The 43,260-nt window shown below is 57.7% G+C and carries 39 protein-coding genes and 1 CRISPR repeat array (1 of these 40 only partly in view); of the genes, 13 read left to right on the top strand and 26 right to left on the bottom strand.

The window, feature by feature from the left end; translation table 11 throughout:
- Nucleotides 1-260: 260 nt before the first annotated feature.
- From rplS to ffh, 5 genes are all read right to left on the bottom strand, one after another.
- On the bottom strand, nt 261-617 hold the full coding sequence (gene rplS / locus BY454_RS04830; RefSeq protein WP_104415664.1) for a 50S ribosomal protein L19: 357 nt from the start codon (nt 615-617) through the stop codon (nt 261-263).
- Nucleotides 618-643: 26 nt separating this feature from the next.
- Nucleotides 644-1,402: a tRNA (guanosine(37)-N1)-methyltransferase TrmD gene (gene trmD, locus BY454_RS04825; RefSeq protein WP_104415663.1), complete on the bottom strand. Its 759-nt coding sequence runs from the start codon at nt 1,400-1,402 to the stop codon at nt 644-646.
- Between the two features lie 3 nt (nt 1,403-1,405).
- A complete protein-coding gene (gene rimM / locus BY454_RS04820; RefSeq protein WP_104415662.1) occupies nt 1,406-1,933 on the bottom strand; it encodes a ribosome maturation factor RimM in 528 nt (175 codons plus the stop codon).
- A 29-nt stretch (nt 1,934-1,962) separates the two neighbouring features.
- Entirely contained in the window at nt 1,963-2,202 is a 240-nt protein-coding gene (gene rpsP, locus BY454_RS04815) for a 30S ribosomal protein S16 (RefSeq protein ID WP_104415661.1), read from the bottom strand.
- A gap of 164 nt (nt 2,203-2,366) precedes the next feature.
- Nucleotides 2,367-3,755 carry a signal recognition particle protein gene (gene ffh / locus BY454_RS04810; protein ID WP_104415660.1) on the bottom strand — a complete coding sequence of 463 codons (1,389 nt, stop codon included), beginning with the start codon at nt 3,753-3,755 and terminating at the stop codon, nt 2,367-2,369.
- Between the two features lie 181 nt (nt 3,756-3,936).
- Between ffh and BY454_RS04805 the strand changes: the two genes are divergently transcribed.
- The 3 genes from BY454_RS04805 (at nt 3,937) to BY454_RS04795 (ending at nt 8,388) form a co-directional block, all read left to right on the top strand.
- Nucleotides 3,937-4,743 (top strand): cytochrome C assembly family protein, encoded by an 807-nt coding sequence (locus BY454_RS04805; protein ID WP_104415659.1) that lies wholly within the window; start codon nt 3,937-3,939, stop codon nt 4,741-4,743.
- Between the two features lie 69 nt (nt 4,744-4,812).
- Entirely contained in the window at nt 4,813-6,099 is a 1,287-nt protein-coding gene (locus tag BY454_RS04800; protein WP_104415658.1) for an HlyC/CorC family transporter, read from the top strand.
- 78 nt (nt 6,100-6,177) lie between these two features.
- Nucleotides 6,178-8,388: a DUF1631 domain-containing protein gene (locus tag BY454_RS04795; protein ID WP_104415657.1), complete on the top strand. Its 2,211-nt coding sequence runs from the start codon at nt 6,178-6,180 to the stop codon at nt 8,386-8,388.
- Between the two features lie 65 nt (nt 8,389-8,453).
- Here the strand turns inward: BY454_RS04795 and grxD are convergent, their stop codons facing one another.
- Nucleotides 8,454-8,780, bottom strand: a complete 327-nt coding sequence (grxD, locus tag BY454_RS04790) for a Grx4 family monothiol glutaredoxin (RefSeq protein WP_104415656.1) — start codon at nt 8,778-8,780, stop codon at nt 8,454-8,456.
- A gap of 204 nt (nt 8,781-8,984) precedes the next feature.
- Here grxD and argF point away from each other — a divergent pair, with 204 nt between their 5' ends.
- Nucleotides 8,985-9,899: an ornithine carbamoyltransferase gene (gene argF, locus BY454_RS04785; RefSeq protein WP_104415655.1), complete on the top strand. Its 915-nt coding sequence runs from the start codon at nt 8,985-8,987 to the stop codon at nt 9,897-9,899.
- A gap of 3 nt (nt 9,900-9,902) precedes the next feature.
- Nucleotides 9,903-10,973: an ABC transporter ATP-binding protein gene (locus BY454_RS04780; RefSeq protein ID WP_104415654.1), complete on the top strand. Its 1,071-nt coding sequence runs from the start codon at nt 9,903-9,905 to the stop codon at nt 10,971-10,973.
- Nucleotides 10,974-10,979: 6 nt separating this feature from the next.
- Here the strand turns inward: BY454_RS04780 and BY454_RS04775 are convergent, their stop codons facing one another.
- Nucleotides 10,980-12,533 (bottom strand): ATP-binding protein, encoded by a 1,554-nt coding sequence (locus BY454_RS04775; RefSeq protein ID WP_104415653.1) that lies wholly within the window; start codon nt 12,531-12,533, stop codon nt 10,980-10,982.
- Between the two features lie 24 nt (nt 12,534-12,557).
- Nucleotides 12,558-13,286, bottom strand: a complete 729-nt coding sequence (locus BY454_RS04770) for a response regulator (RefSeq protein ID WP_104415671.1) — start codon at nt 13,284-13,286, stop codon at nt 12,558-12,560.
- 238 nt (nt 13,287-13,524) lie between these two features.
- Here BY454_RS04770 and BY454_RS04765 point away from each other — a divergent pair, with 238 nt between their 5' ends.
- Together BY454_RS04765 and BY454_RS04760 are read left to right on the top strand one after the other, a co-directional pair.
- Nucleotides 13,525-14,286 (top strand): GNAT family N-acetyltransferase, encoded by a 762-nt coding sequence (locus tag BY454_RS04765; RefSeq protein WP_104415652.1) that lies wholly within the window; start codon nt 13,525-13,527, stop codon nt 14,284-14,286.
- 14 nt (nt 14,287-14,300) lie between these two features.
- A complete protein-coding gene (locus BY454_RS04760) occupies nt 14,301-15,107 on the top strand; it encodes a lysophospholipid acyltransferase family protein (protein ID WP_146082686.1) in 807 nt (268 codons plus the stop codon).
- Here the strand turns inward: BY454_RS04760 and BY454_RS04755 are convergent.
- Entirely contained in the window at nt 15,082-15,558 is a 477-nt protein-coding gene (locus BY454_RS04755) for an FKBP-type peptidyl-prolyl cis-trans isomerase (protein ID WP_104415650.1), read from the bottom strand. The genes BY454_RS04760 and BY454_RS04755 overlap by 26 nt on opposite strands.
- 74 nt (nt 15,559-15,632) lie before the next feature.
- Nucleotides 15,633-16,670 carry an NADP(H)-dependent aldo-keto reductase gene (locus BY454_RS04750; protein ID WP_104415649.1) on the bottom strand — a complete coding sequence of 346 codons (1,038 nt, stop codon included), beginning with the start codon at nt 16,668-16,670 and terminating at the stop codon, nt 15,633-15,635.
- A 152-nt stretch (nt 16,671-16,822) separates the two neighbouring features.
- Between BY454_RS04750 and BY454_RS04745 the strand changes: the two genes are divergently transcribed.
- Together BY454_RS04745 and BY454_RS04740 are read left to right on the top strand one after the other, a co-directional pair.
- Complete coding sequence (locus BY454_RS04745; protein WP_104415648.1) at nt 16,823-18,028, top strand: glycosyltransferase family 4 protein; 1,206 nt, start codon at nt 16,823-16,825, stop codon at nt 18,026-18,028.
- Nucleotides 17,994-18,551, top strand: coding sequence for a phosphatase PAP2 family protein (locus BY454_RS04740; RefSeq protein ID WP_104415647.1), 558 nt, complete (start codon nt 17,994-17,996; stop codon nt 18,549-18,551). Before BY454_RS04745 ends, BY454_RS04740 begins: the two co-directional genes overlap by 35 nt.
- An 11-nt stretch (nt 18,552-18,562) precedes the next feature.
- Here BY454_RS04740 and dinB read toward each other — a convergent pair whose 3' ends face one another.
- Nucleotides 18,563-19,627, bottom strand: a complete 1,065-nt coding sequence (gene dinB / locus BY454_RS04735; RefSeq protein ID WP_104415646.1) for a DNA polymerase IV — start codon at nt 19,625-19,627, stop codon at nt 18,563-18,565.
- Nucleotides 19,628-19,980: 353 nt separating this feature from the next.
- Between dinB and minC the strand changes: the two genes are divergently transcribed.
- The 4 genes from minC to BY454_RS04715 all read left to right on the top strand — a co-directional run bounded on the left by minC (nt 19,981) and on the right by BY454_RS04715 (nt 23,327).
- Nucleotides 19,981-20,727 (top strand): septum site-determining protein MinC, encoded by a 747-nt coding sequence (minC, locus tag BY454_RS04730; protein ID WP_104415645.1) that lies wholly within the window; start codon nt 19,981-19,983, stop codon nt 20,725-20,727.
- 61 nt (nt 20,728-20,788) lie between these two features.
- The gene (minD, locus tag BY454_RS04725; RefSeq protein ID WP_104415644.1) at nt 20,789-21,601 is read left to right on the top strand and encodes a septum site-determining protein MinD; all 813 of its coding nucleotides are present in this window, start codon (nt 20,789-20,791) and stop codon (nt 21,599-21,601) included.
- Nucleotides 21,602-21,603: 2 nt separating this feature from the next.
- A complete protein-coding gene (gene minE / locus BY454_RS04720; RefSeq protein ID WP_104415643.1) occupies nt 21,604-21,855 on the top strand; it encodes a cell division topological specificity factor MinE in 252 nt (83 codons plus the stop codon).
- Nucleotides 21,856-21,941: 86 nt separating this feature from the next.
- A complete protein-coding gene (locus BY454_RS04715) occupies nt 21,942-23,327 on the top strand; it encodes a PhoH family protein (RefSeq protein ID WP_258075562.1) in 1,386 nt (461 codons plus the stop codon).
- Between the two features lie 19 nt (nt 23,328-23,346).
- Here BY454_RS04715 and BY454_RS04710 read toward each other — a convergent pair whose 3' ends face one another.
- The 15 genes from BY454_RS04710 to BY454_RS04640 all read right to left on the bottom strand — a co-directional run.
- The gene (locus BY454_RS04710) at nt 23,347-24,699 is read right to left on the bottom strand and encodes a sigma-54-dependent transcriptional regulator (protein ID WP_104415641.1); all 1,353 of its coding nucleotides are present in this window, start codon (nt 24,697-24,699) and stop codon (nt 23,347-23,349) included.
- Nucleotides 24,699-26,510 (bottom strand): sensor histidine kinase, encoded by a 1,812-nt coding sequence (locus tag BY454_RS04705; protein ID WP_104415640.1) that lies wholly within the window; start codon nt 26,508-26,510, stop codon nt 24,699-24,701. The genes BY454_RS04710 and BY454_RS04705 overlap by 1 nt, the downstream gene beginning before the upstream one ends.
- A gap of 76 nt (nt 26,511-26,586) precedes the next feature.
- Nucleotides 26,587-28,770, bottom strand: a complete 2,184-nt coding sequence (locus BY454_RS04700) for a TRAP transporter permease (protein WP_104415639.1) — start codon at nt 28,768-28,770, stop codon at nt 26,587-26,589.
- A 97-nt stretch (nt 28,771-28,867) separates the two neighbouring features.
- Nucleotides 28,868-29,845 carry a TAXI family TRAP transporter solute-binding subunit gene (locus tag BY454_RS04695; protein ID WP_104415638.1) on the bottom strand — a complete coding sequence of 326 codons (978 nt, stop codon included), beginning with the start codon at nt 29,843-29,845 and terminating at the stop codon, nt 28,868-28,870.
- Nucleotides 29,846-30,282: 437 nt separating this feature from the next.
- Nucleotides 30,283-33,177: direct repeats of the CRISPR family, unit length 32 nt; unit sequence GTTTCAATCCACGCGCCCGCGAGGGGCGCGAC.
- A gap of 178 nt (nt 33,178-33,355) precedes the next feature.
- Nucleotides 33,356-33,649, bottom strand: a complete 294-nt coding sequence (gene cas2 / locus BY454_RS04690) for a CRISPR-associated endonuclease Cas2 (protein ID WP_104415637.1) — start codon at nt 33,647-33,649, stop codon at nt 33,356-33,358.
- Between the two features lie 13 nt (nt 33,650-33,662).
- On the bottom strand, nt 33,663-34,682 hold the full coding sequence (gene cas1c, locus BY454_RS04685; protein ID WP_104415636.1) for a type I-C CRISPR-associated endonuclease Cas1c: 1,020 nt from the start codon (nt 34,680-34,682) through the stop codon (nt 33,663-33,665).
- Nucleotides 34,679-35,323: a CRISPR-associated protein Cas4 gene (gene cas4, locus BY454_RS04680; protein WP_258075561.1), complete on the bottom strand. Its 645-nt coding sequence runs from the start codon at nt 35,321-35,323 to the stop codon at nt 34,679-34,681. The genes cas1c and cas4 overlap by 4 nt, the downstream gene beginning before the upstream one ends.
- Nucleotides 35,320-35,544, bottom strand: a complete 225-nt coding sequence (locus tag BY454_RS04675; protein WP_104415634.1) for a type II toxin-antitoxin system MqsA family antitoxin — start codon at nt 35,542-35,544, stop codon at nt 35,320-35,322. Before BY454_RS04675 ends, cas4 begins: the two co-directional genes overlap by 4 nt.
- Nucleotides 35,545-35,832, bottom strand: a complete 288-nt coding sequence (locus BY454_RS04670) for a DUF4258 domain-containing protein (RefSeq protein WP_219820603.1) — start codon at nt 35,830-35,832, stop codon at nt 35,545-35,547. It abuts the gene before it with no gap.
- A 67-nt stretch (nt 35,833-35,899) separates the two neighbouring features.
- A complete protein-coding gene (gene cas7c, locus BY454_RS04665) occupies nt 35,900-36,772 on the bottom strand; it encodes a type I-C CRISPR-associated protein Cas7/Csd2 (RefSeq protein ID WP_104415633.1) in 873 nt (290 codons plus the stop codon).
- On the bottom strand, nt 36,769-38,556 hold the full coding sequence (gene cas8c / locus BY454_RS04660; RefSeq protein WP_104415632.1) for a type I-C CRISPR-associated protein Cas8c/Csd1: 1,788 nt from the start codon (nt 38,554-38,556) through the stop codon (nt 36,769-36,771). The genes cas7c and cas8c overlap by 4 nt, the downstream gene beginning before the upstream one ends.
- Entirely contained in the window at nt 38,553-39,212 is a 660-nt protein-coding gene (cas5c, locus tag BY454_RS04655; RefSeq protein WP_104415631.1) for a type I-C CRISPR-associated protein Cas5c, read from the bottom strand. The genes cas8c and cas5c overlap by 4 nt, the downstream gene beginning before the upstream one ends.
- Nucleotides 39,213-39,220: 8 nt before the next feature.
- Complete coding sequence (locus tag BY454_RS04650; RefSeq protein ID WP_104415630.1) at nt 39,221-41,506, bottom strand: CRISPR-associated endonuclease Cas3''; 2,286 nt, start codon at nt 41,504-41,506, stop codon at nt 39,221-39,223.
- Nucleotides 41,507-41,592: 86 nt separating this feature from the next.
- On the bottom strand, nt 41,593-42,552 hold the full coding sequence (locus tag BY454_RS04645; RefSeq protein ID WP_104415629.1) for a helix-turn-helix transcriptional regulator: 960 nt from the start codon (nt 42,550-42,552) through the stop codon (nt 41,593-41,595).
- A gap of 110 nt (nt 42,553-42,662) precedes the next feature.
- Nucleotides 42,663-43,260, bottom strand: the end of a protein-coding gene (locus BY454_RS04640) for a sensor domain-containing protein (RefSeq protein ID WP_104415628.1). Its footprint extends 1,613 nt past the window's final position; only the last 598 of its 2,211 coding nucleotides appear in the window; its start codon lies beyond the right edge, outside the window — the gene reads right to left on this strand; its stop codon occupies nt 42,663-42,665.

Below are 43,260 nucleotides of genomic sequence, written 5' to 3'. Positions count from 1 at the left end.
ACCGCCTGATGCGATTCCTGTTCGTCGGGCCAGTGCTTTGCCTGCGGCTTCCTTCAGATTCCACCTCGCGGTGGACACCCTTGCCGTCCGGCTAGTGGTTCCCCTTGCCGGGCCCACAGGGGACTTGCACCCCCAAGTCATCCGGCCAGCACCACCTGTACCGGAACAGCGCCGCCAAGGCGCTACGCGCCATGCCTGGCGCACCATAAAAAAAGCAGCCCCTTGAGGCTGCTTTTCGTAACTGCGTCGGAATTCCGAACTCAGTTAAGCTTTTCCTTGATGCGAGCTGCCTTACCAGACAGGTCACGCAGGTAGTACAGCTTGGCCTGACGCACGTCACCACGACGCTTCACGCTGACACTGTCGATCAGCTTGGAGTAGGTCTGGAAAGTACGCTCAACACCCACGCCGTAAGACACCTTACGAACGGTGAAGGAAGAGTTCATGCCACGGTTGCGCTTACCGATAACCACGCCTTCGAACGCCTGCAGACGCTCACGGTTACCTTCAGTTACGCGAACCTGAACAACCACGGTGTCACCCGGCGCGAACGCAGGGATTTCCTTGGTCATCTGTTCTGCTTCAAGTTGACTGATGATGTTGTTCTTGCCGCTCATCGTAAATGCTCCTGATACCCAATCTTTCAATGCCCTGATGACTCAGTGGCACCCGGTTCGTTCAAAATTTCTTCCAGCAGCCGGCGCTCTTCGTCCGTAAGCTCCCGCTGTTCCAGCAGGTCGGGACGCCGCTGCTGTGTTCGCCTCAGTGACTCTTTCAATCGCCAAAGCCGGATCTGTTCGTGGTGCCCGCCCAGAAGAACTTCCGGCACCGCCTGACCTTCGTAAACCTCGGGCCGGGTGTAGTGCGGACAATCCAGCAAACCATCAGCAAAGGAATCCTGCTCCGCTGACTGCGCATGCCCCAATGCTCCGGGAACAAAACGCGTAACCGCATCGATCACGGCCATCGCCGCCAGTTCGCCGCCGGAGAGCACAAAATCCCCCAACGACACTTCCCGGTCGACTTCCGCCGCTATCAGGCGTTCGTCCACGCCTTCATAACGACCGGCAACCAGAATCAGCTGTTGCTCGGCGGCCAGAGATTCCACCACCGACTGATCCAGCTTTTCGCCCTGCGGCGACATATAGACCACACAGGCCTTGCCGGGTGCCGATGCCCGGGCCGCATGAATGGCGTCCCTGAGGGGCTGAATTTTCATCAGCATGCCAGGGCCGCCACCATACGGACGGTCATCCACCGTGCGATGACGGTCATGGGTAAAATCCCGGGGATTCCAGCTCTGGAAAGTCACAAGACCTTCACGAACCGCCCTTCCGGTTATTCCATAATCCGTCACCGCTGAAAACATGTCCGGAAACAGAGTGACCGCGCCTATCCACACGCTTCAGAACTCCGGATCCCAGTCGACCACAATACGCGCGGCATCCAGGTTCACCTCTTTGAGGACCTGGTCCGGCAGATAGGGAATCAGCCGTTCGCGCTGGTCAATGGAGCCCGCTGTCGCGCGCACCACCAGGACATCGTTGGAGCCTGTTTCCATCAGATGATGCACCTTGCCCAGGCACTCACCTGCAACCGTTACCACTTCCAGGCCTTCGAGCTGATGCCAATAGAACTCGCCTTCCGGCAGTTCCGGCAATTGCTCGGTTTCCACCCGGATCTCCGCACCCGAATAGGTCGCGGCCAGGTCACGGTCATTAATACCTTTGAGCCTGACGACAATCCCCTGCCCTTGGCGGCGACCGTCTTCAAGCTTTGCCGGGATTCGCTTACCGTCCAGAACCAGGGTCCAGTCGCGGTAATCGAGAATCCCTTCCTTCGGATCTGTGTAAGAGAAGACTTTAAGCCACCCCTTAACTCCGAACACCGAGGTTACCCGGCCGATCACAGTTTCCTGGGAATGCTGCGTCATGCCCGATACACCCCGGCCAGAATCACTGATTACTCAGCGCCTTTCAGCAGCTGGGCAACGCGCTCGCTGGTCTGTGCACCCTGGCCCAGCCAGTAGTCAACGCGCTCACGGTTTACACGCAGACGCTCTTCCTGACCACGGGCAACCGGGTTGAAGAAACCAACACGCTCAATGAAACGACCATTACGGGCGTTACGGCTATCTGTAACTGTCAGATGGTAGAACGGGCGCTTCTTGGAGCCACCACGAGCCAAACGGATTGTTACCATTTCGACCAATATCCTGTTCTGTTGTGCGAACTTTGTACGATTCTCGCCACACCGTTCGCGGCTGACGAGAAGACCCATACTCGAAAGGGGCGCTATTCTATGTCAAAAACGCGCCAATGAAAACAGGGAAAGCCCCTGCTCTCTCATTTTCCTCATAAGGCTTTTTACATACCCCCGAATGGAGGCCTTCCGCCGCCACCGCCGGGCGGCATCATACCGCCCAGGCCGCGCATCATGTTGGCCATACCGCCCTTTTTCCCGAACTTCTTCATCATTTTCGCCATCTGCTTGTGCTGCTTGAGCAGGCGATTGATGTCCTGGATCTGGGTACCGGAACCGGCGGCAATGCGGCGCTTGCGGGAATTGTTGATGGTATCCGGGAAACGGCGCTCCTTTGGCGTCATGGAGCAGATGATTGCCTCCATTTGCCCCATGGACTTGTCATTGACCTGCTGCTGGGCCGCCTGGGCCATTTGCCCCATGCCACCGGGCAGCTTGTCGAGCATGCCGCCGATGCCACCCATTTTCTTCATCTGCTGCAGCTGGTCCCGGAAATCTTCCAGGTCAAAGCCCTTGCCCTTCTTGATCTTCTTGGTGAGCTTCTGGGCCTTCTTGTGGTCCAGCTTGCGCTCGGCTTCTTCGATCAGGGAGAGCACATCCCCCATACCAAGAATCCGCGAAGCCACGCGGTCCGGGTAGAAAGGCTCAAGGGCATCGGTTTTCTCGCCGATACCGAGGAACTTGATGGGCTTGCCGGTAATGTGACGAACCGACAGGGCCGCACCACCACGGGCATCGCCGTCGGTCTTGGTGAGTACCACACCGGTCAACGGCAGGGCATCGTTGAACGCCTTGGCTGTGTTGGCGGCGTCCTGACCGGTCATGGCGTCCACCACGAACAGGGTCTCAACCGGATTCACCGCTTTATGCAGGCGACCAATCTCGCCCATCATGTCTTCATCTATATGCAGGCGACCAGCGGTATCAAGGATCACCACATCCACGTGCTTGCGACGGGCTGCGTCAATGGCGCCAGCCGCGATATCCTCTGGATCCTGCTCGGCGCTGCTGGGGAAGAACTCAACCCCCACTTCGCCAGCCAGGGTTTCCAGCTGCCGGATCGCCGCAGGGCGATAAACGTCGGCACTGACAACCATGACCGATTTCTTTTCCCGCTCCTTCAAAAAGCGCGAAAGCTTGGCCACGGTAGTGGTCTTACCCGCACCCTGGAGACCGGCCATCATAATGACAGCCGGCGGACGGGTTGCCAGGTTGAGGGATTCGTTACCCTCGCCCATGACCCGCTCCAGCTCCTGCTGGACCACCTTTATAAAGACCTGGCCCGGCGTGAGGCTGCGACGCACTTCCTGGCCCAGGGCACGCTTGCGCACCCCGGCGATGAATTCCTTGACCACCGGCAGCGCAACGTCGGCTTCAAGCAGCGCCTTGCGCACTTCGCGCAACGTATCCTTGATATTGTCATCGGTCAGCTTTGCCTGACCCGAGATCTTGCGCAAGCTACCGGATAGTCGGTCCTGGAGATTCTCAAACATGTTGCTTTTCCGTACCCCGGAGAAATGATTCACACAAACCCGGCGACCGGTATCGGTCGCTTGATTCCTGTTGCATAATCGCGACATTATAACCAGACTAAGGTGCCTCTGAAATGACCTACCCGGTCAAATCTGTTCAGATCCACACCAGCTTCTACTTTCAGCAACTAAAAAGGACGTCATGGGAACGCTGATTCTCGCGGTTACTGCACTTTTCCTGTATAGCGTGGGCACGGCCCTGCAGGCTTTGCATTTCCGGGGGCGGGTGCAAGCCAACCTGGCGATAACCACGCTTATCGGTGTTCTCGCTCTGGTTGCCCACGGCCTGCTCATTGCCCAGTCCGTACATCACGATGGCGGCTTTGACTTCAGCCTTTTCAAGAGCTCGGTACTGATTTCCTGGCTGATCGTCTTCCTTTTACTGGGCCTGAACCTGACCAAGCCCGTCGGCAGCCTGTTCCTGGCCGGCTACCCCATCGCCATGCTCACCATCATCATGGCGCTGATCCAGCATACGCCATCGCGAGTAGTCCCCGACCAAAGTTACGGCATGCTTTCACACATTGCCCTATCCGTGACCGCATACAGTCTCTTCACTCTGGCGGCCATTCAGGCGATCTTGCTTCAATTGCAAAACCATCAGCTCAAGCACAATTACAACAGCCTGCTGGTTCGTAACCTCCCCCCCCTGCAGACCATGGAGTCGTTGCTGTTCGAAATGGTTTGGGCAGGGGTTGTCCTGCTGATACTGGCCATTGTCACCGGCGCACTGTTCATTGAAGATCTCTTCGGGCAACATCTCGCCCACAAAACGACCTTTTCCCTGTTGTCGCTTCTGGTATTTGTCGGGCTTCTGGTCGGACGCTATACCAAAGGGTGGCGCGGCGTTACCGCCAGCCACTGGACCCTGGCGGGTTGCGCATTGCTGATGATCGCCTTCTACGGCACCAAGTTTGTGCTTGAGGTGGTCTTTCAACAGGGTGGTTGACGGGTTATTTATCAGCCACTGTACTTTCTATGCGCTTCCTGACATGACAAAGACAGAAGGATTCACCCCTTGAACGAAACATCGCTTACGGCGCTGTTCATTCTCCTGCTCGGCCTGATCATTCTTTCCGGTTTCTTCTCCAGCTCCGAAACCGGGATGATGTCCCTGAACCGCTATCGCCTGAAGCACATGGCCAAAACCGGCCACAAAGGCGCCCGCCGCGCCCAGAGCCTGCTAAACCGCACCGACCAGCTGATCGGCGTGATCCTGATCGGCAACAACTTCGTGAACATTTTCGCCTCGGCCATCGCCACGGTGATCGCCATTCGCATCTGGGGAGACGCCGGCATCGCCGTGGCCACGGTACTGCTGACCATCGTCATCCTGATCTTTGCCGAGGTAACCCCAAAAACCCTGGCCGCCCTGTTCCCAGAGAAAATTGCCTTTCCTGCCAGCTACGTACTCGGCCCGTTGCTCAAAACCCTCTACCCCCTGGTCTGGTCCGTCAACCTGTTTACGGGGTTGATTTTGAAGGTACTGGGCATCAGCTCCGCCCAGGCGTCACAAGATCATCTTAGCCGGGAAGAGCTGCGCACGGTGGTAAATGAAGCAGGCGCGCTGATTCCCGCCAAGCACAAGGACATGCTGGTCAGCATCCTGGACCTGGACAACGTCACCGTGAACGACATCATGGTGCCCCGGAACGAAATCGTCGGCATTGACCTGGATGACGACGTGGAGAACATGCTCCGCCAGCTGAAAAACAGCCAGCACACGCGGCTGCCGGTCTTCAAGGGCGACATCAACAACATTCAGGGCATCCTCCATCTGCGCAACATCGCCCGGCTATTAAAGGAAGAAGACATCAACAAGGCCATGATCATGACCTTGAGCCAGGAGCCCTACTTCATTCCCGAGGGTACCCCCCTGAACACCCAATTGCTGAACTTCCAGAAAGGCAAGCGCCGGTTCGGCATCGTGGTGGACGAATATGGTGACGTACTGGGCCTGGCCACCCTCGAAGACATCCTGGAAGAGATTGTGGGAGAGTTCACCACCGATTATGCGGCCACATCGGCGGACATTATTCCCCAGGAAAACGGCACCTACATTATTGATGGCGGCACGGCAGTGCGTACCATCAATAAAACGCTGGGCTGGAAAATGCCGACCGACGGGCCCAAAACCCTGAACGGGCTGATCACCGAAACCCTGGAAAATATCCCCGACAGCAACGTCTGCCTGAAGGTGTCTGGCCACCGCGTTGAGGTCCTGCAAATCAAGGACAACGTGGTCAAGGCGGCGATCGTCCATCCCAAAAGAAGCAAACGTGCGATTTCGGGAAAAGTGCGCTAGATTTGATCAATAACCAACCAGAATCATCGTCACCAGGCTCGTTCATGTATCCGGTAAAGGCATAAACAGGAGTCGGTCATGAGCAAATCATCCGGCATACATTATCTAAGCGACCACAAGGCCGCGACCGACGCTCGCCCGGTACCACCGGAAGTTGGCCGCGTCCGGGACACGGTCACCGCTGGCCTGGGCGACTTGCTGCAGGGTGCGCTTGATGCCGTGGACGACTCCCTGTTCGAACTGGCCAACAATGCCCGCAGCAACAATGAGCAAAACCGTTATTTTGAGGCCATGCGGGAAATTCGCATCAAGCGCAAAGGCGTGGAGCGGCAATTCCGAAAGGCGATCACCGACCTGTTCTCCCACCCTCCCCGGGTGCAGCAGTCAGCCGAACGCAACACCCAGCAAACGCCCTCCGCCGACACGCTGTCACTGGTTGGCCATGACGACCTGGAAGAGCAGGTTGCCCTGAACGCCATGGTGACCAAGGCCAATGCCCATTTCCAGGGTTCACTGATCCCCCTGCAGGCCCGGTTTTCCCAAGTGTATGCCGGCATCCCCGATGAAGAGCCGGTCAATCCGATGGCTCCGGAGTATTTGTGCGAAGCCTTTGCACAGGCCTCGGAAGCGCTGGACATCCATATCCGGGAACGGCTCATTGTCCTCAAACAATTTGACCGGTACGTGGTTTCCAACCTGGGGATGTTGCTGGACGAGGCCAATCGCATTCTGGTCCAGGCCGGGGTTATTCCCAATTTCCGCTACCACGGCAAGAGCTCGCCCAAGCGAGAAGCGCCCGACGCACAGGCAAACACCCAGCGCCCGTCGATAGACGAGCCCTCCACCAGCCGCAAAGCCGGCAGTTCAGGCCGGGAAAATACTGCCCTGTTTGACCAGATCCGGCGCCTGATGGCCCAGCAACGAACAACATCGGGCAACGTCTCACGCGAGGCTGACCCGTCGGTTCACGTGGTTGATGGCAAGGAACTCATGGAGTTGCTCAGGGCTCTTCCGATGCAGCAAACCATGCCCGAGTCCGGCGATCTCAGCGATGGCGAACCGGTGATCCTGGATCTGCAACAGCTGGTGTACAGCACACTGGCCCGACAGACCCAGCAAAGCGGACAGGAGCCGGCCCTGAAAGAGGTGGATGAGGATCTCATCAACCTGGTGTCCATGCTCTTCGAGTTCATCCTGGACGATGACAACCTGTCCGCCCCCGTCCAGGTTCTGATCAGCCGGCTGCAGATTCCCATCCTGAAGGTGGTGATCAAGGACAAGACGTTTTTCAGCAAGGCCAGCCACCCCGCCCGCAAGCTGCTTAACTCCCTGGCCCGTGCCGGTATTGGCTGGAACAACAGCGATGAAAAGGCCAAGGATCGCCTTTACAACCAGATCCACACGGTTGTACAGCGCATATTGGAGGACTTCGACGGAGACATCGCGCTTTTTGAAGACCTCAACCGGGAGTTCGAACGATTTTTGGAACGGGAAAACCGCAAAGCCTCCCTGGTGGAACAACGTACACGGGAGTCCGAGCGCGGGCGCATCAAATCCCGCAAGGCCCAGGAAGAGGTTGACCACCTGCTGAAGGAAAAAACCCGGAATTACGAACTACCGGAGAGCATTCACGACATACTGATCAACGGCTGGAGCCGGGTCATGTTCCTGGCCTACCTGCGTGATGACTCAGAGCACCGCTGGCAAGAGAGCGTGAAAGTGGTCGATGACCTGCTGTGGTGCCTCAATCCTCACCAGGATGACAAGGAGCGGGACGAGTGGGTCCGGGTGGTTCCCGGGCTGCTAAAAACCCTGAGGGCCGGCCTCAGGGAGGTCTCCTACAAGTCCAATCGGCTGGACGAAGTGATGGCCGCCCTGAAAACTCAGTTAACCGACGCTTTCCGCAACCACACGGCCATCAGCACACCCAAACCAGACACGGCCGACTCTCAGACCAAAGAGATCGATTCAGATGATGAGCCATCATCAGTGCATGACGACGCAGCGCTGGGGGAATACATTGAACAGATCGACAAGCTGAAAATCGGAGACTGGGTGGAATTCCGCCTGGTCAACGGCGCCAGCTTCCGCTGCAAACTCTCAGCGGTGATTGAGGAAGCTAATTCGTTTGTATTCGTTAACCGGATGGGCCTGAAGGTTATCGAGAAGAGCCGGCTTGATCTTGCCAGTGAACTGAGGAAAGGACGCCTGTCGCTGCTGGACCAGGGCGCACTGATTGACCGGGCCCTGAACGCGGTAGTGGGCAACCTGCGCACTAAAACCGCCTGAAAACTCCCGGGGGATAATCGGTCAGGTTACCCGGAACACAGCTCCGGGCAACCTGCGGGACACAATCAGGCTTCTGCCTGACCTGCCGCTTCCTTGACCACTTTTTCCAGTTCGCCGCTTTCGGACATCTCCATGATGATGTCACAACCGCCAACCAGCTCACCGTTGATGTACAGCTGCGGGTAGGTCGGCCAGCTTGAGTACACCTTCAGAGCCTCACGCAGTTCCTGGTTGTCCAGAATATTCACGAACGCAAAACGCTCGCCACAGGCCATCAGTGCCTGCACAGTCTTGGCGGAAAAGCCGCACTGGGGAGCCTGGGGAGTACCCTTCATGTAAAGAATGATGGGGTTCTCTTCGAGTTGGCTCTTGATGCTTTCATTGATGTCCATGAACATACACCTCTGACAAAATTACGGGGCCGCTTACCGGCTCTGAGGCCACATTGTACACGCCTGCGCAAGCCTCAACCAATGCATTACGGATACCCCGTACCAACCACCGGCCGTGACATTGTCTTCACCAGTTCGAAGGGCTAGACTTGGAACCCTTTTTCTACACCAAACCGATCCCGAGTTTCCGGCAAGGGGCCTTTCATGGCAGCAAGACATTTTCTGACACTTAACGACCTGACCACCAACGAACTGGAAGCGCTGCTCGACCACGCAAGCAAGCTCCGCCAGGAGTGGCATGCCGGTAAAGTGCGAGATTCCCTGAAAAACAGGGTACTGGCAATGGTTTTCGAGAAGTCATCCACCCGCACCCGGGTCTCTTTCGAAGCAGGTATGACGCAACTGGGCGGCTCTGCCATGTTCCTGTCGCCACGGGACACCCAACTGGGCCGTGGCGAGCCCATCGAAGACTCCGCCATCGTGATTTCCAGTATGGTGGACGCCGTCATGATCCGGACCTTTGGCCACGAAACCGTGGAGCGTTTTGCTTCCGCTTCCAGCAAACCGGTCATCAATGCCCTGACCGACGAATTCCACCCGTGTCAGCTGCTGGCCGACATGCAGACCTACCGTGAGTATCGGGGCAGCATCAAGGGCGCAACGGTGACCTGGGTCGGCGATGGCAACAACATGTGCAACTCCTACATCAACGCCGCCGCCCAGTTCGATTTCCACCTGAACGTCGCCTGCCCGGAAGGTTATGAGCCGGATGCGAAGCTGCTGGAACAATACGGGGAGCGGGTAAGCATCATGCGCTCCCCCGAAGAAGCCGCCAAGGGCTCCAACCTGCTGGTCACCGACGTCTGGGCCTCCATGGGCCAGGAAGACGAGCAGAAAGCCCGGGAGCGGGCTTTCCAGGACTACCAGATCAACCCGGAACTGATGGCCGTCGCCGACAAGGACGCTTTGTTTATGCACTGCCTGCCCGCCCACCGTGGTGAAGAAATCTCCACCGACATGATGGAGCACCCGGGCTCGGTTGTCTGGCACGAAGCGGAAAACCGTCTGCACGCCCAGAAAGCCCTGCTTGAGTTCCTTATTCTGAACCGCCTGGACTAAGTCATGGATTACACTGCGGCAGCGAGCGACTGGCTCCTTGAAGTACACAACCTGTCTTGCGGCTACGGCGGCGATTCAGTGGTGCGGGATATCAACTTCGCGCTGAGCCAGGGAGACATTGGCTGTCTGCTGGGTCCTAGTGGCTGCGGCAAAAGCACGATTTTACGGGCACTGGCCGGCTTTCTGCCCATCAACCAGGGCGAGATCCGCCTGCAGTCACAGGCCATCAGCCTTCCGGGTCGGTCGCTGGCGCCGGAGAAACGCAAGATTGGCATGGTGTTCCAGGATTACGCCCTGTTTCCCCACATGACCATTGCCGATAACGTGGGTTTTGGCCTGAAGAATCTGGGCAAAGCCGAGAAACGGCAAAAAGTGGCGGAACTGCTGGATCTGGTCCACCTGCAGGACCTGGCCGACAACTATCCGCATCAGCTGTCTGGCGGTCAGCAACAACGGGTGGCCCTTGCCCGGGCCCTGGCACCGGAGCCCACCCTAATCCTGCTGGATGAGCCTTTCTCGAACCTCGATACCGACCTGCGCCGCCGGCTCAGCCTGGATGTCCGGGAGATCCTCAAAACCCTGGGCATCAGCGCCATTCTGGTGACCCACGACCAGCAGGAAGCCTTCGCCATGTGCGATCAGGTCGCCGTGCTGAAAAATGGTTCCATCCAGCAGTGGGATGTGCCCTACAACCTGTATCACGAACCGGCCAACCGCTTCGTGGCCAGTTTCGTGGGTCAGGGCGGGTTCATTCCCGGACAGGTCCTGGGACCCGACACCATCGAATCCGAGCTGGGGATCATTCACGGCAACCGGGCCTACAACTGGGAGCCGGGGACACTGGTCGATATCCTGATCCGTCCAGACGACATCGTTTACGATGAAACCTCGGAGCTCAAACCCAAGGTGGTCGAGAAGACCTTCGCGGGCACCTCAACGCTGTACCGCTTCCGCTGCTCGGAGGACACGGATTTCGAGGCCCTGTTCCGCAGCCACCTCGACTTCCATCTGGGGGAACAGGTACCGGTGCGGGTAGAGGCCGATCATCTCATTGCCTTTGAGCGGACCGCCTGACCCAACTCACTGGACCCGCGGCCAAACCAGGCTGAAACGGGCACCGCCCAGTTCATCGCTACGCCCGACAAATGCCTGGCCGCCGTGCCAGTAGAGAATACGCCGTACGATGGAAAGCCCCAGGCCGTAGCCGCCGGAGGTTCGGGTTCGGCTGTCGTCCAGCCGGGCAAAGGCACTGAAAACCTTCTCCCAGTGATCTTCCGGAATGCCTGCGCCGTCGTCTTCCACATCAACCCGGCAGTTATTTTCGTCCAGCTGGCAGGTCACCAGCACCTTACCCCTGGCGTGGCGAGCCGCATTACCCACCAGATTCTGGATCGCCCGATGGATATAACGCGGTTCAATGTCCGCCATGGCGTAATGCTGGGATGATTCGTCTATCTGACACCGGATGTCGATGCTGTCATGGATCATGGCCTGCTCATCCACCACCTGCTGCACAATCTCCGGCACCGAAGACTGACGCAGTGTGAATGCCGGCCCTCCCTGCTCCAGACGGGCATAGGTAAGGATTTCATCAATCAGCTCATCCAGCTCCTGGATATCGCCATCAATCCCCTGCAGCTGCTTATGCAGCGTCTCGGGGCTGTTGGCCGACTCGATCATCTGCACCCCAAAGCGAATGCGGGCCACCGGCGTACGCAATTCATGGGAAACGGCATGGATCATTTCCCGCTGCACTTCCACCAGCCGCTGGATCTGCTCGGCCATACTGTTGAAAGAAGCGGCCAGTCGGGAGACCACCGTTCCCTCTCCCGCCTCGACCCGGGCGCCCATTTCACCCCGGGCCATGCGCACGGCCACGGATTCCACCTTACGCATCTGCCCGTCCATAAACCGGAGCCCCAGGAACAGCGCCAACGCCAGCACACCGCCGAGGAAAAGTACAAACAGGGCGATGACCGTCCAACTCCAGGGATTAAACCGTGATGCCATATCCAGAGCCCACAGATCTCCCGTGGATAGCTGGAACAAAACCCTCAGGTTCCCATCCGCTCCGTTAAACGACACCAACCCATGGCGACTCAGCCCATCGAGGACGGATTGGTCCGGCAATTGCGAAGCATCCTGAACCGGCGCGATGTTGACGCCCAGGGATTCGCCCAACTGCAGCCCCATGGCAACGCGTTGCTTTCCGTTCGCGGTTTCCAGGTGCCAGCGGGCGATGAGTGCCGTGGCGCGGGCAAGTTCCGAGTATGGGTCTTCAAGGGCGAGGCGATTAACCTGGCCATCATGGGCCAGAACGTAAAACCGGTACCCGGCGTCCACTTTCTCGGCCACCACCTGGCCGTACATCAGGCGTTCAGCATTGACCGCAGAGAGTTCGAAGCTGCCGGGATTGCCCACCTCCAAATCAAACAGGGGCGACATCCAATGATATTGGGACGCGGCATCCGGCACCGTGGCCAGCCACTGCATCAGTGGCTCGGCGGTGGTTTCTAGCCAGATCTGTTTCCGGATGGGGTTCATCAGTGAAAACAGCAGCACACAGACAACGATCACTGCCACTGCAACGGCGGCAAGGCGGGCATAGAGCTTGAGGAAAAGCGTCACAGACATGGGCTTCCAGCCTCAGGGAAGCAGTCAAGGCTCCTTGACGAACAGGTATCCCTTGCTGCGGACCGTTTTGATACGGCGTGGATGGATGGGATCATCGCCGATTTTCGGACGAATCCGGGACACCCGGACATCAATCGACCGATCCTGACCGTCGTACTGAATACCACGCAAAGCGGTAAAGATTTCTTCGCGGCTGAGTACCCGGCCGGCGTTGTTGGCCAGCAGCCAGAGCAAATCGAATTCGGCACTGGTCAGGTCAATGCTTTCATCCCCAAGCCAGGCCTCACGCATGGTCCGGTCCACGACCAGGTCATTGAACTGCAACCGGACCGGCTCATCGCTTTCCTGCCCCGCCGGCATGGACCGGGACGGGCTTTCAATACGACGAAGCAGGGCACGGACCCGCGCCAGCAAGACGCGCGGCTGAACCGGCTTGCCAACGTAATCATCGGCACCCATTTCCAGGCCCAGGACCTGATCCAGATCGTCGGTACGGGCGGTAAGCATAATAATGGGGCCGGAATAGAATGGGCGTACGCGGCGACAGATTGAAAGGCCATCCTCGCCAGGCAGCATGAGATCCAGCACAACCAGGTCCGGCTGTTCGTTACAGATGCGGTCCACGGCGGCCGCGCCATTGCTCTCCAGTGACACCACCAAGCCGTTGCTTTCCAGGTATTCCCGGGTCAGCTCCGCCAGACGCTCGTCGTCCTCGACAATCAGAATCCGCCAACTCTCGTTTGTCTGTTCCATGCCGTCCATATTGAATTCTTGTAATCCGGTTGCGGGTTTTACCCAAAGGTACACATAACTTTTAGTTACAGCAATTATACATGCTATTCAGAAATATACATGTAACCACCATCGGGTTACAGCCTGTCACCGATCAATGTCGCACTGCCTTGTCACAGACAAGTCACGAGTAGGTCACCCGCCTGTCACACCGACTTCATAGCCTCAAATGCAAACAGGTGAACACAGAGGCTATGTCATGACCGCACAATCCGTACAACGGCAATCACGGCCGGGACGCAATCTCAAAACCGGGCTTGCCCAGAGCCCGGCAGAGCTTGAAGCAGCACAACGTCTGCGTTACCGGGTCTTCTCTGAAGAGTATGGCAGTGATCTGGGGGCCGAAACGCCAGGCATCGACGCTGACCGTTTTGACCTGGCCTGTGACCATCTGCTGGTGACCGATGTCGATACCGGCGAATTGGTGGCCACCTCCCGCATCCTTCACCAGAGCGCCGCCGAAACCATTGATGGTTTCTATTCGGCCGAGGAGTTCGATTTGGGCGCCCTGACCCGACTGCCGGGCACCATGGCCGAGCTTGGCCGCACTTGCGTACACCCGGACTACCGTAACGGCGGCACCATCAGCCTGCTGTGGACCGAACTTGCCTCCTGGCTGCTGGATCGCAAGGTGGACTACCTGATTGGCTGTGCCAGCATATCGATGGCTGACGGCGGCTCCCGGGCCTGGCGCATTGCCCAGTCCCTCCAGCGCGACCACCTGACCGGCCCGGATTGCCGGGTTATACCCCGGCGCGCCCTGCCCCACCTGGCCTTCCCTGATCACCAACGTCGGGAAGAAATCCCACCTCTGATCCGCGCTTACATGCGCCTGGGGGCAAAGGTCTGCGGTGAACCCTGCTGGGACCCCGAATTCCGTTGTGCCGACATGCTGGTGCTGCTGGATGTCAGCCTCATGGCCGGCCGCTACAGCCGCCACTTTCTAAAAGAGAAGCAGTGAGCGGGAGGCGACCCTTGGTCTGGATCAGACTCCCATGGCGACTCGCGGCGTTCATGCTGGTACTGCTGACCACCAGCCTGGCCGCAGTAGCAATTGGCATCATCAGCGGTGTCCGGCAGCAACCGGTGGATCGGCCCCGATGGGCCAGCCGGTGTTTTCGACTGATGTGTCACTGCCTGGGCTGGCAGATTCGGGTTCATGGACAGCCGCCAAGCGGTGGGCGAGTGCTAATGGTGGCCAATCACATCAGTTGGGTGGATATTCCGGCACTGGGCAGCGTGATGCCAACCCGCTTTCTATCGAAAGCCGAGGTTGGCCGCTGGCCCCTCATAGGCTGGCTCGCCAGACAGGGGGGGACCCTGTTCATCAACCGGGGGAGTGGTCGTTCCGGCGGCATCCGGCGCGAAATAGCGGGCGTGCTGCAGCGGGCGGAACCGGTCATGATCTTTCCCGAAGGCACCACCAGTTCCGGCCGGAGTGTCTTGCCCATCCATGGCCGACTGCTGGGCGCCGCCAGCGATGCCAACGCCTTGATCCAGCCAGTCTCTATCGGCTATCGACGCCAGGGTCGCCCGGATGATCTAGCTCCGTTCGTTGGTGACGACGACTTCCTGGGGCACCTGATACGACTGCTCAAACAACCACCAACTCATGTCGAAGTGCTTTTCCATGCTCCGGTGGCAGCGGGCAGCGCCGAGTCCACCAAGGCGTTGGCGTCAAAGCTGCACCAGACCCTCGATTCAGGGTTGGCCGCTATTCACTCGGGGCAACTCGACACGTCACCCCAAAGCGGAATCAGAACAATGGCCGGCCCTGGGTGATTTCGTCTTCAGTGGCGTCCCGGCGACCCACAATTTCCAGATCAAAATACAGGGTAAAACCAGCCAGTGGGTGGTTGGCATCCACACGAATCAGGTTGCCGTCGATGCCCACTACCTGCACCACCTGGGTTTCATCGCCGGAGTTGGTCTGGAATTTCATACCCACTTCCAGCTTTTCCACGCCCTCGAACAGCGATTTGGGCACCTTGCGCACCAGCTCTTCACGGTATTCGCCGTAGGCCATCTCCGGTGGAATGGTCACCTCGAGGCAATCACCCACGTTGCGATCTTTTACCGCCCTCTGGATGCCCTCGATGATTTCCGGGGTGCCGTACAGGAAGTGCAGCGGCTCGCTGCCTTCGGAGGTATCCACCAGCTCGCCAATCTTGTTCTTGAGAACGTAGTGAACGGTATAAACTTGCGGCGTTGATTGCTCAGTATCAGCTTGCATCAGCGATTCCGGGTCCTGTCATTCGTTGCGGTCATTGAAAGCCGGCCATTCTACCATGGCCGGTCTGGTCAGCATCAGGGGCAGGGGTAGGTAAACTCCGCATGAATCGCTTCAATGGCCTCCACCAGGTCCTGGCTCAATGTCACCCCAACGGAACCCATGTTCTCCCGCAGCTGTTCCATGGTGGTGGCACCGATGATATTGCTGGTCACAAACTCCCGGCTGTTCACCCAGGCCAGCGCCAGCTGTGCCGGGCTCAAGCCGTGCTGGTGCGCCAGGTCCACATAGGCGCTGGTGGCGTCCTGGGCGTGCTCGCTGGTATAGCGGCTGAAGCGCTCGTACAGGGTCAGCCGTGCCTTTTCCGGCCATTTGCCACCCAGGTACTTGCCGGTAAGCATGCCGAACGCCAGCGGAGAATAGGCCAACAGGCCAGTGGCCTCGCGGTGGGCAAATTCGGCCAACCCCATTTCGAAGGACCGATTCAACAGGTTGTAGGGGTTCTGGATAGACACCACACGCGGCCAGTTGTTCTCCCGGGCCAGGCGCAGGTACTCCATGGTGCCCCACGGTGTCTCGTTGGACAGGCCGATATGGCGAATCTTGCCTTCCTGAACCAACTCGTGAAGGGCACCGAGGGTTTCCTCAATCGGGGTGAATTGCTCATTGGCGGTGCGTTGGTAACCCAGTTTGCCAAAGAAATTGGTACTGCGATCCGGCCAATGCACCTGGTACAGGTCCAGGTAATCGGTCTGCAGCCTCTTGAGGCTGTCTTCACAGGCCTGGCGAATATGCTCGCGGGTCAGGCGCGGACCGCCGCGCAGATAACTCAGGCCATTGCCCGGCCCGGCCACTTTAGAAGCAATGACCAGCTTGTCGCGCTGGCCCCGACTGGCCAGCCAGTTGCCGAGGTAAGTCTCGGTCAGCCCCTGGGTATCGGCCTTGGGCGGCACCGGGTACATCTCCGCCGCATCAATAAAGTTCACGCCATGGGCGGTGGCATAATCCAGCTGCTCAAACGCTTCCTGCTCACTGTTCTGCTCGCCCCAAGTCATGGTGCCCAGGCCAATCAGGCTCACATCAATATCAGTATTCCCCAGTTTGCGTGTCTGCATGGAATCTCCTTGTGGCAATCAATTGTGGCGATAAATTTCAGAAAAACGGTGTAACAGGAACGTCATGAAGCTGTCGCATAGCTGTCACGGCGGGGCTCTAGAGTCAAAACATGACCAGAAACCCTGCAGGAAGCATCGTGACCACACCCCTTATGAGCCATCTTCAGCGCCATCACATTAGCATTGTTTCCGAGACCTTTCCGCCGGAAATCAATGGTGTTGCCAATACGCTCAAGCACCTGTGCCAGGGGTTAAAGCAACGCGGACGCCAGATAACCGTGGTACGACCGGCACAACCCGGAGAACCCAAGGGCCCTCGCCCCTACCAGGCAAACAGTCTGTGTTCCGGTGAACTGGTTGTGACCGGCGTTCCCATACCCGGTTACAGTGAATTGCAATTCGGCCTGGCCCGGTCCGCTCAGTTGGTCGCTTTCTGGGAACAGTGCCGGCCGGAATCCATCTATGTCGCGACCCAGGGCCCGCTGGGACTCGCAGCGGTGAAGGCGGCCAAACGACTGGGCATTCCCGTTTGCTCGGGCTTTCACACCAACTTTCACAGCTACTCGGGCTACTATGGCCTGGGCGCCCTGGAATGGCTGCTGCGCGGCTATGGCCGCTGGTTCCACAACCGCACACACCAGACCCTGGTACCCACCCGGAAGATGCAGGCCACGGTTGAGCGCATGGGCATCCACAACGCCCGGCTCTGGAGCCGGGGCGTGGATTGCCAGACTTTCACCCCGCACAAACGATGCTCCCTCTTGCGCCAAAGCTGGGGGCTGTCGGACTCCGATCGGGCCGTGGTCTATGTAGGCCGACTCGCCGCCGAGAAGAACGTGAAACTGGCGGTGTCCTGTTTCGAGCGCATTCGTTGCCTGCACCCCACGGCGCGCTTCATCCTGGTGGGCGACGGCCCACTGCGACAGCAGCTGGAAGCCCGCCACCCGGACTACATTTTCTGTGGCAGCCAGCGGGGCGACGACCTGGCCCGACACTACGCCTCGGCCGACCTGTTCCTGTTTCCCAGCAAAACCGACACCTTCGGCAACGTCGTGCTCGAAGCCATGGCCAGCGGGCTGGGCGTGGTTGCCTTTGACGATGCCGCAGCCGCCGAACACATCCGCCAGAACGAAAACGGAATGAAGGCTCCCCTGAGCGACGATGAAGCCTTCATCACCCACGCCCTCAGGCTGATGGACCAGCCTTCCCAGCTCAACCAGATACGCACCCGGGCTCGCCTGGACGCCCTGGACCTGACCTGGACCAACCAGATCGAGATCTTCGAACAACTGGTACTAAACCAATCGGAACGAGGCCCGTACAATGCCACCGATAAGCAAAGCATCCCGATTCTTTAGCCTGGCCGACCAGCGGGAAGTCGCCCTCTGCCAGGCCATTAACCGCAGCGTGCAGTTTCGCCCCATACGCGGTTATTTCAGGCTTGCCAGCCGATTGGGCGACGGCTGGTTCTGGTACGCGGTGATCTTACTGCTACCGATACTGGAGCCGGACCGGGGTTTACCCTTCGCCCTGCTCATGACCTTCACCGGCCTGACCTGCACCCTGACCTACAAAGCCCTGAAACACCAACTGATTCGCGAACGCCCCTTCATCTCCTTCCCCGCCATCGACTGCGCCACGCCCCCACTGGACCGCTACAGCTTTCCCTCCGGTCACACCCTGCACGCCGTCTGCTTTCAAACCATGTTGTTTGCCATCACGCCCGCCCTCGCCTGGGCCATTCTGCCATTCACATTGTCAGTGGCTGCCTCCCGGGTGGTTTTGGGCCTGCACTACCCCACCGATGTCATGGCCGGAGCCCTGATTGGCGGCAGCATGGGCTGGGCTTCTCTGGAGATCTTCAGTCACTGGCTGGCCTGAGCGAACCTCCTTCACTCAAACAGGCGCAACTGGGTGACCGGGGCCTCGTCATTCCGAAAACGCACCCCCAGCCCCAGCAACCGGACAGGACGGTCTTCCTTTGTGATGAGTTCATCCAGCAACGGCTGGAAATCGGCCACCACCGGCTCAATCACGCTCTCACGCACCCGCTCCAGGGTATGGGTGGAAAAATCACTGTAACGAACTTTCACGAACAGCTTGTGAATGGGCTTTTTCTGCGTCTTGCGGGACAAGCGCCGGTTCAGGTCGTCCAGCAGATCCGGCAATACCCCCTGACAGGCGGTCTTGTCCGGCAGATCCCGGGAAAACGTGCGCTCCACACTCACCGACTTGGCAATGCGGGTGACCACCACCGGGCGCTCATCCCGGCCGTGGGCCATTTCATAAAGCCGGTAGCCCTGCTTGCCGAATTTGTCGATCAGCACCTCCGCTCCCAGCGCCTGCATGTCACCGCAGGTCTGCACGCCGAGGTCATGAAGCTTGCCAGCGGTGACCCGCCCCACCCCGAACAGTTTTTCCACCGCCAGCGTTTGCACGAAGGCGGGCACTTCTTCAGGGGTAATCACAAACAGGCCGTCCGGCTTTTGCCAGTCACTGGCGATTTTGGCGAGGAATTTGTTGGGCGCCACGCCGGCGGAAATGGTGATGCCCACCTCCCGCTGCACCCGTTCCCGCAGGTAACGGGCCATCAGTGTGGCGCTGCCCTTGTGGTCGGTAACATCGGAGACATCCAGGAAAGCTTCATCCAGCGACAGCGGCTCCACCAAGTCGGTCATCTCACGCAATATGGCCATCACCTGCTGCGACGCCACCCGGTATCGGGAAAAGTCGGCGGGCACGGTCACCAGCCCCGGGCACAGGCGCCGGGCCTCGCTACCGGGCATGGCCGAACGCACCCCAAAGGCCCGGGCGCGGTAGTTACAGGTAGTCACCACGCCCCGGCCTTCGGCACCACCCACCGCCAGCGGCACGTCCCGGAGGCTCGGGTCGTCCCGCATTTCGACCGCAGCGTAGAAGCAGTCGCAGTCCACGTGGATGATTTTTCGCTGGTGCATACGGGGATTACTCGTAGGTTAGTAAGCGGGCAGGCCTTTCCAAAACCGTGCGGAGCCATGGGTGAAGAGCGAGCAGCTCTTCACGGGCTGGCCAGGGACGGCCTGCCCCGGACCTTCAGCGCGACGCAGGAGCATTGAGCGCTGAAGGGCGGAGCTCGAGCGCTACAGGGATGTATTTACAGCGTGTTTTGGAAAGGCCTGCCCGCTTACTAACCGGTTCCGACTAGTGTACATTTATACAGCCTTGTATCTTAAGCCAACATGCCGAAAATGTCAGGAGTTCCAACGCCCGACCCGCCGATTAAAGGCTCACGGGCCTTCAACAGATTCCTGATCCAGGGAAAGAGCACCACATGAGCGACACCGCCACCACTGGCGTCAGCCAGAGCTTCCAGCTGAAAAGCGCAAGCGTCTCACTGACCGCCCTTGAGCTTTATTATTTCGACGACACCGAATTCGAAGCCAACCTGCGTGAGAAAATCAGTCAGGCGCCGGGCTTTTTCAAGGATATCCCCCTGGTGATCAGTCTGGATAAGTACGAAGGGCCCGACCGGGAGCTGGATTTCTTCAAGATCATTGGCACCTGTCGCCGTTACAACATCCATGTGATTGGCGTACGCGCCGCCACCGATGACCAGCGCCGGCTGGCCCGTAGCGCCGAGTTACCGGTATTGCCCGGTGGCAGCCTGCGCGAAACCAAATCGGAAGCTCCGGCCCAACAGCCGGAGGCCGCCCCGGAGCCATCGCCAACCCTGGCGCAACCGGCACCGGCAAAAGTCATCACCCAGCCGGTGCGTTCCGGGCAGCAAATCACCGCGCCCGAGGGCGATTTGGTGATCCTGGCGCCGGTGCAGGCCGGTGCGGAAGTGCTGGCCGCAGGCGACATCCACATTTACGGCCCGCTGCGTGGCCGGGCCCTGGCCGGTATCCACGGCACCGAGGGCGCCCGGATTTTTTGCCAATCCCTGGAAGCAGAGCTTGTGTCCATCGCCGGACACTATAAAATCTCCGAGGATCTTCAGGACAACGGCTGGAAAGGCGCCGTGCACATCCAGCTCAAGGACGACCTGCTGGTGGTAAAGCCACTGGACAAGGCCTGATGTTGTACCGCCCACAACATGTGAAGATACACAAAATCCACCGCGAAACAGGAATTTAACCTTGGCTAGAATCATTGTCGTAACTTCGGGAAAAGGCGGCGTGGGCAAGACCACCACCAGCGCCTCGATCAGCACCGGCCTGGCCAAGCACGGCCAGAAAACCGTCGTGATCGACTTCGACGTGGGCCTTCGCAACCTGGACCTGATCATGAACTGCGAACGCCGTGTGGTGTATGACTTCGTTAACGTGATCCAGGGCGAGGCCACTCTCAACCAGGCGCTGATCAAAGACAAGCGGGTGGACGGCCTGTACATCCTGCCGGCCTCGCAAACCCGGGAAAAAGAAGCCCTCACCAAAGAAGGCGTTGAGAAGGTCATCAACGAGCTGTCCGGAACCTTCGACTACATCGTCTGCGACTCTCCCGCCGGCATCGAACATGGCGCCCTGATGGCCCTGTACCACGCCGATGAAGCCATCGTGGTGACCAACCCGGAAGTGTCCTCGGTGCGCGATTCCGATCGTATCCTGGGCATCCTGCAAAGCAAGTCCAAGCGCGCGGAAAATGGCCTGGAGCCGGCCAAGGAACACCTGCTGCTGACCCGTTACAATCCCGAGCGTGTGGACAAGGGTGAAATGCTCTCAGTACAGGACGTGGAGGAAATCCTGGCGATTCCGCTGCTGGGAGTGATTCCGGAAAGCCAGGTGGTACTGAACGCCTCCAACCAGGGCCTGCCCGTGATCCTGGAGGAAGACAGCGACGCCGGTCAGGCCTACGAGGATGCAGTAGCCCGCCTGCTGGGTGAAGAGCGCGAGCATCGTTTCCTCACCGCCCAGAGAAAAGGCTTCTTCAGCCGCATGTTCAAAGGGGCCTAGGCATGAGTTTTCTGAACTATTTCAAAGGCAAGAAGCCCAAATCCGCCAGTGTGGCCAAGGAACGCCTGCAGATCATCGTGGCCCACGAACGGGGCCAGCGGGCACAGCCGGACTACCTGCCCCAGCTACAACAGGAACTGGTGGAAGTGATCCGCAAATACGTGCAGATTAGCGACGACATGGTTCAGGTGGACGTCGACCGCAACGACCACTGCTCCGTGCTTGAGCTGAATGTCACACTCCCGGAAAAATAACCCCCTATGCTGATGTCAAGGATGACGATCAGCCAGGGAATGGCTAAGCTTTTATTCAACAGACAGGGAAAGAGGTAGCGCCGCCAATGCCAAGAGCACCGCAAGCTCGCCGTAAGATGTATGTCCTCGACACCAACGTCCTGATCCACGATCCCAACGCCCTCCTGAATTTCGAAGAACACGAAGTCATCATTCCGATGACGGTCCTGGAAGAGCTCGACAACCTGAAATCCGGCAAGCAGGCCGTGGCTGCCGACTGTCGCCAGGCCATTCGCACCATTGACCGCCTGCTGGGCGATGCCACGCCGGGGGAAATCGAGAAAGGCGTGCCGATCCTGCGGGGCAAGAAGGCCGAACCGCTGGGCAAGCTCTCGATCATCATGAACACCGATCACAGCGTGCACCATGCCCTGCCCGAGCACCTGAACGACAACAAGATCATCAACACCCTGGCCTCACTGCAGAACAAGCACAAGTCGCGGGACATCATCCTGGTGAGCAAGGACATCAACATGCGCCTGAAGGCCCGTGGTTTTGGCGTGGAAGCCCAGGATTACACCAACGACCAGCTGCTGGACGACATTGATCTGCTGCCCAAGGGCTACAAGGAATTTCCCGGCTCGTTCTGGGACGGCATCGAGAAAGTGGAAACCGTCCAGCGCGAAGGCATCACCGAGCACCTGCTCAAGCGCGAAGGTGAGCTGGCCAAGATGAACGTGAACGAGTTTGTCCTGGATGAGCAGGGCTTCATCGGCCAAGTGGCCGATGTGTCACCGGACCAACTGGTGATCAAGGATCTGCACCAGCACGACCTGCTGAACGCGGAAGTCTGGGGCCTGATGCCGCGGGATATCTACCAGGCCATGGCCCTGCACCTGCTGATGGACCCAGACATTCACCTGATCAACCTCACCGGCTCCGCCGGCTCCGGCAAGACCATCCTGGCGCTCGCCGCCTGCATTGAAATGACCGTGGCCAGCAAGGCTTACAAGCGCATCATCGCCACTCGCTCCACCCAGGGGCTGGACGAAGACATCGGCTTCCTGCCGGGTACCGAGGCGGAAAAGATGGAGCCCTGGCTGGGCGCCATTGTCGACAACCTTGAGGCCCTGCACGAGGACGACGAGAACATGACCGCCAGCGTGGATTACATCCTCAGCAAGGTACCGCTGCACTTCAAGTCCATGAACTACCTGCGCGGGCGCAGCTTCCAGCACACGTTGCTGATCATCGACGAATGCCAGAACCTGACCCCGCACCAGGTCAAAACCATCATCACCCGGGCCGGCACCGGCTCAAAAGTCATCTGCCTGGGCAACCTGGCACAGATCGACACCCCCTACCTCGGCCCGCTGAGTTCAGGGCTGACCTACATGACCGAACGCTTCAAGGGCTTCCAGCACGGTGGGCACATTCATCTGCAGGGCGTTCCCCGGTCTATCCTGGCGGAGTACGCGGAGGCCAATCTCTAACGGGAAATCGTGGACAGGCTCAGTCCTTGAACTGAGCCTTATCCAGCCCGTGCTTTTTCATCTTGTCATACAGGGTCTTGCGGGCAATACCCAACTGCACCATGGTGTCCTTGATACTGCCCTGGCAAGCATTGAGGGCGCTGATGATGGCCGAGCGCTCAAAGCTGTCCATCATCTCCGATAGCGTCTGTCGGCTGGTGATGCTGGCGCCATCGGCAGACTCACCTTCCCTCAGGGCAGCTGGCCCCAGCAGCACGTAGCGTTCGGCCAGGTTGCGCAGCTCCCGCACGTTGCCCGGCCAGGGCCGCTCCATCAGACGACTGGCCTGCCCCGCATCCAGCGGCACGCTTTCCCTGTCATAACGGGCGGCAGCCACCAGCACGAAGTGGTGAAACAACAGCGGGATATCCTCCTTGCGCTCACGCAGGGGCGGTATGTTCACTTTTACCACGTTCAAGCGGTAGTACAGGTCGGCCCGGAACTCGCCTTCATCGCTGAGCTTTTTCAGGTCCGCCTTGGTGGCGGCAATGATGCGCACGTCCACTTCCTGCACCTGGTTGCTGCCCAGCCGCTCCACTTTCTGTTCTTCGAGCACCCGCAGCAGCTTGATCTGCAGCGACAGCGGCATGCTCTCAACTTCGTCCAGGAACAGAGTGCCCTTATGGGCATGCTCGATCTTGCCAATCCGGCGCTTCTCGGCACCGGTGAAGGCCCCTGGTTCATGGCCGAAAAGCTCACTCTCAATCAGGTTTTCAGGCACCGCACCGCAGTTAATCGCGACAAAGTTATGGGCACTGCGGGGGCTGCTCTCGTGGATATAACGGGCCAACGCATCCTTACCGGAGCCGGTCTCACCGTGCAGCAGGATATTGGCGGATATGTCCAGCACCGACTGCACGGTTGCCATCATCTGCTGCATGGGACGGGATTCGCCAAAAATACGCGGGCCCGGCCGGGCCATTTGCCGCAACTGCGCTTTCAGGCGCCGGTTCTCCAGCGCCAGGTGGCGTTTTTCCAGGGCGTGGCGCAGAAGTTCAATCAACTCGTCATGATCAAACGGCTTTTCGATAAAGTCGTACGCGCCTTTCTGCATGGCCGATACGGCGGTGCTGATGTCGCCCTGGCCGGTCAGGAGGATCACCGGGATGCTGTCATCCACAGCCCGCACCTTCTCCAGCATCTCCAGCCCATCCATTTCCGGCATGTTGTAATCGCACAGGATCACCCCGGAGTATTCGGGCGTAATGGTCCTGAGCGCCGAAGGCGCGTCTTCAAAACAGGCGACCGGCAGATCCTCCAACGTCAGACTCTGGGCCAGCGCCTGGAGAATATGGGGATCATCATCCACAAAAATGACGGACGCTTGTGTCATTACTCTGTCTCCCGCTTGGGCAAGGTAAGTACGAATTCCGCTCCCGATCCGTCGGAACGGTTATGGCCGGTGAGACTGCCACCCAGGGCATCGACGATCTGCCGGGAGATGGACAATCCCAGGCCCAACCCCTGCTTCACCGATTTGGTGGTGAAGAAGGGCTCGAACAGCTGTTCGGTGTTGGCGGGCAACCCTGGCCCATTATCGCGTACCGAACAGCGCCAGAAACCATCCAGGGGCTCAATATCAATCGTAATCGCGGGCTCTGCCTGGCCTTCAACCGCCTGAACCGCGTTGGCCAACAGGTTGATCAACACCTGTTCGATGCGGATCAGGTCTCCGTGGCACCACACCGGGGCCTTCGGGCGACGCCATTCAATATCAACACCCTCACTGCTCTTCTGGGCAGAAATGATCTTAAGGGCCGCATCCACCGACTGGCGCAAATCCACCAGTGTGGGCGGGCCCTCGGATTTGCGGGCAAATACCTTGAACTGGCGGGTCAGCTCCGCCAGCTTGTCGCACAGCATCACGATTTCCGCCAGGTTGGCATCCACCATCTCGGTGGCGCCTTTCTCAAGGAAACGGCGGCTGTTGCGGGCGTAGGTCTGGATGGCCGTGAGCGGCTGATTCATTTCATGGTTCAGCCCGGCAGACATCTGGCCCAGCACGGCCAGCTTGGCGGCCTGGACCAGCTCCTGCTGGGTTTCACGCAATTCACTCTGCGCTCGCTCCCGCTCGCGGATTTCTTCAAGCAGCTGCTGGTTGGAGTGTTCAAGGTCACGGGTACGCGCAGCCACGCTCTGCTCCAACTGTTCTCCCCGAAGCGCCAGCTCGGCCTCCCGCCGCGAACGTTCGCGAACATATAGCCACGCCAGCAACACACCGAAAAACAAAGCGGTGCCGGCCAGCATAAAGCCCACACGGGATACCAGAACCGGATCCGTGGACACCATCACCCGGAGGGTCCAGTCCAGCCTCGGCAATGGTGTTTCCGTGCTCAAGTACGCCTCCGATCCTTTCGGAGTCATCAGGCGAATGAGTTCCGACTGCTCCGAAAGCCCCCAGGGGCGCGCCTGCTGTTCAATCCTCATGGGACGCAGTTCCCTGTCGGGGTATCGCTGGCGGGTTTCCAGGGGTAAGGCACCGTTATGCCCACCGGAAAAGTCACGGTAAAGCCAGCCTTCACGGCTGGAAAGGAAACTGACACCCGCCCTGTCCAGCACCACCATTTCGGCATCCCTCTTGGCCGCCGGCCGATGCCACTGGGATTCAAGCTCGTGCACCAACACTTTAACCGCTACAACCCCGACCAGGTCACCACTGGCCGCCCGGACGGGGTGGGAAAAGTACAGGCCGCGAACACCCGATGTAGTTCCCAGAGCGAAATAGACCGCCGAATCACCGGTTGCCATGGCTTCGTAAAAGTAGGGGCGAAAATCAAAGCGGCGGCCGACAAAGTTGTCGCGGTCCTGATAATTGTTGGCGGCAATAGTCAGCCCCCGGGCATTCATCAGATAGACATCCGAGCTGCCAACAATCGTGGCCATCCGCTGCATTTCCCGGTTGGCGGCGAGAATCAGTTGGTGATCGTCCGGATTCAGAAGGGCCTGCTCCATAACGGGATGCTCGGCCATCAATTCGGGAATGGGAAGGTATCGGTTCAGCTCGTTGGCCACCAGCTGCCGATACCGGAAGGATTCTTCCAGGCTTTCCTGCTCCACCTGACGGTAGCCTACATAACCGCCCAGAACCCAGGACACCGCCAGGGTTGCAACAAACAGTACAAAGGCACCAAATCTCAAAGGCATGGCAGGATTTCCGGAAAAAGCGCCAGACTAGCGCTCCCGACAGACCGACACAAGCCGACCTGCCGGGGCGTGCTGGTCAGGCCTCCGCCGGAGCCAGCCTGGCCCGACGCTGACGCTGGATCAGGTAGGCCACCACAGCAGCGCCAATACCGGCGCCATCGGTGATCAACCCGCCTTCGATCATCAACAGGGCGGCCAAAATCAGCAGCAGCCGAACCGGCCAGGCAGCCGGGACCCTGAACATCCAGCCCATCACACCGCCAGACAACAGGTAAACCCCGAAGGTAGCGGTCACCAGCGCACGGGCAATCTCGAACCAGTTGCCTTCCATCAACAGGGCACCGTTGTAGAAGAACATGAAGGGCACGATGAACGCCGCGATACCGATCCGGAACGAGGCCACCGACGTGGACATGGCGTTGGCGCCGGAAATACCCGCCGCCGCGTAGGAGGCCAGGGCCACCGGCGGAGTGATTGCAGAGACCACTGCGAAGTAGAACACGAAGAAGTGCGCGGTCAGCGGTTCAATACCCAGCTGAACCAGACCCGGCGCCACTACAGAGGCGGCCACCGCATAGGCTGCGGTTGTCGGCATGCCCATACCCAGCAGGATGGAGATGAACATCGCGAACACCAGCGCCAACAAGTGGCTGGCCTGGGCCACATCCAGCAGCAGAACTGAGAAACGCGCGCCCACACCAGTGAGTGAAATCACACCCACAATGATACCGGCTGCGGCACATACCACGATGATCTGGATGGACATCATGGCGGCAATATCCAGAGCGTGCAGAATCTGGCGAATGCCCATCTTGTTGGGAGACAGCCAGCTCACCACTGCGGCCGATACGGTGGCCAGTGTACCAGCACGAATCACCGAGTAGCCCTGGAACAGCGCCACAATCAGGATAATGATGGGAATGAACAGGTACACCTGTTTCAGCAGGCGCTTGAGCTTGGGCAGTTCGTCCTCGCGCATGCCGCGCATGCCGGTCTTGGCAGCTTCCAGATCCACCATGAAGTACACGGAAGCGAAGTACAGAATGGCCGGAATGATGGCGGCAATGGCAATCTCGGTATAGGGAATACCGGTGATTTCCGCCATGATGAACGCACCGGCGCCCATGATCGGTGGCATGATCTGACCCCCAGTGGAAGCGGCCGCTTCCACCGCACCAGCGGAGGTTTTCTTGTAGCCCACCTTCTTCATCAGCGGGATAGTCAGGGAGCCGGTGGACACCACGTTACCAGCGCTGGTCCCGTTGATCATACCCATCAGGCCGGAGGCGAAAATCGATACCTTCGCCGGGCCACCCCGGGAACGACCGGCAGCAGCAAACGCAAAGTTTACGAAATAGTCACCCACCTTCGAAGCCTGCAGGAAAGCGGCGAAGATGATGAACAGAATGATGTAGGTGGACGACACAGCGGTGGTCGGCCCAAGAATACCGGCGTCGGTGTAGACCTGGCTGAAGAAGCGCTGCACGGAAAGCCCGGGATAGCCGAGGAAGCCAGGAAGATACGGGCCGGCGAATACGTAAGCCAGGAAAACCAGGCCAATAACCACCAGCGCCATACCAGCAACGCGTCGGGTCATCTCAAGAATCAGGGCCGTACCGGCAACGGCCGCAAAAGAAATGCCCACAGGCGCAAATGAGGTGCCGGTAGACATACGTATCGGCGTGTTGAAAACCACCAGCAGATAGCTAGCCACAGCCGCCGAACACACAATCAACACAAGATCAGGCACGCTGAAGCGGGCACGATCACGCTGATGGAACCAGGAGACCACAATACCCAGCGTGGTTGCTGCCAACAACGGCCAACCGTAGTGCCAGGTTTCCAGCTCGGGCGCAATACGCATGGCGCCGCCATTTATGATCTGCAGGAACACAAAGCTCTGGTACAACGCATACAGTGCTGGCAGCATCGCCACACCGGCGACCCAGGTGGTCCAGCGGTGGCGAACCCAACCTTCTTCGGCCGTCGCAAAACGGGCACCGGCGTAAAGGGTAAAGCCAAGAATCAGGGCGCCGGCTACGTGCAAAATCCGGAAAGACCAGGTTTCCAGTGGCGCAATGTTCAGCGTATACAAGTGGAACGTCGAATAACCAATGGTTAGAAGCGTGACAAACTTCAGCAACCACCCATCAAACAAGCGACGATTGGCCTCAACCGGCTCTTCGTCGACATCGTGGGCAAGAATGTGGTCTTCATCCTCGGTTATCCGGGGCTCATGGACTTCGCGTTCAATAGACATGTTGCAACCTGCCAGATAAAAAAGCTGCGCCGGCCTGCACCGGCAAAATACAGAGACCGCCCCGCAGGCGGTCTCCTTTTATGCAATCACACAATGATCAGTTGTGGATCTTGTCTTCGGGAATTTCATAACCATTTTCATTGAACCAGCGCGCTGCGCCCGGATGCCAGGGCAGAACGTTGTTCTTGTCATAGTTTTCCGGAACGGAAGTGGTGGCGGCCTTGTGGATGGAGACCATCTTGTCGTTGTTCTCCATGGTGGCCTTCACCATTTCATAGACCATGCTGTCTGGCACATCGCAGTTGGCGATGGCGAAGTTCCACATGGAAACCACCTGTGACGGTTTTTCCAGAGACTGGTAAGTGCTGGCCGGAATAGTGAACTGCGAGACCGGGAATTTTTCGGTAATTGTCTCGATCTGGGCATCGGTCATCCCAATGATGTTCACGTCAGTCTGGACTTCCAACTGGCTAACCGCAGGGATGGGGATACCGGCAGCGAAAGCAATAACATCGATCAGACCATCCTGCAGCTGAGTCCCCAGGTCGGACCAGCTACCGTTACGGCGCTCAAAGTCCACACCCAGAGTTTCCATCATGCGCGGAAAATAGGTATCAGAGGTGGAACCTGCCGGGCCAAAGCCGATGGTGGCACCATCCGGGATGTCAGAGATGCTATCGATGCCAGAGCTGCTCAGGGTGGTGATGGAGAACGGCGTCTGGTACATGGGGAACATGGCACACACGTTGTCCATCTTCATGCCCGGCGCCAGCGGACTGTTGCCCTCCATCGATTCACGAGCGGGGCCCATGGTGGTCAGACCAAACTTCAGGTCACCGGTGTGTACCAGCGCCATGTTCTGCATCGGCCCACCGGTGATTTCCGCACCGCCAGAGATGCCCAGAACCTCGGACATGTAGTTGGCCCAGCCGGAGCCATAAGCGAAGTAAGTGCCGCCCTGGCTGGCGGTGCCCACGGTAAAGTTGTCCGGCCAGTCAGATTTGTCCTGGGCCATCGCCGGGCTGGCGATCACAGTAGTGGCAACGGCCGCTGCCAAAATGGTCTTGAGTGTCATAGAAGTGTGCTCCCATGTGATTTTGGTTGTCGGGTGCTCAACGAAACCGTCCTGAGACGGCTTGCACAGACAAAAGCAAGGAGCGGGCCAGCTTCGGTAAGTACTTACGTAACAGGCACTTACTTCTATGCGGATGGAGGCGTGAGGGCTGATTTGGGTGGAAACTCACCCATCTTTGATGGCAAATGGGTAGGGATAGAGATATCTGAAAGCCAGAGGACTCAGCATCCCTTCAGCCTGCTTACGCGAACATCAACCAACATCCATATTCCACCCTAGTAATCGGGACTTGCCATCAAGCTTTCAGCTTGCCTGGAGCGGGCACCACCATGTCTTCATGTGCGCAGTACAGTTCAACGGCCTGCTGAACATTTCCTGCCAGCCCATCCCAGCTATCAGCAGCCGTGAAAGCCCGAGGAGTGCTGGCCTTTCTCATAGTTTCAATCCACGCGCCCGCGAGGGGCGCGACCCCACATTCTGGAGCAGGGCTACCTGGGTATTGGTCGTTTCAATCCACGCGCCCGCGAGGGGCGCGACCGCTGCGCGCCGCCGGCTACGCAGACGCCTACATCGTTTCAATCCACGCGCCCGCGAGGGGCGCGACCAGATTCAGTCGGCCCGCCAGCAGCGCCATCTTGTTTCAATCCACGCGCCCGCGAGGGGCGCGACCGTGGCCTATGAGGCGATCAACGCCCGTTACCTGGTTTCAATCCACGCGCCCGCGAGGGGCGCGACGCTGGAAGAGGAAGAGCCGGAGCATGCAGACGACTGTTTCAATCCACGCGCCCGCGAGGGGCGCGACCCGGGATGGTGGTTTGACCCAACTGTACCGCCGTGTTTCAATCCACGCGCCCGCGAGGGGCGCGACCAGTGGCGGGCCGCCGGCGGTGTCGCGGGTTTCGCTGTTTCAATCCACGCGCCCGCGAGGGGCGCGACGCAGCCCTCCGGAGAAGGCCGACTCAACCATTAGTTTCAATCCACGCGCCCGCGAGGGGCGCGACCCGCTGTGCATGTTGACGGCGACACGCCACAAGAAGTTTCAATCCACGCGCCCGCGAGGGGCGCGACCTCCTGCCAACGGCTCTGGACATTTGCCCGCCCTGTCCTGTTTCAATCCACGCGCCCGCGAGGGGCGCGACTTGTCGGAGAGTCTGGCCAAGGCACGGGAGTCTACGTTTCAATCCACGCGCCCGCGAGGGGCGCGACGCCCATTAATCTACAGCCCCACCCTCCCGCTGTGGTTTCAATCCACGCGCCCGCGAGGGGCGCGACCCGCTTAAATGGAAGATAGGCAGGGATCACCTGGTTTCAATCCACGCGCCCGCGAGGGGCGCGACACCATCTTTTGATGAGTCCTTCCATACTGTGTCAGTTTCAATCCACGCGCCCGCGAGGGGCGCGACATCCGAGCGACATTGGCGAGGTTGAGGAATGAAGTTTCAATCCACGCGCCCGCGAGGGGCGCGACAGCTTTCGCGGATCTCGGAGCGCCACTCATCCCAGTTTCAATCCACGCGCCCGCGAGGGGCGCGACCAGTGGCGGGCCGCCGGCGGTGTCGCGGGTTTCGCTGTTTCAATCCACGCGCCCGCGAGGGGCGCGACGGGTGCGGGGCGTTTATAACAAGGCCATGTACCTGTTTCAATCCACGCGCCCGCGAGGGGCGCGACTCGGTATCAGTCAAACTGGCAAGGCCAATGGCGCGTTTCAATCCACGCGCCCGCGAGGGGCGCGACCTTGGACACAACATAACCTTGCTTAACTAGGTCTTGTTTCAATCCACGCGCCCGCGAGGGGCGCGACTCATTTCCGTCTTGTCTGGTTTGCACTGACACGCGTTTCAATCCACGCGCCCGCGAGGGGCGCGACTTGTGCTGTTGAAAGGGTATTCGGATGTTCTCAATGTTTCAATCCACGCGCCCGCGAGGGGCGCGACTGCTGTGTCGGTGATCATTTGACTGAGGTATTGGAGTTTCAATCCACGCGCCCGCGAGGGGCGCGACAAGGCGGATGCCATCGTGTTCACTGACAGCATTGTTTCAATCCACGCGCCCGCGAGGGGCGCGACGCCTGTTTTGGTGTTCCCGTAGTAGGAAATCAGGTTTCAATCCACGCGCCCGCGAGGGGCGCGACCCGAGGAATACGAGATCGAAGGCGCCGCCAACATGTTTCAATCCACGCGCCCGCGAGGGGCGCGACATGGCAGAGCAAGAGCTACCCGAATACATGGTTGTTTCAATCCACGCGCCCGCGAGGGGCGCGACCCTCTCGGGAGCTCGATTTCTTCAGTGTTCTCCCGGTTTCAATCCACGCGCCCGCGAGGGGCGCGACCAGCTGCGAACACTACGCCCATGCAGGCTACGCGGTTTCAATCCACGCGCCCGCGAGGGGCGCGACCGCAGCTGCAGTGTGGCGGACACGGCATAGGCCAGTTTCAATCCACGCGCCCGCGAGGGGCGCGACTTGGCGGTGCGTTGCAACGGTTCTTCAACGGGCGTGTTTCAATCCACGCGCCCGCGAGGGGCGCGACATCCACAGATTCCAGAGCGCCCCGGGCAGTGAAGGGTTTCAATCCACGCGCCCGCGAGGGGCGCGACGGCGGTATCGTGCGCCGGGCCATAGGCCCAAGACTGTTTCAATCCACGCGCCCGCGAGGGGCGCGACGCCTTCGATGCGCTGGCGGTCGTTCTGCAGGAATCGTTTCAATCCACGCGCCCGCGAGGGGCGCGACATACAGATCGATGCTGTCGCCGTGGTGGAACCACTGTTTCAATCCACGCGCCCGCGAGGGGCGCGACCCCAGATCCACGGCAAGGCAGACGTTGGCGTTCACGTTTCAATCCACGCGCCCGCGAGGGGCGCGACCGGCTGCTGTGGCGCCTGCTGGGCGCTGTTAATCGTTTCAATCCACGCGCCCGCGAGGGGCGCGACGATTGGTTTCGGTGTCTGCCAGGCGCTGGGCGGCTTCGTTTCAATCCACGCGCCCGCGAGGGGCGCGACCATCTGCTTGCGGTTAAGCAATTTGCGCTCGAAAAAGTTTCAATCCACGCGCCCGCGAGGGGCGCGACCCCCGCAGCCATGAGGGCGTAAACAACCAGCGCATGTTTCAATCCACGCGCCCGCGAGGGGCGCGACCGGGTTGCGGCGTGAGTACGGCCAGCTAACGGATGTTTCAATCCACGCGCCCGCGAGGGGCGCGACAACCGGGGCAATCTGGTAACACGAAAGGTCGTCCTGTTTCAATCCACGCGCCCGCGAGGGGCGCGACGGCGTAATCTCTACGTACCCAAGCCCCATAACCTGTTTCAATCCACGCGCCCGCGAGGGGCGCGACCGCTCTATCGTAACCAATTGAAATGACGACAGCTATCCCACTGGAATCGCTATCCTCAATGTCATCGCAAGCCGCTGGCTACAGTGGTCATAGCCAAAAACGAAAAAAGCCGGGCCACCCAAGGGCTCCAGCTTTCCGCTAACATCCCGCATTTTTAATGAGCACTACCGGTTAGCGTTCACAAAATCATCGAGTCCCGGAAAATGTCCGGGGCGGGTTTCGCCCCGTGGTGTTCGATTCGATTCTTCCAGTTCTTACCCAGCTTATAAAAACGAAGGCTGTCCTGCTCCTCGTCATAGATGTTGAGCAACTGATCTCTGAAAACTACCCACTGAGCTGGGTCCACTTCACATTCAAAAACCGAATATTGAACCCGGACGCCGTAATCAAGACAGACCTTGGCTACTCGTCTCAAACGACCAGGACCAGCAGGATCTTCGAGGGAAATGTCATAGGTGACCAAAACCATCATGGCTGTTTGATTCCTATCGCAATACACAGGGCGGGTAGCGTTTTAAATCGCCCCTCAGGTGCCGCGCAAGCAACATCGCCTGGATATGAGGCACAATCCCGATGGGGACTTTTTCTTTCAAAAACGGGTGAGTAATTTCTTGTTGTTTCCTTTCCTGATAAGCGACTAACAACTGCTTTCGCCCTTCAGCACTGAGCCTGACAGCGCCAGATGACTCCTCGATAAAATCCGAAGCCTTAAGTTGTCGTCGATTGATCAGGCTTAATACCAGCCTGTCAGCTAACCAGGGGCGAAATTCTTCAAGCAAGTCCTGAGCAAGGCTGTCCCGGCCAGGCCGGTCAGCATGCAAAAAACCAATTTGCGGATCCAGCCCCACTCCATTTAATGCCGCCCCAATATCCTGACCCAAAATGGAATATACGAACGACAGCAAGGCGTTCACCGGATCTCTGGGTGGACGGCGGTTGCGGCCTGCAAAAGGAAAATCAATCCGTAACTTTTCATTGATCAATTTCTCAAAGACCGAGAAATAGGTAGCAGCACCATCCCCTTCGATGCCTCGAAGTGAATCCAGATTATCAACACTGCGTGCCAGGCGAACGGATGACGCCAGGCGCTTTATCGCCTGTTCCACCGTTTCCTCGGAACCGTGGTTACGTTTATGACGAAGTAGCACATTTCGGGCTCCCACAAGCTTGGCCGCCACACAGGACCGTGCAATCTCCAGAACGTGGACGTCATCAGCATGATACTGCGCCCGCCGGAGCAAGACATTTCCTGATTTCTCGCCTTGAAGACGGCCATAAAACCGTCCATACTCGGTGAAAAAGGCTAGGTTTACGCCCTTTTCGCCACAAAAGCCCATTAATGCTGGCGAAACCAGAACATTGCCAAAACAAAAAACACCAGAGATCGAGTGGATCGGAACCTGCATCAATTTCTTGCGCTCCTGCTCGATCACAATGGTTTCTCGTTCTTTGTGGATATAGGCACCCTGGCGAGTGACATACAGGCTATTCTGCAACTTTTTCAATCGACCTCTCCCTCGTCGAAAATGCCTTCGACATAACGCTCACTGTCATCTCGGGTCAACAGTTTCGGGTTGCACAGGTCATATAGAGAGCAGGAGTCACACTTCTTGGCATAGCTGATTTTTGGGGTCTGGCCACTAATCAACAGTTGCCGCACTTTTTCGATAACCTGCCGGGTTTCCTCTCTCAGTTCGTCGGAGAAAAAAATTTCATCCCGGTGCCGGGTTTGCCAGTACCAGAGAGCACCCGAGGTCACAGGATGTTCCAACATTTCCTCAAGGCACAACCCCTGGGCACATAACTGTATGCGGTCCCAGCTATCCTTTTTAGGCTTACCCCGCTTATACTCCACCGGTTTCATTTCGCCAGTGGATTGATGAACTTCCACCAGATCGAGTTTGCCGGTCAGCCCCAGCCGCTCAGCGCTGACCAAAACGCCGCGCTCAAAGCGCACGCCTTTACGTGTTTCCGGAGCTCCGTGATCCACTCTTTGATGCAATACCTTTCCCTGAGCTGTCAGCCAGTTCTCCGCCCAGAGCTGTTCGTTATGAATGAGCGCGCACTGGCGGGGACAAAACGCGTAATGCTGCAGCGCCGAAAGCGGAATGAGTTTTTCATCCATATTGACTCGCTCAGTTTTCACGCAGCGTACTGAATCACCTCAACCTCATGGTTCAAACGCACCGCTTCTTCCGCCATCGTCATAATCTGACTGGAAATTTCTTCGTTTAAATAGTACTCGCCACAGTTCTCGCAAATGTCCGCCGGGACGTTTTTAACGACAACGGTGCTTTCACCTCGGGTTAGCGTGACGGTGGTGGTACCCGGCCGGGTTTCACCTTGCTTGCAGATGACACATTTCATTTACGACCTCCTGGTTTTGAAATCATCATTCCAGATCTCCAGAGACGGATAATAAGCCGTCACCACATAACATTCGCCGCTTGCCGGGTTCTTCGATACAACAACATGTATCGCCCTACCCTTCACCCAGCCAAGCAGCAGCTGGCTGGGATACGGACGATCATCAGGATAATCCATCACCAGATCACCCGTTTGTAGAGTGTAGACAACCTCTTCACTCGACAGTTGCCTTTCAAACATTCGTCGAAGGGCGTGGCTGGTGTAGGTTACCGACGTACAGTGCATCATCCCTGACTCAACTCCCCATTATTTACCTTATATGCTTTCAGCCGACTGGCTCGACCCCATCAAGTTTTCATTCCAAATATTTGATCAACTGGACGCCCGACGGCAACTGATCTTCACGAATACTCACCTGGTAATCCTTGAAGTCTCTGGCCGGACCATCCGAAACCCGATTTACATCAATCAGATCAAACAGCTTCCGAGCAGGCGCATTACCCAGCGGCGACTCGTGCTTGAAAACGTAGAGTGCACAGGGAGACATTTCACCCCGGCTGGCTGAGCGATCATGATCCAGCATGTTGATTAGTGCGTCCCACAGAAGCTCGAGATCCTCTTCACCAAAACCGGTTTGTTTAGCCAGGTTGGCGGAGATAAATCCATGGGAACGATAAAGACCATAAGGGATGGTGAATTTACGGCCCATCGTGCGGTTATCGCCGCTTTGCTGCTCTGCTTCTTTTTCTGTGGTAACCGCCATCCGGGTAATGCTGTGTTCCGCGCTGACCACCGGTTCAATACTACGAGCAAAGTTCATTTGCACAGGCCCACGTACCTGTCCGGTATTCACATCCGTTGACATTACGGCCCCAAAAGTGCGGATATCAAAAAAGTTCTGACACATCCACTGGGTCACATTCCGGGCGTCTTCTTCTTTTTTTGGAAGCTTCTTGGACTCATGCTTCAGTCCAAGCTCTTCGTATGCTCGCAGGTTATTACGATTCAGAACGGCCTTTTCTTTGATATAAATCTCAAAGGGTGGAGTCTCTTCTTTGACCAAGCCGACATAATTACGCACCTTACGTTTGAGGCATACGTCGGTCACCAGCCCCTGCCCCGTTTCCGCATCCACTCGCGGCAGATTACCGGCATCCGGGTCACCATTTGGATTGCCGTCTTTTACATCAAACAGAAATACGAATTCGTAACGGTTGTCTAGGCTCATGCTTCAGCTCCTTCGGGTTCTTCCTTGGATGACGCGGTTTCTTTTTTCGTGAATAAAGCCTGGCGCTGATGGTAATAACCAATGGCGAAAAGGCCCTGCTCTTCCAGGTTCAGGTGCGCGGGAAAGTCGTTAATATCCGACATAATTTCTGCAATGCGTTTTTCTGCATTAACACGTTGGCCCTGATGCTGCAGTTTCTTCAGGTGGTGCGCATGCAGGCGCATCAGCGTGCCGAAAACGGCTTTGGGCGTACAACTGGCACTGCTGTAATAACGGTCACGAATGGTCGCGTTGAGACCTGGATTGGCATCGGCTTGCAACTTCTCGAGGACCGCGAATAAACAGCCCAGCCGATAGCCAATCCGCTTTTCTTCAGGATTGAAAGCCATGGTAATTTCCTTGTTACTGGTTTTCTGGTGGCGGTAGAGACGGTTCAGATAGGCCTTGATAAGGCTGGCGCGGTAAGGGCTAACATCGCCCTTTTCTGCCTTGATTCGTTTGATCGCAGCCTGCAACAGGCTCGCTGGCAAGGGGAGCCCCATCAGAATATTGCGAATCGTTTCGCCTTGAAGGTTTGGAGGTACGTTCTCTTCCTTTCGCAATAGTGCCGTAGAACGCAGCAGAGGTTTCAGGGGCGGGCATGAAACATAGCGGTCTGCCAATTCAATATCCTGAAACCATTCCGCGATGCGAGTACCGAACTCTGCCACGGTTCCCACTTGCCAGAACCGAATGGCAATCCGGGCTGCATTAGGTGATAAGCCCAGCAGATAGAAGCGCTCTGTTCCCTCGGAGTGGAGAAACGAGCCATCCTGCAGGCTTTCAAACAATTGACGGACGGCCCTTACACTCTGATCGGGGTCATCCTTTGGAGAATCATTAAAGAAAGAGGAAAAGTTTTGTTCAAACTGGTTTTCACCGGTCGACCACCAGACTACCGAGATTTCGTTCAGCTGCATCCGCTGTGGGCTATTGGTGCGCAGTAGTTGATTCAGGGCGGTGGTGTATTTGAATGCCACGTCTTCGCTAACCGGTGCGTTATTGCCCTTCTCTTTGCCCCAGGAATTAAAAGAGTCGATATTAAAGGAAACAATATTGGCACCGGCCATTTGTGCCCCCCAAACACCTTTCACCGGTGGGTGCAGGCGTGCGATCTTGGAGCGCTCACCGGTTACCAAACAAACGCCCTCTTTGTTCTCATCGTCCAGAGGCTGCTCACGAATCCACTGCTGAATATGCGGCGACTGGCAAACGAGGTCGGTTTCGGTGCTCAACTGAAAGGTCAGGTTGCAACCGGATATTTTCAGACATTCACGAAATTCAGACGACTGCCTGACTTTTTCCTTTTCACTTTCGTTGTGCAGAAAAGCTCGAACCGCCTGAACGCCCTGATCATCGGGAATTTCCTCTGCCAGCCGATCAACAAGCTCAACAAACGCTTGATGCTGCTTGGCAGCCATGTCGATCTCTTTCTCCGACGGTTCACTATCCGGCTTCGCAACCTTAGGTTGGCTCAAGACATATCCGTAGTGGTCCCAAAGGCAGTAAGCTGTTTCGTAAGCTTTAGCGCCGCTTCGTTTTACCCCCTGCGGAACCAGAAAGCTCCTCGGCACAGGCTTCCCTTTTTCAGGAATCTCTCGAGTATCCCGAAGCTGAACAAAATTACCCGCCGTATCCAGTACGAGGACGAAAGGAATGGCTTTTTCTTCAAAGCCAACCGGTGGTAACGGGTCACCAGCGTCCGCTTTTCGGTCATAGTATTCGCACAAAGCCTGAAGAATCATCCTCGCACCTCGTGGCTGTCTTTTGCCGGAACAACGATTCGACCTTTGTCCATTCTGGCGCGAAAGAACAAAGGGGTTGGAGCGGTAGGGTCGGAATAATCGAGATCGTAGAGCATGAAACCCAGATCACGGTTTTCATCGATCGCAGGCGCGCCACCATCCTCGTCCGCCAGTGCAAAATCACAACTGAATTCCCGGCAACCGAGATACGGCTGATTGAAGCACTGCCCTTTCTCTGCCCGACGGCGAAACATGTCGGCGAACTTGGCAGCGTTGTCTTGAGGTCCGGCTTTGCCGGTTATGCTGAACTCACCATGAATTCGGTAACGCACGTCTTTGAGGAGCAAGCTGGCTCGTTGTTGGCGCTGTTCGTCCGCATAGACCCCCAATAGGCCGGAACCTTCTTTCATGGCGGTTTTAGCCGTTCGGGAGGAGGCGATTGACTCCACCTCGTTACGGCGGAGGTTCATCCACCTGATGGGGTTGAGCACTTCAATCTCGGTAATGTGCCACTCGATGGCGGGTTTCCAGAGAATGGCCTCAAATATCGCCCTGGCTGCCGAGGGCGTTATGACATCGTAACTCACCCTCTCCACTTTCATTTCTGGTCGGGTAAAACAGGCGAACTCACCACTGACTTCCAGACAAAATCCCATGTTCCCTCCTATATCACGCTTGCTTCAGCCGTTAGCAGGCTGTCCGGTGCCTGCACGCCCCAGGTTGGGTGGTAATGACTGCTTTCCACCACGAACTGGCCGGCTTGCTGGTATAGCGCACCAATACCCAATAGCTTTTGGGCGAATGTTTCTGGCAACGTTACGCTGTAACGCTGCAATTTGCGGTAAACCCACTTGGCAGAACCGTCTTTTTCCAGCGTTGCCAGCCAGGTATGAACCGGGCTTTCTTCCACGCCCTCCGGGCAAAATGGAACGATGACGCCAATACCTTTGTTATCAATCAGACGGAACTTCCCGGCTGCTTCACGGAACTGAATTTCCAGAGGCGCATCAGGGCTTGATTTGGCCGTCAAAAGCTCACCAATGTTATGGGCATCGCGATTTCCCTGACTGTTCAGCTTGCTAAAAAAAGACTGTATTGCCCGAGGACTCAGCGGATCATCCAGTTGCCCACTTTTCAGTAGCGCCAACGTCGTCTGAGCGGCCTGGCGCAGAAACCCCGGAGGTGGCAGTTCTTCCGGCTGAAAGACAATGACTCGACCAGTCTGCTCCATTTTGCCTTCTCGGTTGCACCGTCCCGCAGCCTGGGCTATCGAATCCAACCCCGCCATTGCACGAAATACCACCGGAAAATCCACATCCACCCCGGCTTCTATTAACTGTGTGCTGATCACACGCAAGGGCGCAGGATCTCCCGCACGACGGGCTTCCAGCCGCGTGCGAACATCTCGTAATATTGCGGAGCGATGCTCAGCACACATGTTGGCCGATAGGTGGTAGGTATACCCGTCGTCAGGTAAACACTCATACAGGGTTCGGGCATCCTGGCGCTTGTTAACGACGACCAGGCAACAATCCTCTGACGCCACCTTTTCGGCCAGGTCACTCCAAGGTGTTGGGTGTTCAGGGTCAGCCGGCATTTCGACCGTTACACGCTTGAGTTTTTGGGCAAGCTCGTGCGGATCGTCAATAATCTCCCGGACATCTCGTAACCCTTTATGAAGCTCTCGGCCAAAAGCGTCTTTCTGCTCGCCGAGCTCGGGCTGTGTGGCAGTACACAACACCCAGGTCACGCCTAGATAGTCGCTCATCTGCTGCATAGCCCTTGTTATCGGCTCGTGAAAATCTCGTGGGATTTGCTGGGCCTCATCGAGAACAACGATACTGTTTACCAGGTTATGCAATTTGCGACAGCGGCTGGTCCTGCTGGCAAACAGGGATTCAAATAGCTGCACATTGGTCGTGACAACAACCGGCGCATCCCAATTCTCCGTGGCGAGGCGGGACACAGCATTTTCCGAGTTAGGGTCCACGTCCAGGCTACTATGGTGTTCAACGACGGCATCCTCCCCAAGAAAACTCCTAAAGACACTGGCGTTTTGTTCAATAATGCTGGTAAACGGAATGGCGTAGATAATCCTACGTTTACCATGCGCCCTGGCATGCTCTAGCCCAAACCCGAGGCTGGCTAGAGTCTTACCGCCGCCGGTGGGAACTGTCAGGCTGAATATACCGGCAGGTTTATCCGCCATTTGCTGGCAGGATTGGAAGATGGTTTTTCGGATTTCATTCAACTCGGTTCTATCGGCCTTGTCCTGCAACCGAGCCATCTTGTCGAAGAATGTGTGATACAGCTTATCAAGCGATGGATACACTCCCCGGTTGCCACTTTTCTCCGGAGACATGTAGCTCTCGGTATCCAGAAAATCAGCGTCCACGAGGCAGGAAAAAAGCACCCGCATCCACAAGGCAATCGAGTCTTGGTTTTGTGCCATCCTCGGCACTGGGGGTTGCTGCGCTGACAAGATGTGAACTGGAGGAAGAGAGGCCAGCGACTGATGATATTCCAGTTCCGCTTCGGCAAGCCTGAACTGCAATGCCCCGCGTCCACCCGACCAATCCGGAAGGCCTGCATGGTGACCACTGATTAAATACGCCAGGATATAACCGGGAACCGAAGGCCATTGCTCGATTGCATGCTTCGCACCGGCCGTTGAGTGCGTTACCCGTGCCGGGCTCTTATCTTGCTCAACGTGGGCATTCTCGCGCTCAAAGCCTGATGCCTGGCGGATGTATTCCTGAAAGGGTGCACGGTACTTACCAAGATCGTGCCACAAGCCTGCGGTTGAGGCCCATCCCGACGAATCAAAGGCCTCTGCAAACTCCTCACAGAGACGTGCAACTTTCTGAAGATGATCTTCCAGCGCATGCGGAGCCAACCAGTTACCTTCGGCATCTTGCCTGGCATGAGCAATGTACTCGTTTTGCTTCACTTGAACCTGTCCCTAATCATAATGGAGCAATCTGAAAACACCCTACATCACCCACTGCCCCAAATACTGCACCACCTCAAAACTAATCAATAAATCCCCGCCATCCTCCGAACCCGCTCAGCCACTTCCGCCCTCAACTCCTCTGGCGCCAGCACCTCCACATCCGGTCCATAGCGCAATACATCCATCACCAACTCCCGGGAATCGGCATAGGGAACCTGCAAGTGAAAGCCATCATCACGCCATTCGCCGGCCTGGTCCGGGTGCCAGGTTTCTTCTGCTACCCATTGGGCCGCGTGTTCGGAAAAGCGCAAATGAGCGGTGGCTTCTGGAGTTCCGCCAAAGATGCCAAAACCGGCACTGGTGAAGGTATCCAACTGCCCTGGAGACATAGGGCTTGCGGGGGTGTTCTGTATTTCAGGCGCGATTATGCGGTCCAGTGAAAACAGGCGTAGCTCGTTGGCTCTCGCACACAGGGCCAGCAAATACCAGTTGGAGCGATAGTGAAGCAGCCGTTGCGGGTGTACCTGTCGCGTTTTTTCACCACCGCCACTTCGGGCGAGGTAACGGAACTGAAGGCAATAACCAGACAAGGTTGCCTGGGCCACGGGATCGAAGGTCTGGCTGGTGGCGTTTCGGGTCTGGATTGGCTGAATACGGATGCGCTCGCTGATTTTCACGGCATCGTGGCCGGATTCGCCCAATAACTGCTGAATCTTCTGTTTCAGCGGCGCCAGACGAGTAGCCACCAGGCCGGGCTGTACGTTTTCAAGCAAATACTCACAGGCAAGCAGGGCGTAAAGCTCGGCGGGATTCATCCAGAAACCGGGAAGCTCGAATACCGGGGCACTCGGATTGTAGCGGTGGCCATTTTGTTCGCGGCAGTATTCCAGCGGTGCGCCCAGGGAATCACGCAGGTACTCAAAATCGCGGGTGACGGTATTGCGGCTGGTTTCCAGCGTTTCAGTGAAAACCCGCATGGGAACGGGTTTTCGGGCATTTCTGAGAAGGTCGTGAATCTTGTAAATGCGGTCAAACCGGCTCACTAGCACTCCTTTGCCGTAGATAACTAATTTTGTTCAGGCTAACTGCATATTTCCATGTCTGCCAGCCTCCTCGTAAAGCCTCTTGCCCCTGTAGCGCAACAATGCCTGCTTTAAACGAACTCACTTAAAAAGATATCCGGCATAACTTCAAGAGGCCCCGGCCGCGCCAAGAGAAAACCTTGCACATAGGCGCAGTTCCGTTGCCCCAGAAACGCCAGCTGATCCGGGGTTTCCACGCCTTCGGCTACCACTTCCAGCTTCAGTGCCTTGGCAAGCACGATTACCGCTTCGGTGATGGCGGCATCCTCGGTGCCATGTGGGAGGTCACGAATGAAGGCACGATCAAGCTTTAGGGTGTTGACCGGGAAGCGCTTGAGATAACTTAGCGAAGAGTAGCCTGTGCCGAAATCATCGATGGCCAGTCGCACGCCGAGATCACGCAGTGCCTGCATAGTCTCTATGGCAGTTTCAACGTCATCCATCACCATGCTTTCGGTAATTTCCAGCTCCACCTTTTCCGGCGGAATAGCGCTTTCTTCAAGTGCTGATCGCACGGCATCAATAAGGCCCGGCTGACGAAACTGGCGTGCGGAGAGATTAATGGCAATGCCCGGCACTCGGCCAGTACGCTCGCTCAGCGCCACGGCATCCAGGCAGGCGCGGCGCAATACCCAGGCTCCCAGCGGTACAATCAGGTTGGTTTCCTCA

Source organism: Marinobacter persicus (genome assembly GCF_002934325.1).
GTDB classification, from domain to species: domain Bacteria; phylum Pseudomonadota; class Gammaproteobacteria; order Pseudomonadales; family Oleiphilaceae; genus Marinobacter; species Marinobacter persicus_A.
Note: the sequence above shows the minus strand (reverse complement) of the source record. Positions and strands in the feature narration are given on the sequence as shown.

What these genes read in the sequence shown, in the direction of transcription:
- BY454_RS04750 (WP_104415649.1), bottom strand. Translation starts at nt 16,670, where the DNA reads ATGCAGACACGCAAACTGGGGAATACTGATATTGATGTGAGCCTGATT.
- rplS (WP_104415664.1), bottom strand. Translation starts at nt 617, where the DNA reads ATGAGCGGCAAGAACAACATCATCAGTCAACTTGAAGCAGAACAGATG.
- rimM (WP_104415662.1), bottom strand. Translation starts at nt 1,933, where the DNA reads ATGACGCAGCATTCCCAGGAAACTGTGATCGGCCGGGTAACCTCGGTG.
- BY454_RS04795 (WP_104415657.1), top strand. Translation starts at nt 6,178, where the DNA reads ATGAGCAAATCATCCGGCATACATTATCTAAGCGACCACAAGGCCGCG.
- BY454_RS04710 (WP_104415641.1), bottom strand. Translation starts at nt 24,699, where the DNA reads ATGACACAAGCGTCCGTCATTTTTGTGGATGATGATCCCCATATTCTC.
- cas7c (WP_104415633.1), bottom strand. Translation starts at nt 36,772, where the DNA reads ATGAGCCTAGACAACCGTTACGAATTCGTATTTCTGTTTGATGTAAAA.
- cas8c (WP_104415632.1), bottom strand. Translation starts at nt 38,556, where the DNA reads ATGATTCTTCAGGCTTTGTGCGAATACTATGACCGAAAAGCGGACGCT.
- dinB (WP_104415646.1), bottom strand. Translation starts at nt 19,627, where the DNA reads ATGCACCAGCGAAAAATCATCCACGTGGACTGCGACTGCTTCTACGCT.
- BY454_RS04695 (WP_104415638.1), bottom strand. Translation starts at nt 29,845, where the DNA reads ATGACACTCAAGACCATTTTGGCAGCGGCCGTTGCCACTACTGTGATC.
- BY454_RS04675 (WP_104415634.1), bottom strand. Translation starts at nt 35,544, where the DNA reads ATGAAATGTGTCATCTGCAAGCAAGGTGAAACCCGGCCGGGTACCACC.
- BY454_RS04755 (WP_104415650.1), bottom strand. Translation starts at nt 15,558, where the DNA reads ATGCAAGCTGATACTGAGCAATCAACGCCGCAAGTTTATACCGTTCAC.
- BY454_RS04775 (WP_104415653.1), bottom strand. Translation starts at nt 12,533, where the DNA reads ATGTCTGTGACGCTTTTCCTCAAGCTCTATGCCCGCCTTGCCGCCGTT.
- BY454_RS04805 (WP_104415659.1), top strand. Translation starts at nt 3,937, where the DNA reads ATGGGAACGCTGATTCTCGCGGTTACTGCACTTTTCCTGTATAGCGTG.
- BY454_RS04745 (WP_104415648.1), top strand. Translation starts at nt 16,823, where the DNA reads ATGAGCCATCTTCAGCGCCATCACATTAGCATTGTTTCCGAGACCTTT.
- BY454_RS04740 (WP_104415647.1), top strand. Translation starts at nt 17,994, where the DNA reads ATGCCACCGATAAGCAAAGCATCCCGATTCTTTAGCCTGGCCGACCAG.
- cas5c (WP_104415631.1), bottom strand. Translation starts at nt 39,212, where the DNA reads ATGGGATTTTGTCTGGAAGTCAGTGGTGAGTTCGCCTGTTTTACCCGA.
- BY454_RS04765 (WP_104415652.1), top strand. Translation starts at nt 13,525, where the DNA reads ATGACCGCACAATCCGTACAACGGCAATCACGGCCGGGACGCAATCTC.
- BY454_RS04715 (WP_258075562.1), top strand. Translation starts at nt 21,942, where the DNA reads ATGCCAAGAGCACCGCAAGCTCGCCGTAAGATGTATGTCCTCGACACC.
- BY454_RS04780 (WP_104415654.1), top strand. Translation starts at nt 9,903, where the DNA reads ATGGATTACACTGCGGCAGCGAGCGACTGGCTCCTTGAAGTACACAAC.
- BY454_RS04700 (WP_104415639.1), bottom strand. Translation starts at nt 28,770, where the DNA reads ATGTCTATTGAACGCGAAGTCCATGAGCCCCGGATAACCGAGGATGAA.
- BY454_RS04770 (WP_104415671.1), bottom strand. Translation starts at nt 13,286, where the DNA reads ATGGAACAGACAAACGAGAGTTGGCGGATTCTGATTGTCGAGGACGAC.
- BY454_RS04670 (WP_219820603.1), bottom strand. Translation starts at nt 35,832, where the DNA reads ATGATGCACTGTACGTCGGTAACCTACACCAGCCACGCCCTTCGACGA.
- rpsP (WP_104415661.1), bottom strand. Translation starts at nt 2,202, where the DNA reads ATGGTAACAATCCGTTTGGCTCGTGGTGGCTCCAAGAAGCGCCCGTTC.
- BY454_RS04705 (WP_104415640.1), bottom strand. Translation starts at nt 26,510, where the DNA reads ATGCCTTTGAGATTTGGTGCCTTTGTACTGTTTGTTGCAACCCTGGCG.
- minC (WP_104415645.1), top strand. Translation starts at nt 19,981, where the DNA reads ATGAGCGACACCGCCACCACTGGCGTCAGCCAGAGCTTCCAGCTGAAA.
- ffh (WP_104415660.1), bottom strand. Translation starts at nt 3,755, where the DNA reads ATGTTTGAGAATCTCCAGGACCGACTATCCGGTAGCTTGCGCAAGATC.
- grxD (WP_104415656.1), bottom strand. Translation starts at nt 8,780, where the DNA reads ATGGACATCAATGAAAGCATCAAGAGCCAACTCGAAGAGAACCCCATC.
- cas2 (WP_104415637.1), bottom strand. Translation starts at nt 33,649, where the DNA reads ATGATGGTTTTGGTCACCTATGACATTTCCCTCGAAGATCCTGCTGGT.
- minE (WP_104415643.1), top strand. Translation starts at nt 21,604, where the DNA reads ATGAGTTTTCTGAACTATTTCAAAGGCAAGAAGCCCAAATCCGCCAGT.
- argF (WP_104415655.1), top strand. Translation starts at nt 8,985, where the DNA reads ATGGCAGCAAGACATTTTCTGACACTTAACGACCTGACCACCAACGAA.